This is a genomic window from Streptomyces sp. NPDC020958 (genome assembly GCF_055562175.1).
This window is the reverse complement of record NZ_JBVHFU010000002.1, coordinates 115344-173014: the sequence shown is the minus strand read 5'-3', so window position 1 is coordinate 173014 and position 57671 is coordinate 115344. Positions and strand designations below refer to the sequence as shown.

Annotated in this window: 51 protein-coding genes and 1 pseudogene (1 of these 52 only partly in view); 42 read left to right on the top strand and 10 right to left on the bottom strand. The window is 71.8% G+C overall.

The window, feature by feature from the left end; all coding sequences use genetic code 11:
* On the top strand, nt 1-827 hold the 3' end of the coding sequence (locus tag ACZ3KP_RS06630; RefSeq protein ID WP_467496986.1) for a DAK2 domain-containing protein. The gene continues 847 nt to the left of window position 1, outside the view; only the last 827 of its 1674 coding nucleotides appear in the window; its start codon lies beyond the left edge, outside the window; it ends in the stop codon at nt 825-827.
* Between the two features lie 13 nt (nt 828-840).
* On the opposite strand, the gene ACZ3KP_RS06625 is transcribed toward ACZ3KP_RS06630, so the two are convergent.
* Both ACZ3KP_RS06625 and ACZ3KP_RS06620 read right to left on the bottom strand, forming a co-directional pair.
* Entirely contained in the window at nt 841-3741 is a 2901-nt protein-coding gene (locus ACZ3KP_RS06625; RefSeq protein ID WP_467498050.1) for a tetratricopeptide repeat protein, read from the bottom strand.
* A gap of 8 nt (nt 3742-3749) precedes the next feature.
* Complete coding sequence (locus tag ACZ3KP_RS06620; RefSeq protein WP_467496984.1) at nt 3750-5576, bottom strand: HSP90 family protein; 1827 nt, start codon at nt 5574-5576, stop codon at nt 3750-3752.
* Between the two features lie 169 nt (nt 5577-5745).
* On the opposite strand from ACZ3KP_RS06620, the gene recG reads away from it, so the two are divergent.
* The 8 genes from recG (at nt 5746) to mutM (ending at nt 13141) form a co-directional block, all read left to right on the top strand.
* Entirely contained in the window at nt 5746-7968 is a 2223-nt protein-coding gene (recG, locus tag ACZ3KP_RS06615; RefSeq protein WP_467496982.1) for an ATP-dependent DNA helicase RecG, read from the top strand.
* A gap of 167 nt (nt 7969-8135) precedes the next feature.
* Complete coding sequence (gene rsmD / locus ACZ3KP_RS06610; protein WP_467496980.1) at nt 8136-8723, top strand: 16S rRNA (guanine(966)-N(2))-methyltransferase RsmD; 588 nt, start codon at nt 8136-8138, stop codon at nt 8721-8723.
* A gap of 26 nt (nt 8724-8749) precedes the next feature.
* Nucleotides 8750-9229, top strand: a complete 480-nt coding sequence (gene coaD / locus ACZ3KP_RS06605) for a pantetheine-phosphate adenylyltransferase (RefSeq protein WP_358975320.1) — start codon at nt 8750-8752, stop codon at nt 9227-9229.
* 57 nt (nt 9230-9286) lie between these two features.
* Complete coding sequence (locus ACZ3KP_RS06600; RefSeq protein WP_467496978.1) at nt 9287-10378, top strand: cell division initiation protein; 1092 nt, start codon at nt 9287-9289, stop codon at nt 10376-10378.
* Nucleotides 10379-10509: 131 nt separating this feature from the next.
* Nucleotides 10510-11160, top strand: coding sequence for a YceD family protein (locus tag ACZ3KP_RS06595; protein WP_467496976.1), 651 nt, complete (start codon nt 10510-10512; stop codon nt 11158-11160).
* A gap of 2 nt (nt 11161-11162) precedes the next feature.
* On the top strand, nt 11163-11336 hold the full coding sequence (gene rpmF / locus ACZ3KP_RS06590) for a 50S ribosomal protein L32 (protein WP_003951102.1): 174 nt from the start codon (nt 11163-11165) through the stop codon (nt 11334-11336).
* An 8-nt stretch (nt 11337-11344) separates the two neighbouring features.
* On the top strand, nt 11345-12196 hold the full coding sequence (rnc, locus tag ACZ3KP_RS06585; RefSeq protein ID WP_165939402.1) for a ribonuclease III: 852 nt from the start codon (nt 11345-11347) through the stop codon (nt 12194-12196).
* 84 nt (nt 12197-12280) lie between these two features.
* Nucleotides 12281-13141 carry a bifunctional DNA-formamidopyrimidine glycosylase/DNA-(apurinic or apyrimidinic site) lyase gene (gene mutM / locus ACZ3KP_RS06580; protein ID WP_360518214.1) on the top strand — a complete coding sequence of 287 codons (861 nt, stop codon included), beginning with the start codon at nt 12281-12283 and terminating at the stop codon, nt 13139-13141.
* Here the strand turns inward: mutM and ACZ3KP_RS06575 are convergent.
* Both ACZ3KP_RS06575 and ACZ3KP_RS06570 read right to left on the bottom strand, forming a co-directional pair.
* A complete protein-coding gene (locus ACZ3KP_RS06575; protein ID WP_467496974.1) occupies nt 13114-13515 on the bottom strand; it encodes a winged helix-turn-helix transcriptional regulator in 402 nt (133 codons plus the stop codon). The genes mutM and ACZ3KP_RS06575 overlap by 28 nt on opposite strands.
* A gap of 70 nt (nt 13516-13585) precedes the next feature.
* The gene (locus tag ACZ3KP_RS06570; RefSeq protein ID WP_467496972.1) at nt 13586-14746 is read right to left on the bottom strand and encodes a CAP domain-containing protein; all 1161 of its coding nucleotides are present in this window, start codon (nt 14744-14746) and stop codon (nt 13586-13588) included.
* A gap of 189 nt (nt 14747-14935) precedes the next feature.
* Between ACZ3KP_RS06570 and ACZ3KP_RS06565 the strand changes: the two genes are divergently transcribed.
* The 4 genes from ACZ3KP_RS06565 (at nt 14936) to ACZ3KP_RS06550 (ending at nt 21297) form a co-directional block, all read left to right on the top strand.
* Nucleotides 14936-15217: an acylphosphatase gene (locus ACZ3KP_RS06565; RefSeq protein ID WP_132889802.1), complete on the top strand. Its 282-nt coding sequence runs from the start codon at nt 14936-14938 to the stop codon at nt 15215-15217.
* 381 nt (nt 15218-15598) lie between these two features.
* Nucleotides 15599-15802 carry a hypothetical protein gene (locus ACZ3KP_RS06560; RefSeq protein ID WP_046733987.1) on the top strand — a complete coding sequence of 68 codons (204 nt, stop codon included), beginning with the start codon at nt 15599-15601 and terminating at the stop codon, nt 15800-15802.
* A 239-nt stretch (nt 15803-16041) separates the two neighbouring features.
* Complete coding sequence (gene smc, locus ACZ3KP_RS06555; RefSeq protein ID WP_467496969.1) at nt 16042-19647, top strand: chromosome segregation protein SMC; 3606 nt, start codon at nt 16042-16044, stop codon at nt 19645-19647.
* Nucleotides 19648-19878: 231 nt separating this feature from the next.
* Complete coding sequence (locus ACZ3KP_RS06550; protein WP_467496967.1) at nt 19879-21297, top strand: sugar porter family MFS transporter; 1419 nt, start codon at nt 19879-19881, stop codon at nt 21295-21297.
* A 222-nt stretch (nt 21298-21519) separates the two neighbouring features.
* On the opposite strand, the gene ACZ3KP_RS06545 is transcribed toward ACZ3KP_RS06550, so the two are convergent.
* On the bottom strand, nt 21520-22491 hold the full coding sequence (locus ACZ3KP_RS06545; RefSeq protein WP_467496965.1) for an LLM class flavin-dependent oxidoreductase: 972 nt from the start codon (nt 22489-22491) through the stop codon (nt 21520-21522).
* A 58-nt stretch (nt 22492-22549) separates the two neighbouring features.
* A pseudogene (locus tag ACZ3KP_RS06540) lies at nt 22550-24022 on the bottom strand (cytosine permease).
* Nucleotides 24023-24149: 127 nt separating this feature from the next.
* Between ACZ3KP_RS06540 and ftsY the strand changes: the two are divergent.
* Nucleotides 24150-25343 carry a signal recognition particle-docking protein FtsY gene (ftsY, locus tag ACZ3KP_RS06535; protein WP_366891903.1) on the top strand — a complete coding sequence of 398 codons (1194 nt, stop codon included), beginning with the start codon at nt 24150-24152 and terminating at the stop codon, nt 25341-25343.
* 86 nt (nt 25344-25429) lie between these two features.
* Here ftsY and ACZ3KP_RS06530 read toward each other — a convergent pair whose 3' ends face one another.
* Nucleotides 25430-26086: a bifunctional DNA primase/polymerase gene (locus ACZ3KP_RS06530; RefSeq protein ID WP_358975035.1), complete on the bottom strand. Its 657-nt coding sequence runs from the start codon at nt 26084-26086 to the stop codon at nt 25430-25432.
* A 455-nt stretch (nt 26087-26541) separates the two neighbouring features.
* Between ACZ3KP_RS06530 and nsdA the strand changes: the two genes are divergently transcribed.
* The 5 genes from nsdA (at nt 26542) to ffh (ending at nt 34205) form a co-directional block, all read left to right on the top strand.
* A complete protein-coding gene (gene nsdA / locus ACZ3KP_RS06525; RefSeq protein ID WP_467496961.1) occupies nt 26542-28029 on the top strand; it encodes a transcriptional repressor NsdA in 1488 nt (495 codons plus the stop codon).
* A gap of 341 nt (nt 28030-28370) precedes the next feature.
* The gene (locus ACZ3KP_RS06520; protein WP_467496959.1) at nt 28371-29708 is read left to right on the top strand and encodes an ammonium transporter; all 1338 of its coding nucleotides are present in this window, start codon (nt 28371-28373) and stop codon (nt 29706-29708) included.
* Entirely contained in the window at nt 29705-30043 is a 339-nt protein-coding gene (locus ACZ3KP_RS06515; protein WP_003997576.1) for a P-II family nitrogen regulator, read from the top strand. Before ACZ3KP_RS06520 ends, ACZ3KP_RS06515 begins: the two co-directional genes overlap by 4 nt.
* 38 nt (nt 30044-30081) lie before the next feature.
* Nucleotides 30082-32544 carry a [protein-PII] uridylyltransferase gene (locus tag ACZ3KP_RS06510; protein ID WP_467496957.1) on the top strand — a complete coding sequence of 821 codons (2463 nt, stop codon included), beginning with the start codon at nt 30082-30084 and terminating at the stop codon, nt 32542-32544.
* 110 nt (nt 32545-32654) lie between these two features.
* Entirely contained in the window at nt 32655-34205 is a 1551-nt protein-coding gene (gene ffh / locus ACZ3KP_RS06505) for a signal recognition particle protein (protein ID WP_358975046.1), read from the top strand.
* Between the two features lie 110 nt (nt 34206-34315).
* Here the strand turns inward: ffh and ACZ3KP_RS06500 are convergent, their stop codons facing one another.
* Nucleotides 34316-35179, bottom strand: coding sequence for an SAM-dependent methyltransferase (locus ACZ3KP_RS06500; RefSeq protein WP_467496954.1), 864 nt, complete (start codon nt 35177-35179; stop codon nt 34316-34318).
* Between the two features lie 525 nt (nt 35180-35704).
* Between ACZ3KP_RS06500 and ACZ3KP_RS06495 the strand changes: the two genes are divergently transcribed.
* The 17 genes from ACZ3KP_RS06495 (at nt 35705) to ACZ3KP_RS06415 (ending at nt 48920) form a co-directional block, all read left to right on the top strand.
* The gene (locus ACZ3KP_RS06495; RefSeq protein ID WP_046727829.1) at nt 35705-36301 is read left to right on the top strand and encodes a hypothetical protein; all 597 of its coding nucleotides are present in this window, start codon (nt 35705-35707) and stop codon (nt 36299-36301) included.
* A gap of 282 nt (nt 36302-36583) precedes the next feature.
* Complete coding sequence (gene rpsP / locus ACZ3KP_RS06490) at nt 36584-37003, top strand: 30S ribosomal protein S16 (protein ID WP_351485038.1); 420 nt, start codon at nt 36584-36586, stop codon at nt 37001-37003.
* 5 nt (nt 37004-37008) lie between these two features.
* On the top strand, nt 37009-37248 hold the full coding sequence (locus ACZ3KP_RS06485; RefSeq protein ID WP_003973401.1) for an RNA-binding protein: 240 nt from the start codon (nt 37009-37011) through the stop codon (nt 37246-37248).
* A gap of 105 nt (nt 37249-37353) precedes the next feature.
* Nucleotides 37354-37896 (top strand): ribosome maturation factor RimM, encoded by a 543-nt coding sequence (gene rimM, locus ACZ3KP_RS06480; protein ID WP_358975054.1) that lies wholly within the window; start codon nt 37354-37356, stop codon nt 37894-37896.
* Between the two features lie 3 nt (nt 37897-37899).
* Entirely contained in the window at nt 37900-38733 is an 834-nt protein-coding gene (gene trmD / locus ACZ3KP_RS06475) for a tRNA (guanosine(37)-N1)-methyltransferase TrmD (protein WP_467496951.1), read from the top strand.
* 136 nt (nt 38734-38869) lie between these two features.
* Nucleotides 38870-39220, top strand: a complete 351-nt coding sequence (gene rplS / locus ACZ3KP_RS06470) for a 50S ribosomal protein L19 (protein ID WP_199212174.1) — start codon at nt 38870-38872, stop codon at nt 39218-39220.
* A gap of 48 nt (nt 39221-39268) precedes the next feature.
* Nucleotides 39269-39994: a signal peptidase I gene (lepB, locus tag ACZ3KP_RS06465; RefSeq protein ID WP_467496948.1), complete on the top strand. Its 726-nt coding sequence runs from the start codon at nt 39269-39271 to the stop codon at nt 39992-39994.
* Nucleotides 39987-41075, top strand: a complete 1089-nt coding sequence (gene lepB, locus ACZ3KP_RS06460; protein WP_358975061.1) for a signal peptidase I — start codon at nt 39987-39989, stop codon at nt 41073-41075. The genes lepB (ACZ3KP_RS06465) and lepB (ACZ3KP_RS06460) overlap by 8 nt, the downstream gene beginning before the upstream one ends.
* Nucleotides 40966-41991: a signal peptidase I gene (lepB, locus tag ACZ3KP_RS06455; RefSeq protein WP_467496945.1), complete on the top strand. Its 1026-nt coding sequence runs from the start codon at nt 40966-40968 to the stop codon at nt 41989-41991. Before lepB (ACZ3KP_RS06460) ends, lepB (ACZ3KP_RS06455) begins: the two co-directional genes overlap by 110 nt.
* Before the next feature lie 115 nt (nt 41992-42106).
* Nucleotides 42107-42895, top strand: a complete 789-nt coding sequence (gene lepB, locus ACZ3KP_RS06450) for a signal peptidase I (protein ID WP_467496943.1) — start codon at nt 42107-42109, stop codon at nt 42893-42895.
* Nucleotides 42885-43391, top strand: a complete 507-nt coding sequence (locus ACZ3KP_RS06445; RefSeq protein WP_467496941.1) for an NUDIX hydrolase — start codon at nt 42885-42887, stop codon at nt 43389-43391. The genes lepB (ACZ3KP_RS06450) and ACZ3KP_RS06445 overlap by 11 nt, the downstream gene beginning before the upstream one ends.
* A 56-nt stretch (nt 43392-43447) precedes the next feature.
* Nucleotides 43448-43756 carry a DUF2469 domain-containing protein gene (locus tag ACZ3KP_RS06440; protein WP_003965949.1) on the top strand — a complete coding sequence of 103 codons (309 nt, stop codon included), beginning with the start codon at nt 43448-43450 and terminating at the stop codon, nt 43754-43756.
* A gap of 88 nt (nt 43757-43844) precedes the next feature.
* Nucleotides 43845-44246, top strand: coding sequence for a YraN family protein (locus tag ACZ3KP_RS06435; RefSeq protein WP_467496939.1), 402 nt, complete (start codon nt 43845-43847; stop codon nt 44244-44246).
* 1 nt (nt 44247) lies between these two features.
* Nucleotides 44248-45873, top strand: coding sequence for a YifB family Mg chelatase-like AAA ATPase (locus tag ACZ3KP_RS06430; RefSeq protein ID WP_467496937.1), 1626 nt, complete (start codon nt 44248-44250; stop codon nt 45871-45873).
* Entirely contained in the window at nt 45870-47030 is a 1161-nt protein-coding gene (gene dprA / locus ACZ3KP_RS06425; protein WP_467496935.1) for a DNA-processing protein DprA, read from the top strand. Before ACZ3KP_RS06430 ends, dprA begins: the two co-directional genes overlap by 4 nt.
* Nucleotides 47031-47360: 330 nt before the next feature.
* Nucleotides 47361-48203, top strand: a complete 843-nt coding sequence (gene whiG, locus ACZ3KP_RS06420) for an RNA polymerase sigma factor WhiG (RefSeq protein ID WP_358975079.1) — start codon at nt 47361-47363, stop codon at nt 48201-48203.
* Between the two features lie 159 nt (nt 48204-48362).
* Nucleotides 48363-48920 carry a TetR/AcrR family transcriptional regulator gene (locus ACZ3KP_RS06415; protein ID WP_467498047.1) on the top strand — a complete coding sequence of 186 codons (558 nt, stop codon included), beginning with the start codon at nt 48363-48365 and terminating at the stop codon, nt 48918-48920.
* 16 nt (nt 48921-48936) lie between these two features.
* Here the strand turns inward: ACZ3KP_RS06415 and ACZ3KP_RS06410 are convergent, their stop codons facing one another.
* On the bottom strand, nt 48937-49512 hold the full coding sequence (locus ACZ3KP_RS06410) for a peptidoglycan DD-metalloendopeptidase family protein (RefSeq protein ID WP_467496932.1): 576 nt from the start codon (nt 49510-49512) through the stop codon (nt 48937-48939).
* Nucleotides 49513-49781: 269 nt separating this feature from the next.
* On the opposite strand from ACZ3KP_RS06410, the gene rpsB reads away from it, so the two are divergent.
* The 6 genes from rpsB (at nt 49782) to ACZ3KP_RS06380 (ending at nt 56221) form a co-directional block, all read left to right on the top strand.
* Entirely contained in the window at nt 49782-50678 is an 897-nt protein-coding gene (gene rpsB / locus ACZ3KP_RS06405) for a 30S ribosomal protein S2 (protein ID WP_467496930.1), read from the top strand.
* Nucleotides 50679-50811: 133 nt separating this feature from the next.
* A complete protein-coding gene (gene tsf, locus ACZ3KP_RS06400; RefSeq protein ID WP_132889829.1) occupies nt 50812-51648 on the top strand; it encodes a translation elongation factor Ts in 837 nt (278 codons plus the stop codon).
* Between the two features lie 208 nt (nt 51649-51856).
* Nucleotides 51857-52615 (top strand): UMP kinase, encoded by a 759-nt coding sequence (gene pyrH / locus ACZ3KP_RS06395; RefSeq protein WP_132889830.1) that lies wholly within the window; start codon nt 51857-51859, stop codon nt 52613-52615.
* A 144-nt stretch (nt 52616-52759) separates the two neighbouring features.
* Nucleotides 52760-53317 (top strand): ribosome recycling factor, encoded by a 558-nt coding sequence (frr, locus tag ACZ3KP_RS06390; RefSeq protein WP_132889831.1) that lies wholly within the window; start codon nt 52760-52762, stop codon nt 53315-53317.
* A gap of 362 nt (nt 53318-53679) precedes the next feature.
* Entirely contained in the window at nt 53680-54780 is a 1101-nt protein-coding gene (locus ACZ3KP_RS06385) for a phosphatidate cytidylyltransferase (RefSeq protein ID WP_467498045.1), read from the top strand.
* Nucleotides 54781-54976: 196 nt separating this feature from the next.
* A complete protein-coding gene (locus ACZ3KP_RS06380; RefSeq protein WP_467496926.1) occupies nt 54977-56221 on the top strand; it encodes a cytochrome P450 in 1245 nt (414 codons plus the stop codon).
* 25 nt (nt 56222-56246) lie between these two features.
* On the opposite strand, the gene ACZ3KP_RS06375 is transcribed toward ACZ3KP_RS06380, so the two are convergent.
* Nucleotides 56247-57587 (bottom strand): cytochrome P450, encoded by a 1341-nt coding sequence (locus ACZ3KP_RS06375; protein ID WP_467496924.1) that lies wholly within the window; start codon nt 57585-57587, stop codon nt 56247-56249.
* Nucleotides 57588-57671: the final 84 nt, after the last annotated feature.

Here is a 57671-nt window from a genome sequence, read left to right as displayed (position 1 = left end):
TGGTGGTCGGCGGCGACGGCCTGTGGAACGTCCATGTGCACGTCGACGACGCCGGTGCCGCCGTGGAGGCGGGCGTCGAGGCGGGACGGCCGCACCGGATCAGGATCACCCACTTCGGTGCCGGGGACGCGCACGCCGGCGGGGAGCGGACGCCGCGCGAGCGGGTGCAGCGGGCCGTGGTCGCCGTCGTACCGGGGGAGGGGCTGGCCGCGCTGTACGGCGAGTCCGGTGCCACCGTCGTCGTCGCGCGGCCCGGGGAGCCGCCCGCCAGCGGGGAGCTGGTGGACGCCGTTCGGCGTGCCCACGCGCGTGAGGTGGTGCTGCTGCCCAACGACGCCGACCTGCGGCACACCGCGGCCGCGGCGGCTGAGCAGGCCCGCGCGGAGGGCATCCGGGTCGCCCTCATCCCGACCCGCTCGGCGGTCCAGGGCATCGCCGCGCTCGCGGTGCACCAGCCGGAGCGCCGCTTCGACGAGGACGTGGTCCAGATGACCTCGGCCGCCGGCGCCACCAGGTACGCCGAGGTCGTGGTCGCCGAGCGCCAGTCCTGGACGATGGCCGGCATCTGCCAGGCCGGGGACGTGCTGGGGCTCGTCGACGGCGACGTGGCGGTGATCGGCTCGGACGTCACGGCCACCGCCGAGACCGTCCTGGACCGCATGCTCCAGGCCGGCGGCGAACTGGTCACCCTCGTCCTCGGCGACCAGGCGCCCGAGGGCGTCGCCGACCGTCTGCGGGCACGCGTACGCGAGGCGTACCTCGCGGTCGACACGGTGGTCTACGACGGCGGCCGGCAGGGGGCCCCGCTCCTCATCGGCGTCGAGTGAGCCCCGGCCCCCCTCACTGCTCCGTGGGCTCCAGCAGCTGCCGGGCCTCCGCCTGCCGGGCCCGGACCGTCTCGTCGGCCGGGTCGGCGCCCTCGTAGGCGGCCAGCACCGCACGCGCGCGTGCCGCCGCGTCCGCCGGCCGGCTCAGGTCCGCCTCCAGCCAGCCCGCGGCGAGCTCCGCGCCGGTACGGCTGTGCAGCGCGTCCGCGCCGAGCCCGGCGAACACCGATATCGCCGCCGCCATCTCCGTGAGCGCCGCCTCGAACGCCTCCTGGATCGCCGCGTCCTCGGCGTCCTCGGACACGGAACGGGCCAGCAGGTCACCGAACTGCCGGTGCGTCTGGCCCAGTTCACCCGCCAGCCGCTCAGCCGCGGCAGGGTCGCCGGCGGATTCCAGCGCCTGCCGGCACTCCCGCACCGCGTCCGCCATCAGCTGCCGCGCGCCCGCCGGGCCCGCCTCCGTGCGCAACGCCAGCCAGGCGCGGGCGCGCAGCGACCGGACCAGGAAGTGCACGTTGCCCATCGCCCGCCACAGCTCGCCCGAACGCCGGTAGGCCTGGTCGGCCTCGGCCGGCAGGCCCGCGTTGCCGAGCGACTCGGCGGCCAGGTGGGCCAGCGTGGCGTGGTCGTGCTGCTCGGGCCAGTGCCGGGCGATCTCGGCCGCCTGGAGCCGCCGTTCGGCGGCCGCGTGGTGCTCACCGAGCTCGCTCAGGCAGTCCCCGAGCCACCACTGCGTCTGGACCACCGCGCCGTCCCCGTGCGTCTCGGCCCGCAGGTCCGCCAGCGCCGACTCGAGCACCTCGGCGGCCTCCGCGAACCGCCCCTGCCGCAGCAGGAAGCCGCCCAGCTGGTGCCGGGCCCAGGCACCCAGTGTGCCGCTCTCCCCGGCCTCGTCGGCCCAGTGCGCGGCCTGCAGGGCGTGGTCGGCGGCCTCCTCCGCCGCACCCCGCCCGCCGACCACCTCGGCGAGCTGGAGGTGCAGCTGCGCCCGCCCGACCGGCTCCACGTAGGGCCCGCCGTGCTCCAGGGCCGAGCGCAGCGCCCGCTCCGCCTCGGCCGGGTCGCCCTGCTCATGGGCGAGCGCGGCCACCCGCACCTCGTACTCGACCGCGAACCACGGCAGCTCGGCGCCCACGAACTGCGCCGACGCCTGCCGGAACAGCTCGGCCGCCCGCTCCCCGTCCCCGGCGTGCTCGGCGAGTTCGGCGAGCATCGCCCGTCCCTCGGCCGCCCGGGACACCAGCCGTACGTCGGTGCCGCCGCGCCCGCCGACCAGCGCCAGCAGCTCCCGTACGGCCCGCTCGGCCGCCGCCGAACCCGTCGACCGCTCGTGCACCCGCCGCATCAGGATTCGCGCCCGGCTCATCAGCACCGACGCCGTCTGCCGCACCCCGGTCGCGTCCTGTGCGTACAGCGCGAGGATCCGGTCGTACGGCTCGTCGATCCCGGCCAGCGCCTCGTCCAGCTCCCCGGACAGAGCCCGTACGTACGCCGCACGCGCGCGTGCCGCGATCGCCTCGCCCTCGTCGCCCGCCTCCGCGTACAGCTCGGCCGCCCGCTCGAACAGGGCGACGCCCTCCGGGCCGCGCCCCATCGCCGTGTGGTCGGTGATCTCCGCGCGGACGTACGTGTCCACCTCGGTCTCCTCGGCGGCCCGCGCGACCGCCGCCCACGCCTCCAGGGCGTGCGGCTGGAGCGTGTCCGACAGCCGGCGTGCCTCGGCCAGCAGCGCCGGCAGCCCCGGCGGAGCCGCCGGAGCGGCCGGGACGGCCGGTGCCACCGGCCCGGCGGGCGCCGTGCGGACCGCCCGCACCCCCAGCGGCAGCCGGTCCGTCAACGGCCGCTGGGCCATCCGCTCACGCAACCGGTCGCCCACGGAGGAGGTGCCGTTGCGGGCGTCGAACCGCGCGGCCAGCTCCAGCGCCTCCCCGCGCGCGTGCACGGCGAGTTCCCCGGCGGTCCAGGTGCGCCCGGCGGGCCCCGGCACCCGCTGCCCCCCGAGGCCCAGCTCGGTGAGCCGGTCCATCAGCAGCGCCACCACCGCCAGGAAGTCCATCCGGCTGCGCGGCTGACCGGTGTCCGTGAAGTAGGCGGGACGTTCCGCCAGCAGCTCGAGACCGCGCGCCTCGTTGCCGGTCAGCGCGCAGAACTCCACATGGTCGGCGTAGGCGCCCCGCATGCTCTCCATGGGGCGCACCAGCCGGAATCCGCGCAGGTGGTGGGCGCGGGCCTCGTCGAACCTGCCCAGCCGCAGCAGCGGGAGCAGCGAGGAGGCGAGCACGGTGTGCGGCTCGTGGGCGCAGCTGTACTCGCCCTCCAGGACCGGGCGCCACAGCTCCAGGGCCTCCTCGTCCCGGCCGCTGCGCAGCTGCCAGCCGCCCTGCCCGTGCAGCTCGCAGGCGTGGCAGTCGGCCATCCGGTCCCGGTCCGCCGCCAGCCAGGCCGCGTACGCGCGCTCGGCGCGCGGGAGGTCGCCGATGTGCCCGGCGACACTGAACTCCGCGCTGCGCACCGCCCGTTCCGAGTGCCCGGCGAGCCGGTAGCGGTGCTCCATCTCGCCCAGCCACTTCTCGATCGAGGCGAGCGGGACGTGCGGCTGGTCGAGCATGCCGGCCGTCATCCACTTGAAGACCCAGTGCAGCGAATGCGTCTCGTACTCGTCGAAGTCCCCGGGCCGCTCGTCCCACATCCGCAGCAGCCGCGCGAACGGGACGAACATCTTGTCCTTCTCGGAGCTGTAGTTGTAGACCTTCAGCTGGTGCCCGAGCGCCTCGATCACGGCGAGCGGGATGTTCAGCTTCTCCGCCTCCGCCAGCAGCTGCTCCGCGCGCGCGTTGCGGGCGGGCCCCTCCGGCTCCTCGGAGTTCTCCGCCATCGCCCGGCGCAGCGAGTCGAAGTCGGTGATCCCGGCGATGTCGCCCATCAGCGGTCGCCCTCCCCGTGAGTGGCCCATTCCAGGAGGCCGATGAACGAGCGGTTGATCAACGCCGAGTCGGCCGGCCGCAGCGGACGCTGGGCCATCAGCAGCGCCTGGCCGTAGAGCGACTCGGTCGCGGTGCCGATCAGCTCCGGGTCCTTCAGCGAACTGATCCGCCGGATCAGCGGGTTGAGGTGGTTCAGCACCAGACGGGCCCGGGGCGCGCTGCCGCGCAGCGAGCCCAGGATGCCCGCCCACAGGTCGTCGGCCTGCTCCTCGGCGTCGGCGCGGGCCTGCTCGTGGCGGGCGGCACGGTCGTCGAGGTGCAGGGCGGGCACCGACAGCGGGTGGAAGGCGCGCAGCACGATGTCGCACTGCAGCGGGTCGAGCTTGGCCCGCGCCACCGCCAGGAACCCGGCGAGCGCCAGCTCCTCCGCCGGCTCGACCGCGTCCAGGTGCGCCGTCACGGTGTCCGCGTCCAGCTCGGCGACCACGGTCCCGGGCCGCACCGAGGGAAGCGCCTCCACCAGCTCGCTGTCGTACGTGTAACCGCCGTTGACCACCCCCACGCCTTGCGCGGAGGCGATCGGCGCGACCTGCCGGTACTCCTCGACCGTCCGCGTGAAGTGCACCACCGGGTGCCGCTGCGCGAACTCCTCCAGGGACAGCTGCCCGTCGGTGGTCTCGAAGGGCAGCCACGGCAGCATCGTGCGCAGCATCTCCGGGTCGTGCCGGGCCAGCGACTTCACACCCAGGTGGTGGACGGACAGGAAGGCGGACAGCCGCCCCGGATCGCCGGCCGCGAGACCGGTCAGCCAGGACCGGATCCGCTCGCCGAGTGCCTCCCGCACGGCGGCCAGCGTCTCGTCCTCGTACAGCGACTCGCGCGAGGCGGTGGGCCGCAGACTGTCCGTGTCCAGGACGCAGCGCACGAAGAACGCCCAGTCCGGCAGCAGTTGTTCGGCCCGCTCGGTGAGCAGCATGCCCTTCAGGTGCACCCGGTGCGTGGCCCGCTGGGCGGGGCTCACCGCCGACGGCAGCACGTAGGCCACGCCCCGGATCCCGGCCAGCGGCACGTCCAGCGCGATCGAGTCCAGCGGAGTGAACCCGAACAGCTCGTGGCAGTGCCGGGCCAGCGCCACCCGGCGGGTCGCGGGGGAGGGGTACGGCCGGTCCCAGGGCGCGGGCAGGTCGGTGACCGCCTCCTCGCCCACCCGGACGTCGTAGGGCAGCAGCGAACCGAAGTCCCGCGCCAGCTGGAGCACCCGCCGCTCGGCCAGCCACTCCGCCGCGCCCGCCCGCGCCACCAGGTGCACGGTGGTGCCGGGCTCCGGCCGTGCCTCGGGCGGCAGCGTCCGCACGGTGTACGACCCGTCCTCGCGCGCCGTCCACTCCACGGGCGGCGCGTCCGGCGTACGGGCACTGCGGCTGACCACCCGGATCCGCTCGGCGACCACGAAACAGGCCAGCAGGCCGATGCCGAACTGGCCCAGGAAGTCGGAGCGGGCCTCCTGCAGCCCGTCGCTCCGCTTGGAGCTGCGCCCGATGGTCGCCAGCAGGCTGTGCACGTCCGACTCGGTGAGCCCGACGCCGCTGTCCTCCACCCGAAGGGCACTGCCGTCGGCGTACAGCCGCACCCGCGCCGGGGCGTCGGGCTGCTCGGCCCGTCTGGCGGTGATCGCGTCCACCGCGTTCTGCAGCAGCTCGCGCAGGTAGACCTTGGGGCTGGAGTACAGGTGATGGGAGAGCAGGTCCACCAGTCCACGCAGGTCGACCTGGAACGTATGAGGTGACTGTGATGCCTGGGATGACTGTGAGGTCTGGGAATCCATCGTCGCTGCGCCGGAGGGGGGAAGACGCGGTCGGCGCGGGGTCGGGCGGTCCCTGATGGGGCGGTGACCGCGGAAGGATGGCCGGAGCGCGCCATCCTATGTCTCGAAACGACCGTCTGACCAGGAGTTTCCCGAACCGTATCCGGCGTTGTCAGTGACGTGGTGTGCAATGGATCTCGTGCCCGCACTGGAAGAACCCCTGAAACAACCGCTGAAGTCAGTGCTCGGCCCCGCCACCGCGAAGGTGATGGCCGAGCACCTCGGCCTGCACACCGTCGGTGACCTGCTGCACCACTACCCCCGCAGATACGAGGAGCGCGGCCAGCTCACCCACCTCGCCGACCTGCCCATGGACGAGCACGTGACGGTGGTCGCCATGGTCGCCGACGCCCGTCTGCACTCGTTCGCCTCCGCCAAGGCGCCCCGCGGCAAGGGCCAGCGCCTGGAGGTCACGATCACCGACGGCAGCGGCCGGCTCCAACTGGTCTTCTTCGGCAACGGCGTGCACAAACCCCACAAAGAACTCCTGCCGGGCACCCGCGCGATGTTCGCCGGCAAGGTCTCGGTCTTCAACCGTCGGCTCCAACTGGCCCACCCGGCCTACGAGCTGCTGCGCGGCGACGACCCGGACGAGTCCGTGGAGACGTGGGCGGGCGCCCTGATCCCGCTCTACCCCGCCACCGCCAAACTGGAGTCCTGGAAGATCGGCAAGGCGGTCCAGACGGTCCTGCCCAGCGCCCAGGAGGCCCTGGACCCACTGCCGCCGTCCCTTCGCGAGGGCCGCGGTCTGGTCCCCCTTCCCGAGGCCCTGCTCAAGATCCACCGTCCGGGCACCAAGGCGGACGTCGCCCAGGCCCGCGACCGCCTCAAATGGGACGAGGCCTTCGTCCTCCAGGTGGCCCTGGCCCGCCGCCGCCACACCGACGCCCAGCTCCCGGCGGTGGCCCGCAGGCCGTCCCCCGACGGCCTCCTCACGGCCTTCGACGACCGCCTCCCCTTCACGCTCACGGACGGCCAGCGGAAGGTCTCCCAGGAGATCTTCGAGGACCTGGCCACGGAGCACCCGATGCACCGGCTGCTGCAGGGCGAGGTGGGTTCGGGCAAGACACTGGTGGCGCTCCGCGCGATGCTCGCGGTCGTCGACGCGGGCGGCCAGGCCGCCATGCTCGCGCCCACCGAGGTCCTGGCCCAGCAGCACCACCGCTCGGTCACCGAGATGATGGGGGAGCTGGCCGAGGGCGGCATGCTGGGCGGCGCGGACCACGCCACCAAGGTCGTCCTCCTCACCGGCTCGATGGGCACGGCGGCCCGCCGCCAGGCGATGCTGGACCTCGTCACGGGCGAGGCGGGCATCGTGATCGGCACGCACGCGCTCATCGAGGACAAGGTCCAGTTCCACGACCTCGGCCTGGTCGTGGTCGACGAACAGCACCGCTTCGGCGTCGAGCAGCGCGACGCCCTGCGCGGCAAGGGCAAGCAGCCGCCCCACCTGCTCGTCATGACCGCGACCCCCATTCCCCGCACGGTCGCGATGACGGTCTTCGGCGACCTGGAGACCTCGGTCCTCGACCAGCTCCCGGCCGGCCGCTCCCCGATCGCCACCCACGTGGTCCCCGCCGCCGACAAGCCCCACTTCCTGGCCCGCGCCTGGGAACGCGTCAGGGAGGAGGTCGGCAACGGCCACCAGGCGTACGTCGTCTGCCCCCGCATCGGCGACGACATCGACGAGGCCGCCCCCGGGAAGGCGAAGAAGTCCGCCGAGGACGAGGCGGAGAAGCGCCCGCCGCTGGCCGTCCTGGAGGTGGCCGACCACCTGGCCAAGGGCCCGCTGCAGGGCCTGAGCGTGGAGGTCCTGCACGGCCGCATGCACCCCGACGACAAGGACGCCGTGATGCGCCGCTTCACTGCGGGCGAGACCGACGTCCTGGTCGCCACCACGGTCATCGAGGTCGGCGTGAACGTCCCCAACGCCACCGCCATGGTGATCATGGACGCCGACCGCTTCGGCGTCTCCCAGCTCCACCAGCTGCGCGGCCGCGTCGGCCGCGGCTCCGCCCCCGGCCTCTGCCTCCTGGTCACGGAGATGCCCGAGGCGAGCGCGGCCCGCCAGCGCCTCACGGCCGTCGCCGCCACCCTGGACGGCTTCGAGCTGTCGAGGATCGACCTGGAACAGCGCAGGGAGGGCGACGTCCTGGGCCAGGCCCAGTCGGGCGCCCGCTCCAGCCTCCGCGTCCTGGCGGTCATCGAGGACGAGGAGATCATCGCGCAGGCGCGCGCGGAGGCGACGGAACTGGTGGCGAGAGACCCGGAGCTGACCGGCCTGCCCGGCCTCCGGACGGCCCTGGACGCCCTCCTGGACGAGGAGAGAGAGCAGTTCTTGGAAAAGGGCTGAGCGGACGCGCCCGGTCAGGGGCGCTGGGGGTACCCCCGGCCGAAGGCTGGGGGAGGAACTGCGCGACCAGCCACAACGGACCTGCGGACGCCGTCGCACACCGGGCACCCACCCCCGTAGGCCTGCCAAACTGAACCCGTGAAGCCGCCCCCGAAGAAGGACCCGAGATGACCCGCGTGATCGCAGGCGCAGCCGGCGGACGTCGACTGACGGTGCCACCAGGCACCGGCACCCGCCCCACCTCCGACCGCGCACGCGAAGGTCTCTTCTCCACCTGGCAGTCCCTCCTCGGCGGCCCCCTGGACGGGGAACGCGTCCTCGACCTCTACGCCGGCTCCGGCGCCGTGGGCCTGGAGGCACTCTCCCGGGGCGCGGGCCACGCCCTCCTCGTCGAGGCCGACGCGAGAGCCGCCCGGGTCGTACGAGAAAACGTGAAGAATCTGGGCCTGCCCGGCGCCGAGGTGAGGGCGGGCAAAGCGGAACAGATCATCCAGGCACCGGCTCCCGCGCAGCCGTACGACATCGTCTTCCTCGACCCCCCGTACGCCGTCACCGACGACGATCTTCGGGAGATTCTCCTCACACTCCACTCGGAGGGCTGGCTCGCGCCCGACGCCCTCGTCACCGTGGAGCGCAGCACCAGAGGCGGCACATTCGGCTGGCCGGACGGCTTCGAGGCTCTCCGGTCCCGTCGCTACGGCGAGGGAACGTTTTGGTACGGTCGCGCCGCCTCTACGTGCGAAGACGCACGATGACCGGACCGGAGAGCGAGGGATCACTAGTGCGCCGCGCCGTCTGTCCCGGGTCGTTCGACCCGATCACCAACGGACACCTCGACATCATTGCCCGTGCGTCCCGCCTCTACGACGAGGTCTACGTCGCGGTGATGATCAACAAGTCCAAGAAGGGCCTGTTCGGGGTCGACGAGCGGATCGACCTGATCCGCACGGTCACCGCCGACTACGGGAACGTCCGGGTCGAGGCCTTCCACGGCCTCCTCGTCGACTTCTGCAAGCAGCGCGAGATCCCCGCCATCGTCAAGGGCCTGCGGGCGGTCAGCGACTTCGACTACGAACTCCAGATGGCCCAGATGAACAACGGCCTGTCGGGCGTCGAGACCCTGTTCGTGCCCACCAACCCCACCTACAGCTTCCTCTCCTCCTCGCTGGTCAAGGAGGTCGCCCAGTGGGGCGGCGACGTCTCGCACCTGGTCCCGCCGGCCGTTCTCGAAGCCCTCAACAAGCGTCTCGACAGGGACTGATGGGGCTACAGTCGTCCCGTCCGTCTCCAACCCAGCTGTAGAGAGTGGCGAGCACAGGTGGACGTGCAGAAGAAGCTCGACGAGATCGTGGCCTCGGTCTCGGGTGCCCGGTCCATGCCCATGTCGGCGTCGTGCGTGGTCAACCGCGCCGAACTGCTCGCGATGCTGGAAGAACTGCGCCAGGCGCTGCCCGGCTCCCTCGCGCAGGCCCAGGAGCTGATCGGCGACCGTGACCAGATGGTCGAGCAGGCCCGGATCGAGGCCGAGCGGATCATCGAGACCGCACACGCCGAGCGCGGTTCGCTGATCTCCGACACCGAGGTGGCCCGCCGCTCCCAGGCCGAGGCCGACCGGATCCTCGCCGAGGCCCGCCAGGAGGCCGAGGAGGTCCGCGCCGAGGCCGACGACTACGTCGACTCCAAGCTCGCCAACTTCGAGGTCGTCCTCACCAAGACCCTCGGCTCGGTCGGCCGCGGCCGGGAGAAGCTGCTCGGCACCGGGCCCGGCCTCGACGAGCAGGGCTACGAGGACGAGGACGCCCCCGAGCGCAGTCACGACCCCGAGACCCTGCGCCGGGACGCCGACGCCTACGTCGACAGCAAGCTGGGCGCCTTCGAGGCGGTCCTCGCCAAGACCCTGGAGGCGGTCGGCAAGGGCCGTGCCAAGCTGCACGGCCGGATCGCCACCGACGCCCTGGGCGCCCTGGCCGACGACAACACGACCTTCCAGCACTCCAGCGACGCGGACTACCTCGCCGACCTGGCGGCCCTCGCCGACCAGGACGCGCAGACGGCGAAGGCGGCCCAGGCCGAGCAGTCCGGCGCCGCCCCGCAGCAGCCGTCGTACGACCAGCAGCCGGTGGCGCAGGACCCGTACGGCTACCCGCAGCAGCAGCCCGCCTACGCCCAGCAGGACGCGTACGGCTACCAGCAGGACCCCTACGGCTACCAGCAGGCCGACCCCTACGCCGCCGCCTACCAGGGCTACGACACCGGCCAGCAGCCCGTCTACGATCCCCAGCAGCAGCAGCAGCCGGCCGACCAGCACCAGGCGCACCAGGCGTACGCACTCGACGAGACCAGCCTCTTCGACACCGGCATGATCACGCCGGACCAGCTGCGGGCCTACGAGCAGGGGCGGGGACTGTAGGAGACGGCCGGATTGGGCCGACAGCGAAAGGTCCAGTATCCTGGCTCTTCGGTCGCGTCTACGTCCGCGATCAACGCTGCCCGGAGTCCTCTCCGGACGGCCTCCCCCGCACTCGAAGATCGAAAGCAGGAATGGCTCCTCACGCGCGCCTCGACCACCGCAACCCGTTCGTGTTCGACACACACGAGCTGGGACGGCGTCCCGGTGCGCTGCTGCGCCTGACCCGCACGGTCGAGGCTCCCGAGGACTTCGGGATCAAGGGGGTCATCGGAGTGCCGCAGGGCGTCCCGGTGGAGCTCGAACTCCGGCTCGAGTCGGTCATGGAAGGTGTGCTCGTCACAGGCACCGCCCGTGCACAGGCCGAGGGGGAGTGCGTAAGGTGTCTGGAGCCGGTCGAGCAGGAGCTCGAAGCGGACTTCCAGGAACTGTTCTCGTACCCTGACGCCGACGACCGGGGCCGCGTGATCGCGGAACCGGGCGACGACGCCGAGGACGACGAGGACAGGTTCTTCATCGAGGACGGCCTGTTCGACCTCGAACCCGTGCTGCGTGATGCGGTGGTGCTCGCACTGCCGATGCAGCCGGTGTGCCAGGACGACTGCCTGGGCCTGTGCTCCGAGTGCGGAGCCCGGCTCACGGACGACCCGGACCACCACCATGACGCCGTCGACATCCGTTGGGCGGCTTTGCAGGGACTCGCCGGTTCCATGAAGGACGGCGAGAAGGACGAGATGAGCGGCGCTGACGCGGAAGCGGGCGTCGACGAGAAGCAGGAGAAGTAGCCGTGGCTGTTCCGAAGCGGAAGATGTCGCGCAGCAACACGCGCCACCGCCGGTCGCAGTGGAAGGCTGCGGTCCCCACCCTGGTTGCGTGCGAGCGCTGCCACGAGCCCAAGCAGCAGCACATCGCGTGCCCGTCGTGCGGCACCTACAACAAGCGCCAGGTCCTCGAAGTCTGAGCGGCCAGGTGAGAGGCACTGTGTCCAGTCCCAAGAAGGGCGAAGAGCCCAAGGCGGACCCGTCCGCCAAGAAGAAAGCGGACAGCACGGCCTCGTCCCACACGCTTCTGGAAGGGCGGCTCGGCTACAAGCTCGAGTCCGCCCTTCTGGTGCGTGCACTGACCCACCGTTCCTACGCGTACGAGAACGGCGGCCTGCCGACGAACGAGCGGCTGGAGTTCCTCGGTGACTCCGTCCTCGGTCTCGTCGTCACGGACACGCTGTACAACACCCACCCCGACCTGCCCGAGGGCCAGCTGGCCAAGCTCCGGGCCGCGGTGGTGAACTCGCGTGCGCTCGCGGAGGTGGGCCGCGGTCTCGACCTGGGCTCCTTCATCCGGCTCGGCCGCGGTGAAGAGGGCACGGGCGGCCGGGACAAGGCGTCCATCCTCGCCGACACCCTGGAAGCGGTGATCGGCGCGGTCTATCTCGACCAGGGCCTCGACTCGGCGTCCGAGCTGGTGCACCGGCTCTTCGACCCGCTGATCGAGAAGTCCTCGAACCTCGGAGCCGGCCTGGACTGGAAGACCAGTCTCCAGGAGCTCACCGCGACGGAGGGCCTCGGCGTGCCCGAGTACCTGGTCACGGAGACCGGCCCCGACCACGAGAAGACCTTCACTGCTGCCGCCCGCGTCGGAGGCGTCTCGTACGGCACCGGCACCGGCCGCAGCAAGAAGGAGGCGGAGCAGCAGGCCGCCGAGTCCGCCTGGCGCGCGATCCGCGCCGCGGCGGACGAGCGCGCCAAGGCCGCGGCGGCCGAGCAGGCCGCCAGGGCCGAGGCCGAGGAGGACGACGGTCCGTCGTCCGCCGCCTCCGCCTGACGAACAGCACGGTCCGAGCGCCCGCCCCGGCACCAGAGGGGGCGGGCGCTCGGAGTCTTCCACGGTCCTGCAACGGGAGCCCCGATGCCCGAACTGCCCGAGGTCGAGGTCGTACGGCGCGGCCTGGAACGGTGGGTCGCCCACCGGGTCGTAGCCGAGGCCGAGGTCCTGCACCCGCGTGCCGTGCGACGGCACCTCGCCGGTGCCGACGACTTCACGCACCGGCTGAAGGGGCACCGCGTCGGCACCCCGAGCCGGCGCGGCAAGTACCTGTGGCTGCCACTGGAGGACACGAACCAGTCGGTCCTCGCCCACCTCGGCATGAGCGGTCAGCTGCTGGTGCAGCAGCACGAGGCACCGGACGAGAAACACCTCAGGATCCGCGTCAGGTTCGCCGACGGTCTCGGTACCGAACTCCGCTTCGTCGACCAACGCACCTTCGGCGGGCTGTCGTTGCACGACAACACCCTCGACGGGCTGCCCGACGTCATCGCGCACATCGCCCGCGACCCCCTCGACCCGCTGTTCGACGACGAGGCCTTCCACCAGGCGCTGCGCCGGAAGCGGTCCACCATCAAAAGGGCGCTGCTGGACCAGTCGTTGATCAGCGGAGTCGGCAACATCTACGCGGACGAGGCCCTTTGGCGCGCCCGTCTGCACTACGAACGCCCGACCGCCGGCTTCACCCGCCCCCGCACCGCCGAACTGCTCGGCCATGTCCGGGACGTGATGAACGCGGCCCTCGCGGTCGGCGGCACCAGCTTCGACAGCCTCTACGTCAACGTGAACGGTGAGTCGGGGTACTTCGACCGCTCGCTGGACGCCTACGGCAGGGAGGGGCTGCCCTGCCGGCGGTGCGGCACGCCGATGCGCAGGCGGCCCTGGATGAACCGGTCCAGCTACTTCTGCCCGAAGTGTCAGCGGGCGCCGCGCGTCTCGTCGTAACGCGCGCGGGCGGCCAGCACCTCGTCCATCCGGCTCTCCACGAAGTGCACGACGGAGAGCAGTCGTTCGGCGACCTCACGACCGAGCGGGGTGAGGTCGTAGTCGACGCGCGGCGGGTTGGTCGGCTGGGCCTCGCGGTGCACCAGGCCGTCGCGCTCCAGGGCCTGGAGCGTCTGGGAGAGCATCTTCTCGCTGACGCCGTCGACCCGGCGGCGCAGTTCGTTGAACCGGAACGACCCCTCGTGCAGCGCGCTGAGCGTGAGTGCACCCCAGCGGCCCATGGCGTGTTCGAGGGTGGTGCGCGAGGGGCAGGCCCGAGCGAAGACGTCGTACGGAGGGGGCGTCCCCTCGGCGCGGTCCTGGGTGATGGTCATGGGCCAAGGGTACGGGAGTACAGCGCTAACCGGCAGGGTGCGCTAACCGGCAGTTAGCGCACCCTGCCGGTCAGTACCCGAAGTCCTGCGTCCACCACGGGCCGCCCGCACCGAAGTGCACACCGACCCCGAGGGTCTTGAAGTCGCAGTTCAGGATGTTGGCCCGGTGGCCCTCGCTGTTCATCCAGGCGTCCATGACGTCCTGGGCGGTGGCCTGGCCGCGGGCTATGTTCTCGCCGCCGAGGTTGGATATGCCGGCCGCCGCCGCCCGGTCCCACGGCGTCTTGCCGTCCGGGTCGGTGTGGTCGAAGAAGTTCCGGGCGGCCATGTCCGCGCTGAAGGACTCGGCCAGGCCGGTCAGCGACGAGTTCGCGGACAGCGGGCTGCAGCCGACCTTGCTCCGCTCCTCGTTCACCAGCTTCAGCACCTCGGCCTCGGCGGCGGCCGCCTCGGAGACGGTGATCGGCGCGGCGGTCTTCGCCGGCGCCTTGCTCGCCGTCCTGGAGGGGGCGACCGCCGGCTTCCTCGTGGACGGCGTGGCGCTGGGCGTCGGCGTGCGGGTCGCCGTCCTCGTCGGCGTGGGCGACGCGGCGGCGGACTTCGAGGGGGACGGCGACGCCGACGCCGAGGCCGGCGAGGACGCGGGCGAGGACGCGGTCGGCGCGGCGGAGGGCCGGGTGTCCCGGCCGGTCGAGGAGCCGGCACCGCGGCTCTCCGCGCTGCCGGAGGTGCCGCCCTGCTCGGTGGCCGTGTTGCTGGGCGCGCCGTCCGCCTGCACCCGGTCGCCGCCGGTGGTGCTGGTGGTGCCGCCCAGCTTGTAGTTCTCCAGGCCGGGCACCACACCGGTGGCCACCGCGACGGTGCCGATGGCGACGGCGGCCGAGACCCCGAGCAGACCGGTGGCCACCGGCCGCCCGCCCCGCTTCCTGCGCCGGTGCCCGCTGCCCGAGGGGGAGCCCCCGGCCGGTGCGAACTCCTCGACGGAGAAGACGGTGGTGTCCGTGGCGCGGGCGTAGTCGTCGTCCGTCGCGTACAGGTAGTTCGCGCTGCGCTGGTTCGCCTGGGCGTAGTCGCCCTGGTGCAGGTAGGCCGCGGTACCGGTGCCGAAGCGCAGCTCCGCGTACGAGTCCTGCGGGTCGCGGCCGCCCGGGCGCGGGCCGTTGTTCTCCGTGGTCCCCGTGGCGCGGCCCGTGGCGGCGCGGCCGGCGGCGGAGCGTCGGTGGCGTCCCATGTCCCTGCCTTCTTCCCTCGTCCTCGCGGTCGGGGTCGACCAGGGGCCGATGTGGCCAAAGACTCCTTCTGGTCAACCAGACTCACTCGATCGAGTGAGTTTCATATGAGATTCATTGGAGGGGGACGGTACCCCATGGCGCTGAGGGAGGAAGTGTCCCGAGCGACATCGGCCGGTTAGGTTGCACCCATGAGCGAGGATGTACGACTGGTCGCCTGGGTCCGCGGACGCGTGCAGGGCGTGGGATTCCGCTGGTTCACGCGGGCCAAGGCACTGGAGATCGGCGGGCTGAGTGGTTTTGCTCTCAATTTGGGCGACGGCCGCGTGCAGGTGGTCGCAGAGGGCCCCCGGGCGGGGTGCGAAGGCCTGCTCGGCTGGCTCCGGGGCGATGACACGCCCGGCCGGGTCGACGGTGTCACCGAGATCTGGGACACACCCCGCGGCGGCTACGACGGCTTCGCCATCCGCTGACCGCTCGCACCGAAGCGCCGCAGGCGACAGCGGAGCGAACGGTCACCGGCGGGTGCCCCGGGCGGGAATGGCCTGGTGGTTGCCAAGAACCGCGCGCCGTGGGAGGCTCCGCTCAGACAGCTGATCGCCACGCCCTGAGGGCCCCGCAGGAGTCGCAGCGCCGCCCGTCAGGGCCGCGTGCCCCCGGGTTCGCCCCCCAATACAGGGCGTGATCGTGTTGACCGTCAAACTTTTTGGTGAGACGCTGAAAGCCCCGCGCACCTTAGCTGTTTGGCATGGCGCAACAGTCGAGCAACCCTCGTATGTGTCAAGCACCGCGGGTGCGATCCCTCACGACCCACACCGCTTCGGTCGGTCACTCAGTGTGGAGGACCATCCATCATGGCAAAGGCGCTTCTCGGTTACGTCGGCGGCTCCGACCCGCGACTCCTCGCCGAGATGCGACGGCTCCAGCAGCGTGTCCAGGACCTCGAATCCGAACTCGGACGGATCCAGGCCGAGAACGACGCGCTGACGGCTGCCGCTTCTCACGACAGGATCATGGAGAGCATCGACGCAAACCAGGCGGAGCCTGCGCTCACCTGATCGCTGTATCGCTCCACAACAGCACACACGGCGATCGGGCAGCCCTTTCAACCGCTCTCATTGTCAAGATTTGCAAGGGACGCCCCCGGCGTCCCTTCTTTCTTGCGCCCCCGTCTTCCAGCCCCGCGCATCCTTTCACCGTCTTTAACGTCTGGTGTGCCCTGCATGTTCATACGTGAAACCGCGGGGTTGCGAGGCTTCGTGGAGTGGGGTAGCGGCGGCGGGTAGAGTCCAGCGGCGTGCACCTCAAGGCCCTGACCCTCCGCGGGTTCAAGTCGTTCGCCTCGGCGACCACGCTCCGGTTCGAGCCGGGGATCACGTGCGTCGTCGGTCCGAACGGCTCGGGCAAGTCCAACGTCGTCGACGCGCTCACCTGGGTGATGGGCGAGCACAGCGCCAAGTCGCTGCGCGGCGGCAAGATGGAGGACGTCATCTTCGCCGGCACCACCGGGCGCCCGCCGCTGGGCCGCGCCGAGGTGTCCCTGACCATCGACAACTCCGACGGCGCCCTGCCCATCGAGTACGCCGAGGTCACCATCACGCGGATCATGTTCCGCAACGGCGGCAGCGAATACCAGATCAACGGCGACACCTGCCGCCTCCTCGACATCCAGGAACTCCTCTCGGACTCAGGCATCGGCCGCGAGATGCACGTCATCGTCGGCCAGGGCCAGCTCGACTCCGTCCTGCACGCCGACCCGATGGGCCGCCGGGCCTTCATCGAGGAGGCGGCCGGCGTCCTCAAGCACCGCAAGCGCAAGGAGAAGGCGCTGCGGAAACTGGACGCGATGCAGGCCAACCTCGCCCGCGTCCAGGACCTGACCGACGAGCTCCGCCGCCAGCTCAAGCCGCTGGGCCGGCAGGCGGCGGTCGCCCGCCGGGCCGCCGTCATCCAGGCCGACCTCCGGGACGCCCGGCTCCGCCTGCTCGCCGACGACCTCGTCCGACTCCGCAACGCCCTCCAGGCCGAGATCGCCGACGAGGCCGCCCTCAAGGAACGCAAGGAGACGGCCGAGCAGGAGCTGAGGAAGGCCCTCCAGCGCGAGGCACTCCTGGAGGACGAGGTACGCAGGCTCAGCCCGCGCCTCCAGCGGGCCCAGCAGACCTGGTACGAACTCTCCCAGCTCGCCGAACGCGTCCGCGGCACGATCTCGCTCGCCGACGCGCGGGTGAAGAGCGCCACCTCCGCGCCCCCCGAGGAACGGCGCGGCCGCGACCCCGAGGACCTGGAGCGCGAGGCCCACCGCGTCCGGGAACAGGAGGCCGAACTGGAGGCCGCCCTCGAAGCGGCCCAGCACGCCCTGGACGACACGGTCGCGCACCGGGCCGAGCTGGAGCGCGAGCTGGCCGTCGAGGAACGACGGCTCAAGGACGTCGCCCGCGCCATCGCCGACCGCCGGGAGAACCTGGCCCGGCTGAACGGCCAGGCGGGCGCGGCCCGGTCCCGTGCCGCGGCCGCCCAGGCCGAGATCGACCGCCTGGCCGCCGCCCGCGACGAGGCCCAGGAGCGGGCGGTCACCGCCCAGGAGGAGTACGAGGCGCTCAAGGCCGAGGTCGACGGCCTCGACGCCGGCGACCACGAACTGGCCGAGCGGCACGAGACGGCGAAACACCGGCTCGCCGAGGCCGAGGCGGCCCTGACGGCGGCCCGCGAGGCGGCCACCGCTGCGGAACGGCGGCGCGCCGCGACCCAGGCCCGCCACGAGGCGCTGGCCCTGGGCCTGCGGCGCAAGGACGGTACCGGCATACTGCTGGGCGCACGGGACCGGCTCACGGGCGTCCTGGGCCCGGCGGCGGAGCTGCTCACGGTGACCCCGGGCCACGAGGTCGCCCTGGCGGCGGCCTTCGGCGCGGCTGCGGACGCCATCGCCGTGACGACCCCGGCCGCGGCAGCCGACGCGATCCGCCTGCTGCGCAAGCAGGACGGGGGACGGGCGGCCCTGCTGCTGGCGGGAGACACCGTGCCCCAAAGGGGCGCGGGGAACGGCGCGACCGGCCCCCAGGCACCCGCACCCGACGTACGACCCCTCCCTGCACCCCCCACCGGCGCCCTGGCCGCCACCCTCGTCCGCGGCCCCGCCGACCTCATGCCCGCCGTCCGGCGACTCCTCAGGAACATCGTCGTCGTCGACACCCTCGAAGACGCCGAGGACCTCGTCTACCGCCGCCCCGATCTCACCGCTGTCACCGCCGAAGGCGACCTCCTCGGCGCCCACTTCGCGCACGGCGGCTCCGCGGGCGCCCCCAGCCTCCTCGAAGTGCAGGCCTCCGTCGACGAGGCCGCGGCCGAACTGGAAGAGCTCGCCGTCCGCTGCGCCGAACTCTCCGAGGCACAGCAGGCGGCGCACGACCGCCGCAGGGAGTGCGCCGCGCTCGTCGAGGACCTGGCCGAGCGGCGCCGCGCCGCCGACCGCGAGAAGTCGGCCGTGGCCCAGCAGCTCGGCAGGCTCGCCGGACAGGCACGCGGCGCGGCCGGCGAGGCCGAGCGGTCCACGGCCGCCGCCGCCCGCGCCCAGGAGGCCCTCGACAAGGCCCTCGAGGAGGCCGAGGTACTGGCCGAGCGGCTGGCCGTCGCCGAGGAGACGCCGGTGGCGGAGGAGCCGGACACCTCGGCGCGGGACCGGCTCGCCGCCGACGGCGCCAACGCCCGGCAGACCGAGATGGAGGCCCGCCTCCAGGTCCGTACCCACGAGGAACGGGTCAAGGGCCTGGCGGGACGCGCCGACTCCCTCGACCGTGCGGCCCGCGCGGAACGCGAGGCCCGCGCGCGTGCCGAACAGCGCCGGGCCCGGCTGCGCCACGAGGCCGCGGTCGCGGAGGCCGTCGCCACCGGCGCCCGCCAGCTGCTCGCGCACGTCGAGGTCTCGGTCGCCCGCGCGGAGCGCGAGCGGGCCGCCGCCGAGGCCGCGAAGGCACAGCGCGAGCAGGAACTGGCCGCCGCACGCGGCACCGGCCGCGATCTCAAGGCGGAACTCGACAAACTCACGGATTCAGTTCACCGGGGCGAGGTACTAGGAGCAGAGAAGCGGCTGCGCATCGAGCAGCTGGAGACCAGGGCGCTGGAGGAACTCGGTGTGGAACCGGCGGGGCTCGTGGCGGAGTACGGTCCGCACCAGCTCGTGCCGCCCTCGCCCCCCGCCGAGGGCGAGGTGCTGCCGGAGGACCCCGAGCATCCGCGCAACCAGCCGAAGCCCTTCCACCGGGCGGAACAGGAGCGCCGGCTCAAGGCGGCCGAACGCGCCTACCAGCAGCTCGGCAAGGTGAACCCGCTCGCCCTGGAGGAGTTCGCCGCCCTCGAGGAACGGCACAAGTTCCTCAGCGAGCAGCTGGAGGACCTGAAGAAGACCCGTGCCGACCTGCTTCAGGTCGTGAAGGAGGTCGACGAGCGGGTCGAGCAGGTCTTCACGGAGGCGTTCCGGGACACGGCCAGGGAGTTCGAGGGCGTCTTCAGCCGTCTCTTCCCGGGCGGCGAGGGACGGCTCGTGCTGACCGACCCCGACAACATGCTCACCACGGGCGTGGACGTCGAGGCCCGGCCGCCGGGCAAGAAGGTCAAGCGGCTGTCCCTGCTGTCGGGTGGTGAGCGCTCGCTGACCGCCGTGGCGATGCTGGTGTCGATCTTCAAGGCGCGCCCCAGCCCGTTCTACGTCATGGACGAGGTCGAGGCGGCCCTGGACGACACCAACCTCCAGCGGCTGATCCGCATCATGCAGGAGCTCCAGGAGTCCTCCCAGCTGATCGTGATCACGCACCAGAAGCGCACGATGGAGGTGGCCGACGCGTTGTACGGCGTCTCCATGCAGGGCGACGGTGTGTCGAAGGTCATCAGCCAGCGGCTGCGCTGACCTGCGTCGGCCGGGAGTCCCTTCACGTTCCCTTCAAGAACTGAACGTATTCCCCGGATCCCCCTTCGACAACGTCACACCCACTGCCCTATTGACTTCGATACTTGAAGGCATAGTCTCTGCAACGTTGCTTTTACCTTCAGGTGTGAGCGGCGTGGACCTGTGCGCCACTTGACCTGAGAGGGCTCGCCCCCACCCCGGCAGCGTTGCCGGTGGCCCGAGGAGTTTCTTGTGACCAGCACAGCGCAGGCACCCCAGTCAGGAGCCGGTACGGCTCACCCCGATCATCTCGGGCATGTCATCTTCATCGCGGCGGCGGCCGCGATGGGCGGGTTCCTCTTCGGCTACGACAGTTCCGTCATCAACGGCGCCGTCGAGGCGATCCGGAGCCGTTACGACATCGGGTCCGCGGCCCTCGCCCAGGTCATCGCCATCGCCCTGATCGGCTGTGCGATCGGCGCCGCGACCGCCGGCCGGATAGCCGACCGCATCGGCCGCATCCGGTGCATGCAGATCGCGGCCGTGCTGTTCACGATCAGCGCCGTCGGCTCGGCGCTGCCGTTCGCCCTGTGGGACCTCGCCTTCTGGCGGATCGTCGGCGGTTTCGCCATCGGCATGGCCTCCGTCATCGGCCCCGCCTACATCGCCGAGGTCGCCCCGCCCGCCTACCGCGGCCGGCTCGGCTCCTTCCAGCAGGCCGCGATCGTCGTCGGCATCGCCATCTCGCAGCTGGTCAACTGGGGTCTGCTCAACGCCGCCGGCGGCGACCAGCGCGGCAAGCTGATGGGTCTCGAGGCCTGGCAGGTCATGCTCGGCGTCATGGTGATCCCGGCCGTCCTCTACGGCCTGCTCTCCTTCGCGATCCCCGAGTCCCCGCGCTTCCTGCTCTCCGTCGGCAAGCGGGAGCGCGCCCGCGCGATCCTCGAGGAGGTCGAGGGCAAGAACGCGGACCTGGACGCCCGTGTCGCCGAGATCGAGCACGCGATGAAGAGCGAGCACAAGTCCACGTTCAAGGACCTGCTCGGCGGCTCGTTCTTCTTCAAGCCGATCGTCTGGGTCGGCATCGGCCTCTCGGTCTTCCAGCAGTTCGTCGGCATCAACGTCGCGTTCTACTACTCCTCCACCCTGTGGCAGTCGGTGGGCGTCGACCCGACGGACTCGTTCTTCTACTCCTTCACGACGTCGATCATCAACATCATCGGCACCGTGATCGCGATGATCTTCGTGGACCGCATCGGCCGCAAGCCGCTGGCGCTCATCGGCTCCGTCGGCATGGTGATCGGCCTGGGCCTGGAGGCCTGGGCGTTCTCCTACGACCTGGTCGACGGCAAGCTCCCGGCCACGCAGGGCTGGGTCGCCCTGATCGCCGCGCACGTCTTCGTCCTCTTCTTCGCCCTGTCCTGGGGTGTGGTGGTCTGGGTCTTCCTCGGCGAGATGTTCCCGAACCGGATCCGCGCCGCCGCGCTGGGCGTGGCCGCCTCCGCGCAGTGGATCGCCAACTGGGCCATCACCGCGAGCTTCCCGTCGCTGGCCGACTGGAACCTCTCCGCGACCTACGTGATCTACACGGTCTTCGCGGCCCTCTCCATCCCGTTCGTCCTCAAGTTCGTCAAGGAGACGAAGGGCAAGTCCCTGGAGGAGATGGGCTGACCGCCCCCGACTCGGGGAGAAGGGCCAAGTCCCCGCTGCCCCTCTCCTCGTATCCCCCGTCGCCCCCGCCCGGTCACTGCCCGGGCGGGGGCGACGGCCGTTCCCGGCCCCCCTTCTGGGCCGCCGCTCACTTTCCGTCCGCCGCGACGGCGATCGGCCACGACGGCGGTGACCGGCGGTGCCCGGCGCGGTCGTGCCCACCGTTCCCGGCGCGGTCGTGTCCTACGCGGACAGTGCCGGAAGCACCGCCTCCGTGAACAGCCGCAGGCTTCGCCAGCCCTCTTCCAGGGGCATCCCGCCCGCCAGCGGATGCAGCACCAGGTTGTCCAGGCCCGCCGCCACGCACTGCTCCGGAGTGAGGATGCGGTAGACGCCCTCCGCGCGGAGTTCCGCCACCGTCGTCGCCGCCGAGCGCACCGCCGAGCGGATGTCCCCGGACTGCCAGGACGCGTAGGTCCGGGCCTCGTGCAGGAAGTGCTCCCCGTACCGCGCCCACGCCCGGTCCGGGTCCTCGGCGATGTGCAGGAGCGGTGTCTCGGCCGTCGGCATCATCGTCCAGCCCTCGGTGCCGTACTCGGTGAGCTTCTCCTTGTAGTACGCCTCCAACTCCGGCAGGTGCGCGCTCGGGAAGAAGGGCAGGCCGAGCCGGGCCGCGCGGCGGGCGGCGGCCTGGGAGGAGCCGCCGACCAGCAGCAGGGGGTGCGGATCGGTGAAGGGGCGCGGGGTGACCCGTACCGTACGGCCCCGGTACTCGAACTCCTCGCCGGTCCAGGCCCGCAGCACCGTCTCCAGCACCTCGTCCTGGATCCGCCCCCGGCGCTTCCAGTCCACGTCGAACAGGGCGTACTCCTCGGGCCGGTAGCCGATGCCGGCCACCGTCACCAGCCGCCCGCCGCTGAGCAGGTCGAGCACCGCGATGTCCTCCGCCAGCCGCAACGGGTCGTGCAGCGGGCCGATCACCGCCGACACGGTCACCGCGATGGAGCGCGTCGCCCCGAACACCGCGCCCGCGAAGGCGAACGGTGACGGCAGCCAGTTGTCGTCGACCCCGTGGTGTTCCTCGGTCTGCACCGTGGTGACGCCGTGCTCGTCGGCGTACGCGGCCATCTCCACGGCCGCCCGGTACCGGGCGCCCAGGGACGCGGAGTCGGCCCCGGGCTCGACGAGGTTGAAGCGGACGACCGAGACGGGCATGGGAGTTCCCCTTCACCTTGGCCGGGCTGGTGGTGCGGGGACAGTAACTGACAGGGCGTCAGACGGCCAGAGGCGCGGACTCCCCGGCCGCCGCCGGCACCACCGCCGGCTTCGGCAGCAGCGCGTACAGCAGACCCGAGACGAGGATCGTCGCGACCCATCCGAGGCCGTACCGCCCGACCGGGTTGTCCGACGCGAGCGGGCCGGTGAACCAGTCGGAGGAGGTGAACAGGAGGCCGGTCGCCAGGCCCAGCGCCCAGGCCGTGACGGCGGCGGGGGAGAAGCCCGCCCGGTACCAGTAGGCGCTGCTCGGCGTGGTGTCGAGCAGCGCGGTCGCGTCGTACTCCCGGCGGCGCAGCATGTCCACGCCGAACACGCCGACCCAGGCCGAGAAGGCGACGGCCAGCAGCGACAGGAAGGCGACGAACGAGCCCATGAAGGAGGTCGCCGCCAGCATCAGGACGCCGCCGAGGACCAGCGAGATCACCGCGTTCACGGAGACCGCCCAGTGCCGGGGGAGGCGGAAGCCGAGGGTCTGTGCGGTGAAGCCCGCCGAGTACATCGACATGGCGTTGATCAGTAGCATCCCCACCAGGGCGATGAGGAGGTAGGGCACCGCGAGCCAGAGCGGGAGGACCGCGCCCAGGAAGGAGACCGGGTCGGTCGCCTTGGCGAGGTCCGGCGTGGACGACGCCATCACGGCCCCCATCAGGACCATCGGGAGGACGACGATCCCGGCGCCGCCGACCGTGTTGCGTACGATCGCCACCGAGGACGCCGTACCCGGCAGGTACCGGGTGAAGTCCGGCGCGGCCGGCGCCCAGCTCATCCCGCCCGCCGCGATCAGCCCGACCCCGGTGACCATCGCCGCCGTCGGCCCGGCGCCCCGCCCGAGCACCCCGGCCCAGTCCGTCCGCACGACCAGGTGGCCGAGGACCAGCAGGGAGAAGGCGCCGAACAGTCAGGTCGCCCAGCGGTTGCAGCGCCGCACCGCCTTGATGCCCATGCCCGAGATCGCGAACGTGGCCAGGACGAAGAGAAGCAGGGTGACGACGACCAGGGGGGTGTTGCTCCTGACCCCGAAGAGAATGTCCAGGACGGTCAGCAGCGCATAGGCGCCGGTCACCGCGTTGATCGTCTCCCAGCCCCAGCGTGCCACCCAGATCAGCGCGCCGGGCAGCAGGTTGCCCCGCTGGCCGAAGACCGCCCGGGACAGTGCCATGCCCGGCGCGCCGCCGCGCCTGCCCGCGACGCCGATCATCCCGACCAGGCCGTACGAGACGACCGGGGCGGCGGTGCCGACCACCAGGGCCTGCCAGAAGTTCAGCCCGAACGACACCGCGAGGCTCGCGCCCATGGTCAGCAGCAGCACGCTGATGTTGGCGGCGATCCAGGTGGGCAGCAGTCCGCGGGGTGTCGCGGTGCGCTCGGAGTCGGGGACCGGTTCGAGGCCGCGGGTCTCGAGGCCGTGGTGCTCCAGTGACTCTTCGAGATGTTCGAGGGCGCCATCGTGGTGGGCGGTGGTGCTCATGGTCAGCCATCGTACGTTAGTCCGACAAATACCTCCAAAAGGAACATCCTGCTTCGGAGAATCGTCCAGGACTTCCTCGCGGGGGAACAAAGTCCGCCACGGGGGAGGGATGGATACTGGACGGGTTATGGAAACCGTCATCCTTGCTGTAGTCATCGCCGTGGTCGTGCTCGGTGCGCTCGGCGGGCTCGTCGTCGGCAGCCGGCGCAAGAAGTCGCTGCCCCCGCCGCCCCCCGCCGCCCCCGACATCACCGCGCCCCCGGCCGAGCCGCACGTCGGCGACGAGGCCGAGACGCCGCGCGACGAACCGCGCCGGACGATAGAGGAGGTCGACCTTCCCGACGGCTCGGCTCCCGTCGTCGTCGAGGAGCCCCCGGCTCCCGAGATCGAGATCCCCGAGCCCACCGCCGGCCGCCTGGTCCGCCTCCGCGCCCGGCTCTCCCGCTCCCAGAACGCCCTCGGCAAGGGGCTGCTCACGCTGCTGTCGCGCGAGCACCTCGACGACGAGACCTGGGAGGAGATCGAGGACACCCTGCTCACCGCCGACGTCGGTGTGCAGCCCACCACCGAACTGGTCGAGCGGCTGCGCGAGCGCGTCAAGGTGCTCGGCACCCGCACCCCCGACGAGCTGCGCGGCCTGCTCCGCGAGGAGCTGCTCAAGCTGGTCGGCACCGACGTCGACCGCACGGTGAAGACCGAGCCGGCCGACCGCAAGCCCGGCATCGTGATGGTCGTCGGTGTCAACGGCACCGGCAAGACCACCACCACCGGCAAGCTCGCCCGCGTGCTCGTCGCCGACGGCCGTACCGTGGTCCTCGGCGCCGCCGACACCTTCCGGGCCGCCGCCGCCGACCAGCTCCAGACCTGGGGCGAGCGGGTCGGCGCCCACACCGTGCGCGGCCCCGAGGCCGGCGACCCCGCCTCCGTCGCCTTCGACGCGGTGAAGGAGGGCAAGGAGATGGGCGTCGACGTGGTGCTCATCGACACCGCCGGACGGCTGCACACCAAGACCGGCCTGATGGACGAGCTGGGCAAGGTCAAGCGGGTCGTGGAGAAGCACGCCCCGCTGGACGAGGTGCTGCTCGTCCTCGACGCCACCACCGGGCAGAACGGCCTGGTCCAGGCCCGGGTGTTCGCCGAGGTGGTGGACATCAGCGGCATCGTGCTCACCAAGCTCGACGGCACCGCCAAGGGCGGCATCGTGATCGCGGTCCAGCGCGAACTGGGGGTCCCGGTCAAGCTCATCGGCCTCGGCGAGGGCGCGGACGACCTGGCCCCGTTCGAGCCGGAGGCGTTCGTTGACGCCCTTATCGGGGAGTAGCAGGGGGGTGAATTTACCCCCAGGCGTGAGAAGCGCCCGGTCCCGAGGTGCAGTCGGGGGCGGGCGCTTCGGTCCCTGTACGGCTGCTACGCCCGCGACCGGTGCGCCACGTAGGCCAGCGTCCCGAGCAGCAGCCGTGCGGCGGGCGGCCGCGTCGCCGAGTCCAGGGCCGGCGGCCGCAGCCAGCGCACCGGGCCCAGGCCGCCCCGGTCCGACGGCGGCGCGGTGATGTACGCACCGGAGCCGAGGCCGCGCAGGTCGAGTGAGCCCGGGTCGTCCCAGCCCATGCGGTAGAGCAGCTCGGGAAGCTCGGCGGCGGCGCCGGGGGCGACGAGGAACTGGGCGCGGCCCTCCGGGGTGGCGGTGACCGGCCCGAGCGGCAGGCCCATGCGCTCCAGACGGACCAGGGCGCGGCGCCCGGCGGCCTCGGCGACCTCGACGACGTCGAACGCGCGGCCGACCGGCAGCAGCACCGCCGCGCCCGGGAACTCGCCCCAGGCCTTGGTGACCTCGTCGAGCGTGGCGCCCGCGGGCACCTCGGGCGCGAAGTCCAGCGGATGCGCTCCCGGCGCGGGGCAGTCCGCGTGCCCGCAGGAGCACGCGCCGCCCGCGGCCCGGGCCCCCGGCACCACGTCCCAGCCCCACAGTCCGGTGAACTCGGCGACGGCGGTGCAGTCCGATGCACGGCCGCGTCGGCGTGTGCCGGAGCGGATCTCGCGAATGCCGCCGATCGTGAAGCCCATGCCCCCTCCAACGGGTCCGGCGCGCCGGTGGTTACGACACGGAACGGGATGAGAACGGAACGTGACGCTACGGTTCCGCCTCCCCCTTCGCCCGCACGGTCAAGGCAGCGCTCCGAAGCACCCCAGGTGGTGCGTTCGGAGACGCGCGCCCCCGAATGCATCGTTCCGTCAACTCTCGGCCGTCCTATGTCAAGTGAATCGCGCCAGGGGCATCGTGAGTTCATTCGAAGGGGTGGCGAATGGTGGCGTTTCCGGGATCGCCGTGGTGCGCCAGTGATCGTAGGATTACTTTGAGTGCACGAGGCCTGGGGGCACATGCTCTCCTGGGTATGCCGGAGGCAACTCGGGATCCCGTTCGAAGGGTGAGAACCGCCGACGGACGGCCGTATTTACCGGCATTCTGATAGGGCTTGGCGCATCCGGCATCAAGTGGTCTCAGGGATGGGGGCGTTCCAGTGGGCGGCAACGGCGGAAGCGGGGCGACCGCGACCAGCACGGACAAGCGCCCCAATGAGCTGCTCAACTCGTGGTTCGTGCGCAGTGGCTGGTCGAAGGGCGAGTTGGCGCGGCAAGTGAACCGCAGGGCACGTCAGTTGGGGGCCAACCACATCTCGACGGACACGTCCAGGGTGCGTCGCTGGCTCGACGGGGAGAACCCGCGCGAGCCGATCCCCAGGATCCTCTCCGAGCTGTTCTCCGAGCGGTTCGGCTGCGTCGTCGCGGTCGAGGACCTCGGTCTGCGGGCCGCACGCCAGTCACCCTCCGCGACCGGCGTCGACCTGCCCTGGACGGGCCCGCAGACGGTGGCCCTGCTCAGCGAGTTCTCGCGCAGCGACCTGATGCTGGCGCGGCGCGGCTTCCTCGGAACCTCGCTGGTCCTGTCGGCGGGCCCGTCCCTCATCGAGCCCATGCAGCGCTGGCTGGTGCCCGCGCCCGGCGGCCCGCAGCAGGCGGCCGCGGAACCGGCGGTCGAGTCCCGCCGCCCCGGCCGCCTCTCCCAACCCGAGCTGGAGCTGCTGGAGTCCACCACGGTGATGTTCCGGCAGTGGGACGCCCAGTGCGGCGGCGGGCTGCGCCGCAAGGCGGTCGTCGGCCAGCTGCACGAGGTCACCGACCTGCTCCAGGAACCCCAGTCCGAGCCCACCTCCCGCAAGCTCTTCCAGGTCGCCGCCGAACTCGCCGAGCTGGCCGGCTGGATGTCGTACGACGTCGGGCTCCATCCCACCGCGCAGAAGTACTTCGTGCTCGCCCTGCACGCGGCCAAGGAGGCCGGCGACAAGCCGCTCGGCTCGTACGTGCTCTCCAGCATGAGCCGCCAGATGATCCACCTCGGCCGGCCCGACGACGCCCTGGAGCTGATCCACCTCGCCCAGTACGGCAGCCGGGACTGCGCCAGCCCGCGCACCCAGGCGATGCTGTATGCGATGGAGGCCCGCGCCTACGCCAACATGGGCCAGCCCGGCAAGTGCAAGCGGGCCGTCCGGATGGCCGAGGACACCTTCGCCGAGGCCGACGAGTGGGACGACCCGGACCCCGACTGGATCCGCTTCTTCTCCGAGGCCGAGCTCTACGGGGAGAACTCGCACTCCTTCCGTGACCTCGCCTACGTCGCGGGCCGCAGCCCCACCTACGCCTCCCTGGCCGAGCCCCTGATGCAGCGGGCGGTGGAGCTGTTCGCCAAGGACGCCGAGCACCAGCGGTCCTACGCACTGAACCTCATCGGCATGGCCACCGTGCACCTGCTGCGCGGCGAGCCCGAGCAGAGCACGGTGCCGGCCGCCGAGGCCCTGGGCATCGCCAAGAAGGTGCGCTCGGAGCGTGTGAACACTCGTATTCGAAAGACGGTCGACTCGGCCGTCCGCGACTACGGCGACCTGGCGGCGGTCGTCGACCTCACCGAGCAGCTCGCCGCCGACCTGCCGGAGACCGCAGAGGCGGTCTGAACCCCGGCGACCCCCGACCCCGGCCGCGGCCGGCCCTCCCGAACTGCCCGACTCGGCTCCCCCATGCCAGGTCATTCGGAAGGCCGCCGCGGCCGGCTCTGTTCCGCCCGGAGACCTCCACGGTAGGTTGCGTCACGATAACGATCCCGGAGTCGGACATCTCGTAGTTCATCGACGCGTAACACGCAGGGCGCCTTCGTCACCCCGGCGAAACAACGAGGGGCTTCCACGGAAACCGCGCTGCGCCAATCTCATGGCGCATAACCGGCCCACCCCCCGCTTCACCGGACCGCTCACGCTCCGACCCGCACGGGGCCGTACCAACCGACGAGGAGACGCCGATGGCATCATCCGCCATCACGCTTGCCGCGGAGGCACCCAAGCTGTCCTCCGCGAACACGGGCTTCATGCTCATCTGTTCCGCCCTGGTGCTGCTCATGACGCCGGGCCTCGCCTTCTTCTACGGCGGCATGGTCCGCGTCAAGAGCACCCTGAACATGCTGATGATGAGCTTCGTCAGCATCGGGATCGTCACCATCCTGTGGGTGCTCTACGGCTTCTCCCTGGCCTTCGGCTCCAGCAACGGCTTCATCGGCTACGACTCCCACTGGCTGGGCATGAGCAACGTCGGGCTGACGGAGCTCTGGCCCGGCTACACGATCCCGATCTTCGTCTTCATGGTCTTCCAGATGATGTTCGCGGTCATCACCCCGGCCCTGATAAGCGGCGCGATCGCGGACCGCGTGAAGTTCTCGGCCTGGGCGCTCTTCGTCGCCCTGTGGCTCACGATCGTCTACGTCCCGGTCGCCCACTGGGTGTGGGGCGCCGACGGCTGGGCCTTCAAGCTCGGCGTGATCGACTTCGCCGGTGGTACCGCGGTCCACATCAACGCCGGTGCCGGCGCCCTCGGCGTCATCCTGGTCATCGGCAAGCGCGTCGGCTTCAAGAAGGACCCGATGCGCCCGCACAGCCTCCCGCTGGTCATGCTCGGCGCGGGTCTCCTGTGGTTCGGCTGGTTCGGCTTCAACGCCGGCTCGTGGCTCGGCAACGACGACGGCGTCGGCGCGCTGATGTTCGTCAACACGCAGGTCGCCACCGCCGCCGCCATGCTGGCCTGGCTCGCCTACGAGAAGATCCGGCACGGCGCGTTCACCACGCTCGGTGCCGCCTCCGGCGCGGTCGCCGGCCTGGTCGCGATCACCCCGTCCGGTGGCGCTGTCTCTCCGCTCGGCGCGATCGCCGTCGGTGTCATCGCCGGTGTCGCCTGCGCCGCCGCGGTCAGCCTGAAGTTCAAGTTCGGCTTCGACGACTCCCTCGACGTGGTCGGCGTCCACATGGTCGGCGGCATCATCGGCTCCCTGCTCATCGGCTTCTTCGCCACCGGCAAGGGCCAGTCCACCGCGACCGGCGTCTTCTACGGCGACCACTCCTTCACCCAGCTGTGGAAGCAGTGCGCCGGTGTCGGCGCGGTCCTCGCCTACTCCCTGGTCGCCTCGGCGGTCCTCGCCTTCCTCCTCGACAAGACCATCGGCATGCGGGTCACCGAGGACGAGGAGATCTCCGGCATCGACCAGGCCGAGCACGCCGAGACTGCATACGACTTCAGCGGCGCGGGCGGCGGTGTCGTCGGCTCCGTGACCGCGGCCCTGGCCGGCACGAGCAAGAAGGTGGACGCATGAAGCTCATCACCGCCGTCGTGAAGCCCCACCGGCTCGACGAGATCAAGGAGGCCCTGCAGGCCTTCGGCGTCCACGGCCTCACGGTCACCGAGGCCAGCGGATACGGTCGGCAGCGCGGCCACACCGAGGTCTACCGTGGTGCGGAGTACACGGTCGACCTGGTGCCCAAGATCCGTATAGAGGTACTGGCCGAGGACGACGACGCCGAGCAGTTGATCGACGTCATCGTCAAGGCCGCCCGTACCGGCAAGATCGGCGACGGCAAGGTCTGGTCGCTGCCGGTCGAGACCGCCGTACGGGTCCGCACGGGCGAGCGCGGCCCGGACGCGCTGTAGAACAGAACCACCATCTGCATACAGGCAGGAGTCGCCGGGTGACGGGTACGGATGTGCGCAACGACGCAGAGGACACGGGACCCAGCGGCTACGCGGCGGCCCGGCTGCGCCTCCTCACCGAGGGGGCGCGGTCCGGGCCGCCGCGCCGTGCCGCCCTCGCCGAGCTGACCGACGCATGGCTGACCGGGCTGTTCGCGGCGGCCACCGAGGGCATCAGGGGCGGCGTCTGTCTCGTCGCCGTCGGCGGCTACGGCCGCGGTGAGCTCTCCCCGCGCAGCGACCTGGACCTCCTGCTGCTGCACGACGGCGGCGACCCCGGCGCGGTGGCCGCGGTCGCCGACCGGCTCTGGTACCCCGTCTGGGACCTCGGCCTCGCCCTCGACCACTCGGTCCGCACGCCCGCCGAGGCCCGCAAGACCGCCGGTGAGGACCTCAAGGTCCAGCTCGGCCTCCTCGACGCCCGGCACATCGCCGGCGACCTCGGCCTCACCTCGGGACTGCGCACCGCGATCCTCGCCGACTGGCGCAACCAGGCACCCAAACGCCTCCTGGAACTCCAGGAGCTGTGCGCGGAGCGCGCCGAACGCCAGGGCGAACTCCAGTACCTGCTGGAACCGGACCTGAAGGAGGCCCGCGGCGGCCTGCGCGACGCCACCGCGCTGCGCGCCGTCGCCGCCTCCTGGGTGGCCGACGCCCCCCGCGAGGGCCTCGCCGACGCCCGCCGACGCCTCCTCGACGTCCGCGACGCCCTGCACCTGGCGACAGGGCGCGCGACCGACCGGCTCGCCCTCCAGGAACAGGACCAGGTCGCCGCCGAGCTGGGCCTCCTCGACGCCGACACCCTGCTGCGCCAGGTCTACGAGTCCGCCCGCGTCATCTCGTACGCCAGCGACGTCACCTGGCGTGAAGTGGGGCGCGTGCTGCGCTCGCGCGCCGTCCGGCCGCGGCTGCGCGCCATGCTCGGCGGCGGCAAACCCGTCCCCGAGCGCTCCCCGCTCGCCGAAGGGGTGGTGGAACAGGACGGCGAGGTGGTGCTCGCCCGCGCCGCACGCCCCGAACGCGACCCCGTGCTCCCGCTGCGGGCCGCGGCCGCCGCGGCCCAGGCCGGCCTCCCGCTCTCCCTGCACGCCGTCCGCCGCATGGCCGAGACCGTCCGCCCCCTGCCCACCCCCTGGCCCGCCGAGGCCCGCGAACTGCTGGTCACGCTCCTGGGCTCCGGCCGGCCGACGGTCGACGTGTGGGAGGCCCTGGAGGCCGAGGGCCTGATCACCGGCCTGCTCCCCGACTGGGAGCGGGTGCGCTGCCGCCCGCAGCGCAACGCCGTGCACATCTGGACCGTCGACCGGCACCTCATCGAGACCGCCGTACGAGCCTCCGAGTTCACCCGCCGTGTCCACCGCCCCGACCTGCTCCTGGTCGCCGCCCTGCTGCACGACATCGGCAAGGGCTGGCCCGGCGACCACTCCGTGGCGGGCGAGATCATCGCCAAGGACGTGGCGGCCAGGATCGGCTTCGACCGCGCGGACGTGGCCGTGCTGGCCACCCTCGTACGCCACCACCTGCTGCTCGTCGAGACCGCCACCCGCCGCGACCTCGAGGACCCGGCCACCCTCCGGCTGGTCGCCCAGGCCGTCGGCAGCCAGGGCACCCTGGAACTGCTGCACGCCCTCACCGAGGCGGACGCCCTGGCCACCGGCCCGGCCGCCTGGTCCTCCTGGCGCGGCTCCCTCGTCGCCGACCTGGTCAAGCGGGTCTCCGCGGTCCTCGCCGGGGACACCGCCGACGAACCCGAGCCGGCCGCGCCCACGGCCGAGCAGGAGCGGCTCGCCATCGAGGCGTTCCGCACCGGCGGCCCGGTACTGGCCCTGCGCGCCCAGACCGAGCCGGCGGCCACCGACGACGAGCCGGCCGGCGACCCGGAACCGCTCGGCGTGGAACTGCTCATCGCCGTACCCGACCAGCCCGGCGTCCTGCCCGCCGTCTCCGGGGTGCTGGCCGTGCACCGCCTCACGGTCCGCACGGCCGAACTGCGCACCCTGCGGCTCCCGGCCGACGTCGACGACGGCGACGGCACGGTGCTGCTCCTCGACTGGCGGGTGGCGGCCGAGTACGGCTCGCTGCCGCAGGCCGCCCGGCTGCGGGCCGACCTGGTACGGGCGCTGGACGGCTCGCTCGACATCGCGGGGCGCCTCGCCGAGCGGGACGCTGCCTACCCGAGGCGCCGCGGCCGGTCGGCGCCGCCGCCGCGCGTGACGGTGGCCTCGGCGGCCTCCCGGCACGCGACGGTCTTCGAGGTGCGCGCCCAGGACGCCCCCGGGCTGCTGTTCCGGATCGGGCACGCGCTGGAGAAGTCGGGTGTGCGGGTGCGCAGCGCCCACGTCTCCACGCTGGGCTCGAACGCCGTGGACGCCTTCTACGTGACCTCGGCCGCCGGGACCCCGCTGCCGGGCGAGGAGGCGGCCTCGGTGGCCCGGGCACTGGAGGAGACCCTGCGGGCCTGAACCCGCGGGTCCGGCCGACCGGTCGCGCACGGCGGGGACGACTTCCTTGCGCGGCCGGATACCCTGGAGGGCAGCCCAGACTGTCGCCTACGCCGAGGACCGACGCAGCCGTGTTCGATACCCTTTCTGATCGCCTCTCAGCCACTTTCAAGTCCCTCAGGGGCAAGGGGCGGCTCAGCGAGGCGGACATCGACGCCGTGGCGCGGGAGATCCGCATCGCGCTGCTCGAAGCGGACGTGGCCCTGCCGGTCGTGCGGGCGTTCATCAAGAACGTCAAGGAGCGTGCCCTCGGCGCCGAGGTCTCGCGTTCGATGAACCCGGCCCAGCAGGTCCTGCTGATCGTGAAGGACGAGCTCGTCACGATCCTCGGCGGCGAGACCCGGCGGCTGCGGTTCGCCAAGACGCCGCCGAGCGTGATCATGCTGGCCGGTCTGCAGGGTGCCGGCAAGACCACCCTCGCGGGCAAGCTCGGCCGCTGGCTGAAGGAGCAGGGCCACTCGCCGGTCCTGGTCGCGGCCGACCTCCAGCGCCCCAACGCCGTCAACCAGCTGAGCGTCGTCGCCGAGCGCGCCGGTGTCGCCGTCTACGCCCCGGAGCCCGGCAACGGCGTCGGCGACCCGGTCAAGGTCGCCAAGGACTCCATCGAGTTCGCCAAGCAGAAGGTCCACGACATCGTGATCGTGGACACCGCCGGCCGTCTCGGTGTCGACCAGGACATGATGCAGCAGGCCGCGGACATCCGGGACGCGGTCTCGCCGGACGAGATCCTCTTCGTCGTCGACGCCATGATCGGTCAGGACGCCGTCACCACCGCCGAGGCCTTCCGCGACGGCGTCGGCTTCGACGGCGTGGTCCTGTCCAAGCTGGACGGTGACGCCCGCGGTGGTGCCGCCCTGTCGATCCGCCAGGTCACCGGCAAGCCGATCATGTTCGCGTCGAGCGGCGAGAAGCTCGAGGACTTCGACGCGTTCCACCCTGACCGGATGGCCTCCCGCATCCTCGACCAGGGTGACCTGCTCACCCTGCTCGAGCAGGCCGGGAAGGTGTTCGACCAGGAAGAGGCCGAGAAGATGGCCTCCAAGCTGGCGTCCAAGAAGGGCCAGGACTTCACCCTGGACGACTTCCTGGCCCAGATGGAGCAGGTCAGGAAAATGGGCAGCATCAGCAAGCTGCTCGGCATGCTGCCCGGCATGGGCCAGATCAAGGACCAGATCAACAACCTGGACGAGCGGGACGTCGACCGCACCGCCGCCATCATCAAGTCGATGACCCCCGGCGAGCGCCAGGACCCGACCATCATCAACGGCTCCCGGCGCGCCCGTATCGCCCGTGGTTCGGGCGTCGAGGTCAGCGCGGTGAAGAACCTCGTCGAGCGGTTCTTCGAGGCCCGCAAGATGATGTCCCGCATGGCTCAGGGCGGCGGGATCCCCGGCATGCCGGGGATCCCGGGCATGGGCGGCGGCCCCGGCCGGCAGCGCAAGCAGCAGAAGCAGGCCAAGGGCAAGCAGCGCTCCGGCAACCCGATGAAGCGCAAGCAGCAGGAGCTGGAGGCGGCCCAGCGGCGCGAGGCCGCCGCTCAGGGCGGCAACGCCTTCGGGATGCCGCAGCAGGGCGCGGAGAACTTCGAGCTGCCGGACGAGTTCAAGAAGTTCATGGGCTGAGTCCACCGGTGCGGGCGCCGGGGGCCACCGCGGCCTTCCGGCGCCCGCGCACGGGGGCGCGACACACCCCCACTGCGCCGCGGACGACGTCCGGTGGTCCGGGCGGAGCGTCAGCGCACCCGCGCGATCAGGTACCGGAAGACGTTGGGCATCCACACCGTGCCGTCCGCGCGAAGGTACGGCTGGAGCGCCTCGACCAGCTCCTTGCCGACCTGCTCCTCGTCGGCGGCCGCGATCCCCGCGTCGAACAGCCCGGTCGACAGCAGACCCCGCACCGCGTTGTCCGCGTCGGCGTAGCCGAACGGGCAGGACACCCGCCCGGAACCGTCGATCCGCAGACCGGCCAGCCCGGCGACCTCCTCCAGGTCGTCCCGGCGGGCCGGACGCCAACAGCCCGCACTGCGCAAAGGATCGGCCAACTTCGCGGCCACCCGCAGTACGGACGAGGTCGCGCAGCGTTCCGGCGGACCCCAGCCGGCCAGCACCACGGCCGCCCCGCGAGCCGCCGACGGGAGCGCCTCGGCGAGCAGGTCACCGAGCCGCTCGGCGTCGCCGGCCAGGCAGCCGATCGGCTCGAAGGCGGTGATCAGGTTGTACGCCGGTGCCTGCGCGTCGGCCGCGTCCCGGGGCGAGCCCTGGACGATCCGGGCGCTGCGGCCACGCGCGCGTGCCCCCGTGGCAGGGTCGGGCAGCAGCCGTTCACGGGCGAGGGCGAGCCGTTCGGGAGCGGAGTCGACCCCGGTCACCGCGGCCCCTCTGGCCGCCGCCATCAGCAGGGCGAGACCGGAACCGCAGCGCAGGCCGAGCAGACGGGTGGCCGGGCCCACTTCGAGTCGCTCGTGGACGGTCTCGTAGAGCGGCACCAGCATCCGCTCCTGGATCTCGGACCAGTCACGCGCGCGTGCGCCCAGGTCCACGCGGGGGGTGGAGACCGCGTGAGAAGGAGGCTGGTGCCGCACGAGCGTAGGTGTCATAGGTAAGCGCCCCAATCCGCCGAGAGATACGCACTGACCGATTCCGTGGCCCCCGTGCCGTGCGCTCGCACTTCCCACCTATGCCACATAACTCCGGGCTCGCGGTGGCGTCCAGAGGTCGCGGGACCCCGCTTGTGCATGGACTATGACTGTGGCGAGATTTCACATCCCGGCAACTTGGGGCTCTACCATCGGACCCACGACACGGTGGTTCTGGCCATGGTCGGGCCCCGAGTAACGCCGGATTCGCCGGGCACGCTGACCGAAGTGGCGTCCTGCGCCACGAGAGCGGCCGAAACGTGTCTTGCGCAGCCACCGCCACCGCCGACCCGGCGCCCGGCCCGTGGGTACGCGCCGGGGCGTACGTCGGACTACGCACCGGCTTGGGAGGAGCTGTGAGGCTTCTCCGCAGATCAGCGCACCCGTACTCGTCTCCACGCATCAGCGGCAACTGACGGGTACGTGCAAATTATTTGGGATGCCCCGGAATAGGAACACAGCGGCACCCCCGCTCGTTGTCATTACGTGAGCACGACACAGACACCACCTGTCCTCGCCGCAGAGCTGGCGCAGGCGTGGGCCGACATTCAGCGGTACCACCCCGAGCTGCCGGACCTTGCCGCGCCAGAGTCCCTGATCGGGGAGTCGTCGTCCGCGTGCGGTCACGAACTCTCCTTCGAACGGCTGCTCCATGAGGCAGTCCACGGCATCGCCGCCTCCCGCGGAGTCCGCGACACCTCACGGGCCGGCCGCTACCACAACCGCCGATTCCTGGCGATCGCCGAGGAACTGGGCCTGGACCACCCCGACGAGCCGCATCCCAGCAGCGGCTTCTCGCTGGTCTCCCTCAACCCCGAGGCGAAACGCCGCTACCGCCCGACCATCGAGAGACTGCAGCGCGCCCTCAAGGCGCACACGGTGGCCACCTCCGCCGACACCACCCGCACCTTCCGCGGCCCGGCCGCCCGCCACGGGTCCTCCGGCGGCGGCGTCCGGGTCAAGGCGGTGTGCGACTGCGGCCGCAACGTCCGGGTCGTCCCGTCGGTGCTGGCCCAGGCGCCCATCGTGTGCGGCGGCTGCGGCAAGCCGTTCCGCATCCCGGAGGTCGTCGGCGCGGCGTAGGACGCGGCTGCTCGTGGCAGCCGCAGCCGTCGCCGCACCGTGACGCCGGTCAGCGCACCCGACGTGACATCACCTCCGCGCCGGGTGCGCCTTCGGTGTGCCCTCGCACGCCCGCCGGACGGAGCGACCCGCGGGGTGTGGCACAATGGCTAGCTGTACTCGACAGTCGCACAGGACCCCTCTCTCCTCCGGCTGACGCGTCCATCGGGCACTCGGGTACCGCAACCCCACGCGGCAGTCTCGCCGTGCCCAACCACGTCAAAACCAGGAGAATCCACTCCCGTGGCAGTCAAGATCAAGCTGAAGCGTCTGGGCAAGATCCGTTCGCCTCACTACCGCATCGTCGTCGCCGACTCCCGCACCCGCCGTGACGGCCGTGCGATCGAGGAGATCGGCAAGTACCACCCGACCTACAACCCGTCGGTCATCGAGGTGGACGCCGACCGCGTGGCGTACTGGCTCGGCGTCGGCGCCCAGCCGACCGAGCCCGTGCTCGCCATCCTGAAGAAGACCGGCGACTGGCAGAAGTTCAAGGGCGAGCCCGCCCCGGCTCCGCTGCTCGTCGCCGCGCCGAAGTCGACCCGTCCGTCGTTCGAGGCGCTCGGCGGTGACGACGAGGGCAAGGGTGAGGCGATCACCCAGAAGAAGAAGGCTGAGAAGAAGGACGAGGCGGCTGCCGAGTCCGAGTCGACCGAGGCCTGAGCACCATGCTCGAAGAGGCGCTTGAGCACCTCGTGAAGGGCATCGTCGACAACCCTGACGATGTGCAGGTCGCCTCGCGCAACCTGCGTCGCGGGCGCGTGCTGGAGGTTCGGGTGCACCCCGACGACCTCGGCAAGGTGATCGGCCGCAACGGCCGCACCGCGCGTGCCCTGCGCACCGTCGTGGGTGCCATCGGCGGCCGCGGTGTCCGCGTCGACCTCGTCGACGTGGACCACGTCCGCTGACGCTTATCGCAACCGGCTCGGGCCGGGGAGGGCCGCCGGCCGTCCCCGGCCCGCAGTCGTATGAGCGCAGTCGTATGAGCAGGGAATGACAGGAGACCAGGCACAGTGCAGCTCGTAGTCGCACGGATCGGCCGCGCCCACGGCATCAAGGGCGAGGTCACCGTGGAGGTACGCACCGACGAACCCGAGCTCAGGCTCGCCCCCGGCGCCGTGCTCGCCACCGATCCCGCCGGCGTGGGACCGCTCACCATCGAGACGGGCCGCGTGCACAGCGGCCGTCTGCTGCTGCGCTTCGAGGGCGTCAAGGACCGCACCGGCGCCGAGGCCCTGCGCAACACCCTGCTGATCGCCGAGATCGACCCGGAGGAACTGCCGGAGGGCGAGGACGAGTACTACGACCACCAGCTCATGGACCTGGACGTGGTCACCGAGGACGGCACCGAGGTCGGCCGGATCACCGAGATCTCGCACCTGCCCTCCCAGGACCTGTTCATCGTGGAGCGCCCCGACGGCACCGAGGTGATGATCCCCTTCGTGCAGGAGATCGTCGTCGAGATCGACCTGGAGGAGCAGAAGGCGGTCATCGCGCCGCCGCCCGGTCTGATCGACGACCGGGCCGAGATCGCGTCCTCGCGGGAAGAGTCGTAAGAGATGCGCCTCGACGTCGTCACGATCTTCCCCGAGTACCTGGAACCGCTGAACGTCTCGCTGGTCGGCAAGGCACGCGCGCGTGGGCAGCTCGACGTCCACGTGCACGATCTGCGGGCCTGGACGTACGACCGCCACAACACCGTCGACGACACCCCGTACGGCGGCGGGCCCGGCATGGTCATGAAGACCGAGCCCTGGGGCGACGCCCTCGACACCGCGCTCGCCGACGGCTACGAGACCGGCTCGCACGCCCCCGCGCTGATCGTGCCCACCCCGAGCGGCCGCCCCTTCACCCAGGAACTCGCCGTCGAACTCTCCGAACGGCCCTGGCTGATCTTCACGCCGGCCCGCTACGAGGGCATCGACCGGCGTGTCATGGACGAGTACGCGACCCGGATACCGGTGTACGAGGTGTCCATCGGCGACTACGTGCTCGCCGGTGGCGAGGCGGCGGTACTGGTGATCACCGAGGCGGTGGCCCGGCTGCTGCCCGGCGTCCTCGGCAACGCCGAGTCGCACCGGGACGACTCCTTCGCCCCCGGCGCGATGGCCAACCTCCTGGAGGGCCCCGTCTACACCAAGCCGCCCGTCTGGCGTGGCCGGGACATCCCCGAGGTGCTGCTCAGCGGCCACCACGGCAAGATCGCCCGCTGGCGCCGCGACGAGGCCCTGCGGCGGACGGCCGCCCACCGGCCCGACCTGATCGAGCGCTGCGACCCCGAGGCCTTCGACAAGAAGGATCGCGAGATGCTCTCCATCCTGGGCTGGGCCCCCGACCCGCAGGGCGCCGCCCACGGCCGATTTTGGCGCAGGCCAGAGGCCGTGGAAGAATAGGCCGCTGTTGTGCGTCCGTCCGGCGTGCGCCCCTGCCGCAGGGGGACACGACGCCCGCCCCGACCCGCACGTCAGTCCTCATGGAACACCTAGTTGCCGTTGATGACCTGTGGCATCAGCGAAGAAAGCAGACGAAATGTCTCACCTGCTCGACACCGTCGACGCCGCGTCGCTGCGCAGCGACGTCCCGGCCTTCCGCCCGGGTGACACCGTCAACGTCCACGTCCGCGTCATCGAGGGCAACCGCTCCCGTGTGCAGCAGTTCAAGGGCGTTGTGATCCGCCGCCAGGGCAGCGGTGTCCGCGAGACCTTCACGGTCCGCAAGGTCTCCTTCTCCGTCGGCGTCGAGCGCACCTTCCCGGTGCACACCCCGATCGTCGAGAAGATCGAGCTCGTCACCCGCGGTGACGTGCGTCGCGCCAAGCTCTACTACCTGCGCGAGCTGCGCGGTAAGGCCGCGAAGATCAAGGAGAAGCGCGAGAACTGATCTCGCGCGAACGGGGTTCTTATCGCGGCCGGATACCATCTGGCCTCGATGGACACCGAAGCACAGCCGACGGAACGCGACCGTTCCTCCCGCCCCGCACCAGGGGTCCCGGAGGGCCGGTCGCGTTTCGCGTTGCTGATCCGGCTCGCCGACTGGCTGCCGGGCGGCTGGATCACCCTGATCCTCTTCACCTGCCTGGCGTTTTTGCTCGCCCTCAACACTTTCGTGGCGCAACCGTTCCAGATTCCCAGCGGATCCATGGAACAGGGATTGAGGATCGGGGACCGGGTTCTCGTAGATAAGTTGGCGTACCGTTTCGGTGCCGAGCCGCGCCGCGGCGACGTCGTCGTGTTCGACGGAGCCGGGTACTTCGGGGACGCCGACTACATCAAACGCGTCGTCGGTGTGGGAGGAGACCATGTCGTCTGCTGCGACAAGAAGGGGAGGATCGAGGTGAACGGCCGGCCGGTCGACGAGAGCGCGTTCCTCTACCCGGGAGACGCCCCCTCCACCGTGGCCTTCGACGTCGTCGTCCCCGGCGGCCGGCTCTTCGTCCTCGGTGACCACCGCGGTGACTCCAGCGACTCCCGCGACCACCTGGGCTCGCCCGGTGGTGGCATGGTCCCCGTCGGCAAGGTCGTCGGCCGCGCCGACTGGATCATCTGGCCGTACGCCCACTGGACCAGGCTCACCCGTCCCACCGCCTACGCGCGCGTGCCGGACCCGGAGTCGGAGGAGCCGGGGCGGTCGGCAGGGGCGGGTGCCCATGGGTAACCGCGGCAAACCGCGCGGCGTACCGGTCGACGCCACCGCCGCCTTGCTGCCCACCGGGGCCCGGCGCACCTCCAGCCCGGGCGGCGGCCGCTCCCGCGCGGAGCGGCGCAAGCTGCAGCGCAAGGTCAAGCGCAAGCGCCGGCGCGGAGCCATGCGGGAGATACCGCTGCTGGTCGGCGTGGCCGTCCTCATAGCGCTGGTGCTGAAGACGTTCCTCGTGCAGGCCTTCGTGATCCCGTCGGGCTCGATGGAACAGACGATCCGGATCGGCGACCGCGTCCTGGTCGACAAGTTCACCCCGTGGTTCGGGTGGCAGCCGCACCGCGGGGACGTCGTCGTCTTCCACGACCCGGGCGGCTGGCTGGCCGACGAGCAGACCACCAAGGCGAACGACCCGGTCGTCGTCAAACAGCTCAAGGAAGGGCTCACCTTCATCGGTCTGCTGCCCTCGGCCAACGAGAAGGACCTCATCAAACGGGTCATCGGTGTCGGCGGCGACCACGTCAAGTGCTGTGACGCGCAGGGCCGGGTGACGGTCAACGGCGTTCCCCTCACCGAGGGCAGCTACCTGTATCCGGGGAACGCCCCCTCCATGCAGGAGTTCGACATCACCGTCCCGCAGGGCCGGCTCTGGGTGATGGGCGATCACCGCGGCAACTCGGCCGATTCCCGGGCCCATCAGGACACCGCCTACGGCGGCACGGTCCCCGTCAGCAACGTGGTCGGCCGGGCCAAATGGATCGGCTGGCCGCTCGGACACTGGGCCTCGCTCGAGGAACCTAAAACCTTCGCAAGCGTTTCCCACTCCGTGTCGGGGTCGACCGCGGCTCCCCGGGTGTCGCATAGGGTTGCCTCCGACGATCCGAACGGATACGTCCAACTCCCGAGCCCTGCGGAACTCCCGCTCGTTATGGGAGTGGTGGGCCTGCGTCGTGGATGGCGCGGGCGGCGGCACGGAGTAAGGAGTTGGCGTGGGGGATGTGGCGGTAGGCGCACGGTCGGGACACGACGGCGAGGACCACGGCGGGCGCCCCGAGGAGAACGTCCCCAGCGCAGACGGTGGTTCCACGTCCGGGAGTGAGAGCGGACCGGCCGGGGGCCCGACCCCGGCGGACGGCCCGTACTCCGGCGGTGCCGGGGACGGCCCCGGCGGTGACGGGAGCGACTCGTCGGCGGGCGCGCCGAAGAAGCCCCGCTCCTTCTGGAAGGAGCTGCCGATCCTGATCGGTATCGCGCTGGTCCTGGCGCTGCTGATCAAGACGTTCCTGGTGCAGGCGTTCTCGATCCCCTCGGACTCGATGCAGAACACCCTCCAGCAGGGTGACCGCGTCCTCGTCGACAAGCTCACGCCCTGGTTCGGTTCCGAGCCGAAGCGCGGCGAGGTCGTCGTCTTCCACGACCCGGACGACTGGCTGGCGGGCGAGCCCACCGCCCAGCCGAACGCGATCCAGACCTTCCTCAGCTGGATCGGCCTGATGCCGTCCGCCCAGGAGAAGGACCTGATCAAGCGCGTCATCGGGGTCGGCGGCGACACCGTCTCCTGCAAGGGCAGCGGCCCGCTCAAGGTCAACGGCCACGCGCTGAACGAGCCGTATGTGTACCCCGGCAACACCCCGTGCAGCGTCGACGACCAGGGCGGCCAGTTCACGGTGAAGGTACCCAAGGGCTCCATCTGGGTGATGGGCGACCACCGGCAGAACTCCCGCGACTCCCGCTACAACCAGTCGGACAAGCACCACGGCATGGTCCCGGTGGACGAGGTCGTCGGCCGGGCCATCGTCAAGGCCTGGCCGATCAACCGCTGGGGCACGCTGCCCGTCCCGGACACCTTCGACCAGTCCGGCATCAACACGCAGGCCTCCGCCGCGGCCTCCCTCTCGGTGGCCCCGCAGGGCGTGGCCGTCGCCGCCGTCCTGCCGATCGCGGTGTGGCGCCGTCGGCGGGGCGACCTGACCGGGTCGAAGTTCGACCGGCGCGCGGCCGCCGGCAAGCGCTGAACGCGGCGCGCGGGCCTCGGCCGACCGGCCCATGTGAAGCCCTTGGGGAGCTTGTGACCAGGGCTGTCGCAGAAGGGCTGCCCCTGCCCGGTACCGCCGGGTAGGGTGCGGCCTCATGAGCGGCGAGAGCACGATACGTACGGCCCCGCGCAGCGGCGGAGGCACCAGCACCGGCACGGCGCGGACCGGTGGCGGGCTCGGGAACCGGTTGTCCGGGATCGCCGTGGCGCTGGGCATCGTGCTGTTCCTCGGCGGATTCGGCTGGGCGGCGGTGGTCTACCGTCCGTACACCGTGCCCACCGGCTCCATGACGCCGACGATCGACGCCGGCGACCGGGTCGTCGGCCAGCGCATCGACGGCAGCGAGGTGCGCCGGGGCGACGTGGTCGTCTTCCATGACACCAGCTGGGTCGCCAACGCGGACGTCGTCAAGCGCGTGGTCGCGGTCGGCGGGGACACGGTCGCCTGCTGTACCGACGGCAAGCTGACCGTCAACGGCAAGCGGATCGACGAACCGTATCTGCCGGCGGGCAGCCTGGCCGAGCTCCAGGGCTTCCCGACCGTCACCGTCCCCAAGGGCCGGCTCTTCCTCCTCGGCGACGAGCGGCAGGGCTCCCTCGACTCCACCGCCCACCTCACCGACGCGGCGCAGGGCACGGTCGCGCGCAGCGCCGTGAGCGCCCGGGTGGACGCCGTGATCTGGCCCATGAAGGGCATGCTCAAGCGCCCGACCGGCTTCGAGACCCTGGGCACCCTCTCCCGGCCGGGTCCGCTGCGCACCATCGAGTTCATGATCGTGGCCGGTGGCGTGCTGGTCCTCGGTGGCGGCGCGTACGGCCCGGTCGTGAACCTGCTGGGCCGTTCCCGCACCCGCGGCCGTACGGAGCCCGCCGGTGCCCGCTGAGGCGCCGTACGAGGGTGGCCTGCGCAAGGTGGCCCGGGTCGTCCTGCTCGATCCCGACGACCGCGTCCTGCTGCTGCACGGCCACGAACCGGACGACCCGGCCGACGACTGGTGGTTCACGCCGGGCGGCGGCCTGGAGGGCGACGAGACCCGTGAGCAGGCCGCGCTGCGGGAACTCGGCGAGGAGACCGGCATCACGGACGTCGAACTCGGGCCGGTGCTGTGGCGGCGGACGTGCTCCTTCCCGTTCGCCGGCCGCCGCTGGGACCAGGACGAGTGGTACTACCTGGCCCGTACGACGCAGACGGCCACCGAGGCCAGGGGCCTGACGGAGCTGGAGCGGCGCAGTGTCGCCGGAGCGCGGTGGTGGACGTGCCAGGAACTGACCCGGGCACATGAGACGGTGTATCCGACCAGACTCGCCGAGCTGTTCCGTAGGCTGCTCGACGAAGGTCCCCCCGTCAGGCCCGTCACCCTGGACACGGAAATCGTCTAGGCGCGTGCGGTACTGGCGCACAATGGTGGGATCGCACGGCTGAAGGGGAACATGCCATGAGCGCCGAGGACCTCGAGAAGTACGAGACCGAGATGGAGCTGAAGCTCTACCGGGAGTACCGCGACGTCGTCGGTCTGTTCAAATACGTGATCGAGACCGAGCGGCGTTTCTACCTCACCAACGACTACGAAATGCAGGTGCACTCGGTCCAGGGCGAGGTCTTCTTCGAGGTGTCCATGGCGGACGCGTGGGTCTGGGACATGTACCGGCCGGCTCGGTTCGTGAAGCAGGTCCGCGTCCTCACGTTCAAGGACGTGAACATCGAGGAGCTGAACAAGAGCGACCTGGAGCTGCCGGGCGGCTGAGCCCCTCGCGGCGGCCGCTCGTGTGGGTGACGGAGTTGTCCACAACCGCCGAGTAGCTCACCAAGATCAACAGCTGGGCCGGGTGTGCGTGACGGTTGGCGCCGGAGGTGGTGCCGACATGAACACCAATCGAGCCCGCGGCGCACTCGGCAGGTACGGCGAGACGCTGGCCGCGCGGCGGCTGACGGAGACCGGTCTGACCGTCCTGGAGCGCAACTGGCGCTGCGGCAGGACGGGCGAGGTCGACATCGTGGCGCGGGACGGGGACGTCCTGGTCGTCTGCGAGGTCAAGACCCGGCGGGCGGGTCCCTTCGGGCAGCCCCTGGCCGGGGTGACCCCCGCCAAGGCGGAGCGGCTGCGCGGCCTCGCCGAACACTGGATCCACGCCCACGGCGGAGCGCCGCCGGGCGGCGTCCGCATCGACGTGGTCGGCGTGCTCCTGCCACGGCGCGGGGCACCCGTCGTCGAGCACGTGCGAGGGGTGGCCTGAGATGGGCTTCGCACGGACGTGCTCGGTGGCGCTGGTGGGCGTCGAGGGCGTGGTGGTGGAGGTCCAGGCGGACCTGGAGCCCGGAGTGGCGGCCTTCACGCTGGTGGGGCTGCCGGACAAGAGCCTGACGGAGAGCAAGGACCGGGTACGGGCGGCGGTGGTCAACTCGGGGGCCCAGTGGCCCTCGAAGAAACTGACGGTGGGGCTGAGTCCGGCGTCGGTGCCGAAGGCGGGCTCGGGCTTCGACCTCGCCGTGGCGTGCGCCGTACTCGGCGCCGCCGAGCGGGTCGACCCGCGGGTACTCGCCGACATCGTGATGATCGGGGAGCTCGGGCTGGACGGACGGGTACGTCCGGTACGGGGCATCCTGCCCGCGGTCCTGGCCGCAGCCGACGCCGGATACGAGCAGGTGGTCGTGCCGGAGTGCGCAGCCGCGGAAGCCTCACTGGTACCGAACGTCTCCGTGCTGGGCGTGCGGAGCCTGCGGCAACTGATCGCGATCCTCGCGGACGAGCCGGTCCCCGACGAGGAGCCGGACGACCCGGGACGGCCCGATCCGCTGCTCGCCGGTCTCCGGGTGCCGGGCTCGGGCGCGGCCACGGGGATGCACAGTGCCGGATCCGCGCACCAGGACCACGGGCACGACATGGCGGACGTCGTGGGCCAGCTGTCGGCGCGGACAGCCGTCGAGGTGGCGGCGGCGGGTGGCCACCACCTCTTCCTCGAGGGACCGCCGGGCGCCGGCAAGACCATGCTCGCGGAGCGGCTGCCGGCCGTGCTGCCCAGGCTGACCCGGGGTGAGTCGCTCGAAGTCACGGCAGTGCACTCGGTGGCGGGACTTCTGCCGCCGGGCAAGCCCCTGATCGACGTCGCCCCCTACTGCGCTCCGCACCACTCGGCCACCATGCAGGCTCTGGTGGGCGGCGGCCCCGGCATCGCCCGTCCCGGGGCGGTTTCGCTCTCTCATCGCGGCGTCCTCTTCCTCGACGAGACGCCGGAGTTCAACACCCAGGCGCTCGACGCGCTGCGACAACCGCTGGAGGCCGGCCACGTGGTGATCGCGCGCAGCGCGGGCGTGGTGCGGTTCCCGGCGAAGTTCCTCATGGTTCTCGCGGCCAACCCGTGCCCTTGTGGGCGGTTCTCGCTGACCGACGACTTCTGCGAGTGCCCGCCTTCGGCGATCCGCCGCTACCAGGCCCGGCTCTCCGGTCCGCTCCTCGACCGGGTGGACCTGCGCGTGCAAGTGGACCGGGTCACCCGCGCCCAGCTCACCGACCTGGGCGTCCGCGGCGAATCCACGGCGGTGGTCGCCGACCGGGTACGGGCGGCCAGGGAGCGGGCGGCGCTGCGGTTCGCCGGTACACCCTGGGGGACAAACGGCGAGGTGCCGGGCCGTGAGCTGCGCAGCCGCTGGCATGCGATGCCGGGCGCGATGGACGAGGCCGAGCGCAACCTGGAGCGAGGCGTCCTGACCGCCCGCGGCATCGACCGCGTCCTACGGGTCGCCTGGACGGTCGCGGACCTCGTGGGCCACGACAGGCCGGGAGCCGCGGACGTCGCCCTGGCGCTGCAACTGCGCACCGGGGTCCCGCGAGGCGTGCCGATGGCCCTCGGGGCGCTGACGTGACCGGTGACGACCGCGACGGCGAGCTGCTCGACCGGATCTTCCTCACCCGGGTTCTCGAACCCGGTGACGAGGTAGGCGGGCGGTGGCTTCGGGAGTACGGGGCGTCGGAGGTGGTCCGCCGCCTGCGCGCCGGTGGTGCGCTGCCCCTGCCCGGGGTGAGCGGAACCCGCTGGACCGGTCTCCTGGCCCGGGCCGCCCGGGCCGACCCGGAACGTGACCTCGAGACCGCCCGGAAGGCCGGGGCCCGCTTCGTCGCCCCCGGCACCGTCGAGTGGCCCGCTCAGCTCGACGACCTCGGTGACGCCCGTCCCCTCGGGCTCTGGGTGCGGGGACGGCCCGGTCTCCGGATGTGGGCGCTGCAGGCCGTCGCCGTCGTCGGCGCCCGGGCCTGCACCGAGTACGGCGCCCACATGGCGGCCGACCTCGCCGCGGGCCTCGCCGAGCGCGGCTGGGTGGTGGTGTCCGGCGGTGCCTACGGGGTCGACGGCGCCGCCCACCGCGGAGCCCTCGGCGCCGGCGGGGCCACCGTCGCCGTACTGGCCTGCGGGGTGGACCGGCCCTATCCCCGGGGACACGCGGGGCTGATCGACAGGATCGCCGAACAGGGACTGGTGGTGGGGGAGTTGCCGCCCGGCGAGCACCCGACCGCCAGCAGATTCGTGCTCCGCAACCGGGTCATCGCCGCGCTCACCAGGGGAACCGTCGTCGTGGAGGCCGCCCACCGCAGCGGCTCGCTGGTCACCGCGCGGGCGGCGCAGCGGCTCGGCCGGTTCACCATGGGCGTGCCCGGACCGGCCACCAGCGGCCTCTCCGCCGGGGTGCACGAACTGCTGAGAGGCGAGTCCACGCTGGTCACGGACGCCGCCGAAGTCGTCGAACTCGTGGGTGACATCGGCCGGCTGGCCCCGGCCCGACACGGGCCCGTCCTCCCGCGCGACCTGCTGGAGCCCGCCGCCCGGCAGGTCCTGGCCGCGCTGCCCGGCAACCGGTCGGCATCACCCGAAGAGGTGGCACGCGGCGCGCAGACGTCCGAGGACGAGGCCGTCGCCAGGCTGTACGAACTCCGAGCACTTGGTTACGTCGAACGACACGGCGACGGCTGGAAGTTGACACGCCAGGTGCTGATCTCGGTCAGGGACGGTCGGACTCGGCGCTGACCAAGCGTGTTCGGCCGTCCGGGGGAACGCCCGACGCCCTTGGGAATTCCCGGAGTTGACGCCATCGCGCGATCACGCAGAGCGATGTCCCGCATGCGGTCCGACGCGCCGTACAGGGGGTTCGCGCAGGGGTGGAGCCTCGCTGTTCGCGCACCGCGACTCCCCAGTCACGCTACGCTCACGAAAGGCCCCGCGTGGACCACGCCGTACGGCGACAGACACAGACCCTGCCCACCCCATCCCACCGGCTCCCCCCGTCCCGACCCCCGCCACCCTCGGCGCATCACGGCAATTCCTGGCACTTCACAGCAGAACGACACAAGGCGACGAATGCCCCAGCACACCTCCGGGTCCGACCGGGCGGCCATCCCCCCAGCCGCCCGCGACGGTGGCAGCGTGCGGCCGCCCGCTCCCTCGACGCTCGACGAGCTGTGGCGGTCGTACAAGGCGACAGGGGACGACCGGCTGCGGGAACAGCTGATCCTGCACTACTCGCCGCTGGTCAAGTACGTGGCCGGGCGGGTGAGCGTCGGGCTGCCGCCCAACGTGGAGCAGGCCGACTTCGTCTCCTCCGGGGTGTTCGGACTGATCGACGCGATCGAGAAGTTCGACGTCGACCGGGAGATCAAGTTCGAGACCTACGCCATCACCCGGATCCGCGGCGCCATGATCGACGAGCTGCGGGCGCTGGACTGGATCCCCCGCTCCGTCCGGCAGAAGGCCCGCAACGTCGAGCGGGCCTACGCCACGCTGGAGGCACGGCTGCGCAGAACGCCCTCGGAGGGCGAGGTGGCCGCGGAGCTGGGCATCGAGGTCGACGAGCTCCATGCCGTCTTCAGCCAGCTGTCGCTGGCCAACGTGGTGGCCCTGGAGGAGCTCCTGCACGTCGGCGGCGAGAGCGGCGACGGCCTGAGCGTCATGGACACGCTGGAGGACACCGCCGCGGACAACCCCGTGGAGGTGGCCGAGGACCGGGAGCTGCGGCGCTTCCTGGCCCGGGCGATCAACACGCTGCCCGAGCGGGAGAAGACCGTGGTCACCCTCTACTACTACGAGGGACTCACCCTGGCCGAGATCGGGAACGTGCTCGGGGTCACCGAGAGCCGGGTCAGCCAGATCCACACCAAGTCGGTGCTGCAGCTGCGCGCGAAGCTGGCCGGCTTCGGCCGCTGACCGGGGTTTCCGGTCGTCCGACCGGGGGTTTCCGGTCGTCTGAACGGGGGTTTCCGGTCGTCGTCGGGGCGGGGTGACCGGCGTCCCCGTCGCGCTGCCTCCCGTCCGAGCCGGCGCGTCCGTACAGTGGACGGCGTGCCAAGGATTCGAGCGGCCTCCGTGGCCGAGCACCGGTCGATGCAGCGAGCCGCCCTGCTGGACGCCGCGCGGTCCCTCCTGTCCGAGGGCGGTACGGAGGCGCTGACGTTCCCGGCGCTGGCCGAGCGGACGGGGCTCGCGCGGTCGTCGGTGTACGAGTACTTCCGCTCCAGGGCCGCCGTGGTCGAGGAGCTGTGCGCGGCCGACTTCCCCGTGTGGGCGGCGGAGGTCGAGGCCGCGATGGAGCGGGCGGCTTCCGCCGAGGGCAAGGTCGAGGCGTACGTGCGACGGCAGCTGGCCCTGGTCGGGGACCGGCGGCACCGGGCGGTGGTCGCGATCTCGGCGAGCGAGCTCGACGCCGGGGCCCGCGAGAAGATCCGGGCCGCGCACGGGGGACTGGTCGCGATGATCGTCGCCGCGCTGGGGGAGCTGGGGCACGAGCAGCCCCGCCTGGCCGCGATGCTGGTGCAGGGGATCGTGGACGCGGCGGTGCGCCGTATCGAGCTGGGCGCGGCGGAGGATCCCGCGGTGATCACCGACGCGGCGGTGGCCATGGCGCTGCGGGGTGTGCGGGGCTGATCAGCCCCTTCCCCCACTACCCCTCCGGCAGCGGAACCCCCAGCACCGGCAGCAGTCTCGCCGGCCCCCGGTTCAGCAACCACGGCGGCACCAGCAGCAACGGGTCCAGGTACACCTCCCCCCTGAGCAGCCCCCAGTGCACGCACACCGCCGCCCCGCAATGCGCCCCCGCCCCCTCGACCACCCCCACCACCTGCCCCGCCGTCACCTCCTCCCCCTTTCGCACCGTCGCCGTCACCGGCTCATAGGTCGTGCGCAGCTCGGTGCCCGCCAGCTCCACCGACACCACGCCCCTCCCCGCGACCCGCCCCGCGTAGGAGACCCGGCCCGCCGCCACGGCCCGCACCGGTTCCCCCGTGGCCGTGCCCAGATCGACCCCCCGGTGCCCGGGCCCGTACACCGACGCCGGGGGCTCCCAGCCGCGCAGGACCGGCGGGCGTACCCCCACCGGCCACACCCGGGCGACGGCCGGAACCGATGCCGGAACCGGCGCCGGAACCGGCGCCCCGTCCGCCCGGGCACCTGCCACCGTCACCGCCAGGACCAGCGGCAACACCGTCGCCGCCCACACCCACCGCATCGTTCGTCGCATGCGGACACCGTCCCGCAGCGCGCCGATCTTGGCCGGTACCTGTGGACCGCGCCCAGGTTGTGGACAGCGGCGTCACCCGGTACCCCGCCGGTCCCGTACACTTCTTCTGGCGATCCGGGCCACCGGGTCGACTTCGCACGCCCCGACATCCGGCCGGTACGGCAGGTGTCAGCGCTACTCGGTCCTTCGTGGCACAGCGCGCACGGGCGTCAGGCGCGGGAGCCGTCCGGCATCCGCGACACAACCGAGAAATTCAAGGAGATACGGCCATGGCCGTCGTCACGATGCGGGAGCTGCTGGAGAGCGGCGTCCACTTCGGTCACCAGACCCGTCGCTGGAACCCGAAGATGAAGCGCTTCATCTTCACCGAGCGCAACGGCATCTACATCATCGACCTGCTCCAGTCGCTGTCGTACATCGACCGCGCCTACGAGTTCGTCAAGGAGACCGTCGCCCACGGCGGCACGGTCATGTTCGTCGGCACGAAGAAGCAGGCGCAGGAGGCCATCGCCGAGCAGGCCACCCGCGTCGGCATGCCCTACGTCAACCAGCGCTGGCTGGGCGGCATGCTCACCAACTTCTCGACCGTCTACAAGCGTCTGCAGCGCCTCAAGGAGCTCGAGCAGATCGACTTCGAGGACGTCGCCGCTTCCGGTCTGACCAAGAAGGAGCTTCTCGTGCTCTCGCGCGAGAAGGCCAAGCTGGAGAAGACCCTCGGTGGTATCCGCGAGATGCAGAAGGTGCCCAGCGCCGTCTGGATCGTGGACACCAAGAAGGAGCACATCGCCGTCGGCGAGGCCCGGAAGCTCAACATCCCGGTCGTCGCGATCCTCGACACCAACTGCGACCCCGACGAGGTCGACTACAAGATCCCGGGCAACGACGACGCGATCCGCTCCGTCACCCTGCTCACCCGCGTGATCGCCGACGCGGTCGCCGAGGGTCTCATCTCCCGCTCCCGTGTCGCCACCGGCGACAAGGGCGAGAAGGCCGCGGGCGAGCCGCTGGCCGAGTGGGAGCGCGACCTGCTCGAGGGCGAGAAGAAGGCCGACGAGGCGGAGAAGCCCGCCGAGGCTCCCGCCGCGGAGGCCGCTGAGGCGCCTGCCGCCGAGGCTCCGGCCGCCGAGACCGCCGAGGCCCCGGCCGCGGACGCCGAGCAGGCCTGACCCGTCAGCGTCGACGGCGGGGGCGGCGACATCCCGAACGCCCCCGCCGTTCACCCACAGGTTCGCGGTCTACATCCACGTGTGGATCGTGGATCGGGCAGATCTCCCGACTTCGAGAAAGACTTAACGACTCATGGCGAACTACACCGCCGCTGACGTCAAGAAGCTCCGTGAGCTCACCGGCGCCGGCATGATGGACTGCAAGAAGGCGCTGGACGAGGCCGAGGGCAGCGTCGACAAGGCCGTCGAGGCGCTCCGCATCAAGGGCCAGAAGGGCGTCGCCAAGCGCGAGGGCCGCTCCGCCGAGAACGGCGCCGTGGTCTCGATCATCGCCGACGACAACTCCTCCGGCGTCCTCGTCGAGCTGAAGTGCGAGACGGACTTCGTCGCCAAGGGCGAGAAGTTCCAGGCCGTCGCGAACGCCATCGCCGAGCACGTCGCCAAGACCTCCCCGGCCGACCTGGAGGCCCTGCTCGCCTCCGAGATCGAGGCCGGCAAGACCGTCCAGGCGTTCGTCGACGAGGCCAACGCCAACCTCGGCGAGAAGATCGTCCTGGACCGCTTCGCGCAGTTCTCCGACGGCTTCGTCCTCGCCTACATGCACCGCACGATGCCCGACCTGCCCCCGCAGATCGGTGTCCTCGTCGAGCTGGACAAGCCGAACGCCGAGGTCGCCAAGGGCGTCGCCCAGCACATCGCCGCCTTCGCGCCGAAGTACCTCTCCCAGGAGGACGTCCCGGCCGAGGTCGTCGAGTCCGAGCGCCGGATCGCCGAGGAGACCACCCGCGCCGAGGGCAAGCCCGAGGCCGCGATCGCGAAGATCGTCGAGGGTCGTCTGAACGGCTTCTTCAAGGACGCCACGCTGCTCGGCCAGCCGTACGCGCTCGACAACAAGAAGTCCGTCCAGAAGGTCCTGGACGAGGCCGGTGTCACCCTGAAGCGCTTCACCCGCATCAAGGTCGGCATCTGAGTCCGTACCCCGATCGACGCGCGACCCACGGGGAAATCCCGATAGGGTCGGTCGAGAGCAGTCGTCCGGGTACCCGGCCACAGCCAGGGTCGTGACGGACGGCAGCAGATCTGACGAGGAGGCCATTGCCGCGCATGGGCAGCGAAAAGCGACCCCACCGGCAATGGCCTTCTTCGTATGTGCACCACGTGAAAGAGGCGGGATCTCCATGACCACCAAGGCCCAGAAGAGCGACGACGGCAAAGTGCGCGGCCGGTTTCTGCTGAAGCTGTCCGGTGAGGCCTTCTCCGGTGGCGGGGGCCTGGGGGTCGACCCCGACGTGGTGCACAAGATCGCCCGTGAGATCGCGGCCGTCGTACGGGACGGCGCCGAGATCGCGGTCGTCATCGGCGGCGGCAACTTCTTCCGCGGCGCCGAGCTCCAGCAGCGCGGCATGGACCGGGCCCGTTCCGACTACATGGGCATGCTCGGCACCGTGATGAACTGCCTGGCCCTCCAGGACTTCCTGGAGAAGGAGGGCATCGACTCGCGCGTGCAGACCGCGATCACCATGGGGCAGGTCGCCGAGCCGTACATCCCGCTGCGGGCCGTGCGCCACCTGGAGAAGGGCCGCGTGGTCATCTTCGGCGCCGGTATGGGAATGCCGTACTTCTCCACCGACACCACCGCCGCCCAGCGCGCCCTGGAGATCGACGCCGAGGCGCTGCTCATGGGCAAGAACGGCGTGGACGGGGTCTACGACTCCGACCCCAAGACCAACCCCGACGCCGTCAAGTTCGACTCCCTCGGCTACGGAGAGGTCATCACCCGCGAGCTCAAGGTCGCCGACGCCACCGCGATCACGCTCTGCCGCGACAACAAGCTGCCGATCCTGGTCTTCGAGCTGCTCGCCGAGGGCAATATCGCGCGGGCCGTCAAGGGTGAGAAGATCGGCACGTTGGTGGGTGACCAGGGCAGCCGGGCCTGACCGGCAACGCCCGAGGACCCTGACCGGGGGATGGACATTGTCCGGCCGGTCGGGAACCGTGCAGCTAAGAAGACGCGACGCAGCCGGCCGCCGACCGCAACGGAACCGCAGCCGGGCCTTACTCAAGACACGCAGGAGCAAGTGGTGATCGAAGAGACCCTCCTCGAGGCCGAGGAGAAGATGGAGAAGGCCGTCGTGGTCGCCAAGGAGGACTTCGCCGCGATCCGCACCGGCCGTGCGCACCCGGCGATGTTCAACAAGATCGTGGCCGACTACTACGGCGCGCCGACGCCGATCAACCAGCTGGCCTCGTTCTCCGTGCCGGAACCGCGCATGGCGGTCGTGACCCCGTTCGACAAGACGGCCCTGCGCAACATCGAGCAGGCGATCCGCGACTCGGACCTGGGCGTCAACCCGAGCAACGACGGCAACATCATCCGGGTGGTGTTCCCCGAGCTCACCGAGGAGCGCCGCCGCGACTACATCAAGGTCGCCAAGGGCAAGGCGGAGGACTCCCGGGTGTCGATCCGTTCCGTGCGCCGCAAGGCCAAGGACGCCATCGACAAGCTGATCAAGGACGGCGAGGTCGGCGAGGACGAGGGCCGCCGCGCCGAGAAGGAGCTCGACGACACCACCGCGAAGTACGTCGCACAGGTGGACGAGCTCCTCAAGCACAAGGAAGCGGAACTTCTCGAAGTCTGATGAACGACTCATCCTGGGGAGCCCCGCCGCCCGCCGGGCCGCAGGCCGGGCAGGCCGGGGCACCGGCCGGGTACTGGCGGCCGACCGATCAGGGCGCCGGCCAGGGCTACGGCCCCGGCCCCGCCGACGGCTCGGGCCAGGGCCCCGCCCACGGCTCCAGCGGCGATCACGCCCACGGCGCCGGGCAGGGCTACGGGTTCGCTCCCGCCGCCGGTTCCGGCCCGGGCCACGGGCGCATGCCCGCCGAGGCTCCCGCCCAGGGCCCCGTCGACGGCTCGGGTCAGGGGCACGCCCACGGCTCCCGCCAAGGGCACGCCCAGGGCTACGGCCACGGTCCCGTCGACGGCTCCGGCCGGTACGGGATGGGCCACGCCCACGGCTACGACCAGGGGTACGCCCAGGGAGCCGCCCCGGCGGGTCCCGCGTACGATGCGCATGACGCGCAGCAGACTCGCCCCATGCCCATCGTGCCCGACGACGTACCCCCGTACGGCGGTGACCAGGACGACGACCGGGGGGCCGCTCGGCTGAGCGGCCCCTTGTTCCGCAACGACACCTCGTCGGCGCAGCCCCTGCCCCACGCGGCCGCGCCGCAGAATCCGGAGCCCATGCCCGAGGTCCCGCAGCCGGCGTCCGCGCCGCAGAAGAAGAGCGCGGGACGCGACCTGGGTGCGGCCATAGGCGTCGGCGTCGGACTGGGCGTCGTGATCGTGGCGTCCCTCTTCGTCGTCAAGGCCGTCTTCGTCGGCGTGGTGGCGGTCGCGGTCGTGGTGGGACTGTGGGAGCTGACCAGCCGGCTCCAGGAGCGCAAGGGCATCAAGGCGCCCCTGGTCCCGTTGGCGCTCGGTGGCGCCGCCATGGTGGTCGCCGGCTACGCCCGCGGTGCCGAGGGCGCCTGGGTGGCCCTCGCGCTCACCGGGCTCGCCGTCCTGGCCTGGCGGATGACGGAACCGCCGGACGGCTATCTCAAGGACGTCACGGCAGGCCTCTTCGCGGCGTTCTACGTCCCGTTCCTGGCCACGTTCGTCGCGATGATGCTCACCGCCGAGGACGGCCCGCAGCGGGTGCTGACCTTCCTCCTCCTCACGGTCGTCAGCGACACCGGCGCGTACGCGGTCGGCTGGCGGTTCGGCACCCACAAGCTCGCCCCGCGCATCAGCCCCGGCAAGACCCGCGAGGGCCTGGTCGGGGCGGTGCTGTTCGCCATGGTCGCGGGCGCGCTGTGCATGGAGTTCCTCATCGACGACGGCACCTGGTGGCAGGGTCTGCTGCTGGGCCTCGCGGTCGCGGCCAGCGCCACGCTCGGCGACCTCGGCGAGTCCATGATCAAGCGGGACCTGGGCATCAAGGACATGGGCACGCTGCTGCCGGGCCACGGCGGCATCATGGACCGCCTGGACTCGCTGCTGCCGACGGCTCCGGTGGTGTGGCTGCTGATGGTGTTGTTCGTCGGCAGCGGCTGAGGAACGCGCACCGCCACGGGCACCGGCCCGGCACCGGCTGTCGTACCCCTGTCGTGGGTGGGCCGCGTCCTGAGCAGGACGGGGCCCACCGGCACGTCCGCCCCCGGATGCCGCACCAGAAATCGCACCTCCGTGCCGGTCACCGGCAGACTCCCGGTGAGGACGCCGTGTCCTCCGACGTCCAGGGAGTGTGCCCATGCCCCTCGACCCGGCCCCGGCCGCGGGCCCGTCCCCGGTCCCGGATCCGCCACCGGTGCGGTTCTGGTCCGTCGACGACCTGCCCGCGCTCGACCCCGACCCGTTCCTCGACGAGCTGCTGCGCGACGAGCCGGTCACCCGGATCAGGCTCCCGCACGGCGAGGGACACGCCTGGCTGGTCACCCGGTACGAGGACGTCCGCTTCGTCACCTCCGACCCGCGGTTCTCCCGGGAGCGGGTCGTCGGCCGCGACGTCACCAGCATGCGTCCGGAACCGGTGGCCTCGCAGACGGCGGGCCTGCAGTACATCGACCCGCCCCGGCACAACCGGCTGCGCCGGGTCGTCGCCCGGGCCTTCACCGGGCGCGCCATGCAGCGGCTGCGGCCGATGGCGGAGCGCCGGGCCGGTGAGCTGCTCGACACGGTGGCGGCCGCGGGGCCGCCCGCCGACCTCATGGAGCATCTCCACGGTCCCTTCCCGATCGCCGTGGTCCGTGACTTCCTCGGCGTCGACGAGAGGGACTGGCACCGCTGGGCGGCGACCGGTGAGGCCCTGCTGTCCGCCGGTGCCGGCTCCGCACAGCGTGCCGGGGAGGCCGCACGGGCCACCCGGGCCCGGATCGCCGAGCTGCTCCGAAGCCGCCGGCAGGAACCCCGGGAGGACCTCGCCGGGGTGCTGGCGCAGGCCACCGAGGCGGGCGAGATCACCGCGGACGAGGCGATCTCCCTGGCCACCGCCATCCAGGTCAGCGGCGGACACGCGGTCCGCAACAACAGCGGCTCGATGATGTACGCGCTGCTCACCCACCCCGAGCACCTGGACCGGCTGCGCCGGGAGCCGGAGCTGCTGCCGAAGGCCGTCGACGAACTGTTCCGCTACGTCCCGCACCGCAACGGCGTCGGCATCCCGCGGGTCGCCGTCGAGGACGTCGAGGTCGGCGGCCGGCTGATCCGGGCCGGCGAGGTCGTCTACAACGCGTACGTCTCCGCCAACCGCGACCCCGAGGTCTTCACGGATCCCGACCGCCTGGACTTCGACCGCGCGGACGGCCCCCACCTGGCCTTCGGGCACGGACCCCACCACTGCATGGCCGCGATCATGGCCCGGATGGAGGCCGAGGTGATGATCGGCTCGGTCCTCACCCGCTTCCCCGGCATCCGGCTGGCCGTACCCCCGGAGCGGGTCGAGTTCCAGACCCAGGGCCTGATCCGCGGGCCCCGCACCCTGCCGGTGACCTGGTGACCGAGGTGAGCCCCCCGGCGGCCGGTCAGCCGAGTGCGTGCGGGACGGCATCCGTACGTGAGGCGGCCCGCAGGCGCAGGCCGGCGGTCGCGAGCCCCACGAAGGTGGTGACCCGGTAGGCGGCTTCCGGGCCGGGCGGCTCGCTCAGGCGGTGGCGGCGGGCGGTCCCCGCGGTCAGGAGCGTCAGCGTCTCCATGGCCAGCGCGGCCCCCTCACAGCCGTGCGGCCCGGTACCGAAGGAGAGGAAGGCACCGGGTTTCGCCGACGAGCCGGGTTCGTCCGAGCCCGCGTCGTCGAGCCAGCGTTCCGGCCGGAACCGGTCCGGGTCGGGGTGTTCCCGCGCGTCGCGGTGGGCGGTGTAGGGGCAGACGAGAACGGTCGACCCGGCGTCGATGCCGTAGCCGGCGAGTTCGGTCCGGTGCCGGGCCTGCCGGGTCAGCAGCCAGCTCGGCGGGTGCATCCGGAGCACCTCGCGCACCAGGGCCCGGGTGTACCGCAGACTTTCGAGGTGCTCGCCGGTGGTCGCTGCCGGATCCGCGGGCAGCAGGGCGGCCTCGGCCGCGACGCGGTCCGCCGCCTCCGGGTACCGCGCCAGGTGGAGCAGGATCCAGCCGGCCGCCCGGGACGGTGCCTCGAAGGTGGCGACGGTGATGCCCGGGAGCGTGTCGAGGACGGCCTGCTCCGGCAGCGGGCCGTGCCGGGGGGAGGGCTGGAGCATCTGCCCGAGCATGTCGTCACCCGGTAGGCCCGACGCAAGGCGCCGGCGGACGACGGGCCGCAACGCCTCGGTGAACGCGACCTGCTGCCGGGTGCGGAACCGCCGTGCCGGTGTCGGGATCCAGGGCGGCCAGACCCAGCGCGAGGGGAGTGCGAGCAGTTCCCGGGCCAGGAACAGCTGTGCGGCGAAGGGCAGCAGGGCCGGCGCGTCCTCGGAGAAGAGGTAGCGCACGCCGACCTCCGCCAGCACGTGCCGCACGAGGGGCAGGACCTCGACGTCCCGGTCCGTGGGCCACCGCTCGGCGAGACGAGCGGTCCCGGCCGCGATCTCACCGGTCCGGGCCACCACCGCCTGCGGCCGCAGTCCGCGCATCCGGGCGGCGTGGGCCCGGGCCCGTTCCTCGGGCGTCGGAACTCTGCTCGCCGGCCGCAACGGGGGGAAGAGCGGCGACGACGCCTTGGGGAAATCCGACGCGCGGTGCAGGACCTCCGCGCACGCACCGGCCGTGGCGGCCACATAGACCCCCGGCTCCAGCTGCCAGACGTCCCCGCACTCCGTCGCGCCGCGCCGGGCCGTCGCCAGCCGGTCCCGGCTCCAGGCCGCGAAGCTGCCTCCGGGCAGCCGCGGCGGCTCCTTCAGCGAGCCCATGAGAACGTTGGCCGGCGGGAGCCACGCAGGGTCCCCGCCGGCGGTGCGGTCAGGCCGAGTCGTCGCCGGCGTACGCGTTCCACT

What these genes read in the sequence shown, in the direction of transcription:
- ACZ3KP_RS06620 (WP_467496984.1), bottom strand. Translation starts at nt 5,576, where the DNA reads ATGGATTCCCAGACCTCACAGTCATCCCAGGCATCACAGTCACCTCAT.
- recG (WP_467496982.1), top strand. Translation starts at nt 5,746, where the DNA reads ATGGATCTCGTGCCCGCACTGGAAGAACCCCTGAAACAACCGCTGAAG.
- rsmD (WP_467496980.1), top strand. Translation starts at nt 8,136, where the DNA reads ATGACCCGCGTGATCGCAGGCGCAGCCGGCGGACGTCGACTGACGGTG.
- ACZ3KP_RS06595 (WP_467496976.1), top strand. Translation starts at nt 10,510, where the DNA reads ATGGCTCCTCACGCGCGCCTCGACCACCGCAACCCGTTCGTGTTCGAC.
- mutM (WP_360518214.1), top strand. Translation starts at nt 12,281, where the DNA reads ATGCCCGAACTGCCCGAGGTCGAGGTCGTACGGCGCGGCCTGGAACGG.
- ACZ3KP_RS06575 (WP_467496974.1), bottom strand. Translation starts at nt 13,515, where the DNA reads ATGACCATCACCCAGGACCGCGCCGAGGGGACGCCCCCTCCGTACGAC.
- ACZ3KP_RS06570 (WP_467496972.1), bottom strand. Translation starts at nt 14,746, where the DNA reads ATGGGACGCCACCGACGCTCCGCCGCCGGCCGCGCCGCCACGGGCCGC.
- ACZ3KP_RS06565 (WP_132889802.1), top strand. Translation starts at nt 14,936, where the DNA reads ATGAGCGAGGATGTACGACTGGTCGCCTGGGTCCGCGGACGCGTGCAG.
- ACZ3KP_RS06560 (WP_046733987.1), top strand. Translation starts at nt 15,599, where the DNA reads ATGGCAAAGGCGCTTCTCGGTTACGTCGGCGGCTCCGACCCGCGACTC.
- ACZ3KP_RS06545 (WP_467496965.1), bottom strand. Translation starts at nt 22,491, where the DNA reads ATGCCCGTCTCGGTCGTCCGCTTCAACCTCGTCGAGCCCGGGGCCGAC.
- ftsY (WP_366891903.1), top strand. Translation starts at nt 24,150, where the DNA reads ATGGAAACCGTCATCCTTGCTGTAGTCATCGCCGTGGTCGTGCTCGGT.
- ACZ3KP_RS06530 (WP_358975035.1), bottom strand. Translation starts at nt 26,086, where the DNA reads ATGGGCTTCACGATCGGCGGCATTCGCGAGATCCGCTCCGGCACACGC.
- ACZ3KP_RS06520 (WP_467496959.1), top strand. Translation starts at nt 28,371, where the DNA reads ATGGCATCATCCGCCATCACGCTTGCCGCGGAGGCACCCAAGCTGTCC.
- ACZ3KP_RS06515 (WP_003997576.1), top strand. Translation starts at nt 29,705, where the DNA reads ATGAAGCTCATCACCGCCGTCGTGAAGCCCCACCGGCTCGACGAGATC.
- ACZ3KP_RS06500 (WP_467496954.1), bottom strand. Translation starts at nt 35,179, where the DNA reads ATGACACCTACGCTCGTGCGGCACCAGCCTCCTTCTCACGCGGTCTCC.
- ACZ3KP_RS06485 (WP_003973401.1), top strand. Translation starts at nt 37,009, where the DNA reads ATGCTCGAAGAGGCGCTTGAGCACCTCGTGAAGGGCATCGTCGACAAC.
- trmD (WP_467496951.1), top strand. Translation starts at nt 37,900, where the DNA reads ATGCGCCTCGACGTCGTCACGATCTTCCCCGAGTACCTGGAACCGCTG.
- rplS (WP_199212174.1), top strand. Translation starts at nt 38,870, where the DNA reads ATGTCTCACCTGCTCGACACCGTCGACGCCGCGTCGCTGCGCAGCGAC.
- lepB (WP_467496948.1), top strand. Translation starts at nt 39,269, where the DNA reads ATGGACACCGAAGCACAGCCGACGGAACGCGACCGTTCCTCCCGCCCC.
- lepB (WP_358975061.1), top strand. Translation starts at nt 39,987, where the DNA reads ATGGGTAACCGCGGCAAACCGCGCGGCGTACCGGTCGACGCCACCGCC.
- lepB (WP_467496943.1), top strand. Translation starts at nt 42,107, where the DNA reads ATGAGCGGCGAGAGCACGATACGTACGGCCCCGCGCAGCGGCGGAGGC.
- ACZ3KP_RS06440 (WP_003965949.1), top strand. Translation starts at nt 43,448, where the DNA reads ATGAGCGCCGAGGACCTCGAGAAGTACGAGACCGAGATGGAGCTGAAG.
- ACZ3KP_RS06430 (WP_467496937.1), top strand. Translation starts at nt 44,248, where the DNA reads ATGGGCTTCGCACGGACGTGCTCGGTGGCGCTGGTGGGCGTCGAGGGC.
- whiG (WP_358975079.1), top strand. Translation starts at nt 47,361, where the DNA reads ATGCCCCAGCACACCTCCGGGTCCGACCGGGCGGCCATCCCCCCAGCC.
- ACZ3KP_RS06410 (WP_467496932.1), bottom strand. Translation starts at nt 49,512, where the DNA reads ATGCGACGAACGATGCGGTGGGTGTGGGCGGCGACGGTGTTGCCGCTG.
- rpsB (WP_467496930.1), top strand. Translation starts at nt 49,782, where the DNA reads ATGGCCGTCGTCACGATGCGGGAGCTGCTGGAGAGCGGCGTCCACTTC.
- tsf (WP_132889829.1), top strand. Translation starts at nt 50,812, where the DNA reads ATGGCGAACTACACCGCCGCTGACGTCAAGAAGCTCCGTGAGCTCACC.
- pyrH (WP_132889830.1), top strand. Translation starts at nt 51,857, where the DNA reads ATGACCACCAAGGCCCAGAAGAGCGACGACGGCAAAGTGCGCGGCCGG.
- ACZ3KP_RS06385 (WP_467498045.1), top strand. Translation starts at nt 53,680, where the DNA reads ATGGGCCACGCCCACGGCTACGACCAGGGGTACGCCCAGGGAGCCGCC.
- ACZ3KP_RS06380 (WP_467496926.1), top strand. Translation starts at nt 54,977, where the DNA reads ATGCCCCTCGACCCGGCCCCGGCCGCGGGCCCGTCCCCGGTCCCGGAT.
- ACZ3KP_RS06375 (WP_467496924.1), bottom strand. Translation starts at nt 57,587, where the DNA reads ATGGGCTCGCTGAAGGAGCCGCCGCGGCTGCCCGGAGGCAGCTTCGCG.